Source organism: Sphingomonas sp. S6, from assembly GCF_043498045.1.
Lineage (GTDB): Bacteria > Pseudomonadota > Alphaproteobacteria > Sphingomonadales > Sphingomonadaceae > Sphingomonas.
In genome coordinates, this window is the sequence record NZ_JBIEOE010000014.1 from 1 (window position 1) to 56,392 (window position 56,392).

49 protein-coding genes and 5 pseudogenes (1 of these 54 cut by a window edge) are annotated in these 56,392 nt (G+C 63.5%); 36 read left to right on the forward strand and 18 right to left on the reverse strand.

Translation table 11 applies throughout. The features are described from left to right. Positions 1–78: 78 nt before the first annotated feature. The 4 genes and pseudogenes from ACGVWT_RS15840 to ACGVWT_RS15855 form a co-directional block, all read left to right on the forward strand. Positions 79–417, forward strand: a pseudogene (locus ACGVWT_RS15840) (integrase core domain-containing protein); the annotation flags it as partial. 255 nt (positions 418–672) lie between these two features. Then, entirely contained in the window at positions 673–1,497 is an 825-nt protein-coding gene (locus tag ACGVWT_RS15845) for a sulfurtransferase/chromate resistance protein (protein ID WP_126013732.1), read from the forward strand. Further along, positions 1,494–2,891, forward strand: coding sequence for a chromate efflux transporter (gene chrA, locus ACGVWT_RS15850; protein ID WP_126013730.1), 1,398 nt, complete (start codon positions 1,494–1,496; stop codon positions 2,889–2,891). Before ACGVWT_RS15845 ends, chrA begins: the two co-directional genes overlap by 4 nt. A gap of 17 nt (positions 2,892–2,908) precedes the next feature. Next, positions 2,909–3,607 (forward strand): superoxide dismutase, encoded by a 699-nt coding sequence (locus tag ACGVWT_RS15855; protein ID WP_116463011.1) that lies wholly within the window; start codon positions 2,909–2,911, stop codon positions 3,605–3,607. Here the strand turns inward: ACGVWT_RS15855 and ACGVWT_RS15860 are convergent. From ACGVWT_RS15860 to ACGVWT_RS15880, 5 genes are read right to left on the reverse strand one after another with little or no spacing between them, the layout of a single operon-like run. Next, positions 3,604–6,825 carry an efflux RND transporter permease subunit gene (locus tag ACGVWT_RS15860; protein ID WP_116463010.1) on the reverse strand — a complete coding sequence of 1,074 codons (3,222 nt, stop codon included), beginning with the start codon at positions 6,823–6,825 and terminating at the stop codon, positions 3,604–3,606. The genes ACGVWT_RS15855 and ACGVWT_RS15860 overlap by 4 nt on opposite strands. Beyond that, positions 6,822–7,982, reverse strand: a complete 1,161-nt coding sequence (locus tag ACGVWT_RS15865; RefSeq protein WP_116463009.1) for an efflux RND transporter periplasmic adaptor subunit — start codon at positions 7,980–7,982, stop codon at positions 6,822–6,824. Before ACGVWT_RS15865 ends, ACGVWT_RS15860 begins: the two co-directional genes overlap by 4 nt. Next, positions 7,979–9,238: a TolC family protein gene (locus ACGVWT_RS15870; protein WP_116463008.1), complete on the reverse strand. Its 1,260-nt coding sequence runs from the start codon at positions 9,236–9,238 to the stop codon at positions 7,979–7,981. The genes ACGVWT_RS15865 and ACGVWT_RS15870 overlap by 4 nt, the downstream gene beginning before the upstream one ends. Positions 9,239–9,291: 53 nt before the next feature. Next, positions 9,292–9,627: a hypothetical protein gene (locus ACGVWT_RS15875; RefSeq protein ID WP_126013726.1), complete on the reverse strand. Its 336-nt coding sequence runs from the start codon at positions 9,625–9,627 to the stop codon at positions 9,292–9,294. 47 nt (positions 9,628–9,674) lie between these two features. Next, complete coding sequence (locus ACGVWT_RS15880; RefSeq protein WP_116463006.1) at positions 9,675–11,000, reverse strand: MFS transporter; 1,326 nt, start codon at positions 10,998–11,000, stop codon at positions 9,675–9,677. Positions 11,001–11,088: 88 nt separating this feature from the next. Between ACGVWT_RS15880 and ACGVWT_RS15885 the strand changes: the two genes are divergently transcribed. From ACGVWT_RS15885 to ACGVWT_RS15920, 8 genes are all read left to right on the forward strand, one after another. Next, positions 11,089–11,358, forward strand: coding sequence for a metal-sensing transcriptional repressor (locus ACGVWT_RS15885; RefSeq protein WP_116463005.1), 270 nt, complete (start codon positions 11,089–11,091; stop codon positions 11,356–11,358). A 434-nt stretch (positions 11,359–11,792) separates the two neighbouring features. Further along, entirely contained in the window at positions 11,793–11,990 is a 198-nt protein-coding gene (locus ACGVWT_RS15890; protein ID WP_158441947.1) for a hypothetical protein, read from the forward strand. Beyond that, positions 11,980–12,645, forward strand: coding sequence for a hypothetical protein (locus ACGVWT_RS15895; RefSeq protein WP_022675749.1), 666 nt, complete (start codon positions 11,980–11,982; stop codon positions 12,643–12,645). Before ACGVWT_RS15890 ends, ACGVWT_RS15895 begins: the two co-directional genes overlap by 11 nt. A gap of 73 nt (positions 12,646–12,718) precedes the next feature. Continuing rightward, complete coding sequence (locus ACGVWT_RS15900) at positions 12,719–13,540, forward strand: CsgG/HfaB family protein (protein ID WP_022675750.1); 822 nt, start codon at positions 12,719–12,721, stop codon at positions 13,538–13,540. 81 nt (positions 13,541–13,621) lie between these two features. After that, positions 13,622–13,921, forward strand: coding sequence for a hypothetical protein (locus ACGVWT_RS15905; RefSeq protein WP_022675751.1), 300 nt, complete (start codon positions 13,622–13,624; stop codon positions 13,919–13,921). Between the two features lie 159 nt (positions 13,922–14,080). Continuing rightward, the gene (locus ACGVWT_RS15910; RefSeq protein ID WP_022675752.1) at positions 14,081–14,374 is read left to right on the forward strand and encodes a hypothetical protein; all 294 of its coding nucleotides are present in this window, start codon (positions 14,081–14,083) and stop codon (positions 14,372–14,374) included. 900 nt (positions 14,375–15,274) lie between these two features. Continuing rightward, the gene (parA, locus tag ACGVWT_RS15915) at positions 15,275–15,943 is read left to right on the forward strand and encodes a ParA family partition ATPase (protein WP_066667192.1); all 669 of its coding nucleotides are present in this window, start codon (positions 15,275–15,277) and stop codon (positions 15,941–15,943) included. Next, positions 15,940–16,254 (forward strand): ribbon-helix-helix domain-containing protein, encoded by a 315-nt coding sequence (locus tag ACGVWT_RS15920; protein WP_022676116.1) that lies wholly within the window; start codon positions 15,940–15,942, stop codon positions 16,252–16,254. Before parA ends, ACGVWT_RS15920 begins: the two co-directional genes overlap by 4 nt. A gap of 36 nt (positions 16,255–16,290) precedes the next feature. On the opposite strand, the gene ACGVWT_RS15925 is transcribed toward ACGVWT_RS15920, so the two are convergent. Continuing rightward, a complete protein-coding gene (locus ACGVWT_RS15925; protein ID WP_022676115.1) occupies positions 16,291–16,731 on the reverse strand; it encodes a hypothetical protein in 441 nt (146 codons plus the stop codon). Positions 16,732–16,960: 229 nt separating this feature from the next. Next, complete coding sequence (locus ACGVWT_RS15930; protein ID WP_022676114.1) at positions 16,961–17,626, reverse strand: recombinase family protein; 666 nt, start codon at positions 17,624–17,626, stop codon at positions 16,961–16,963. Positions 17,627–17,894: 268 nt separating this feature from the next. Here ACGVWT_RS15930 and ACGVWT_RS15935 point away from each other — a divergent pair, with 268 nt between their 5' ends. The 4 genes from ACGVWT_RS15935 to ACGVWT_RS15950 all read left to right on the forward strand — a co-directional run bounded on the left by ACGVWT_RS15935 (position 17,895) and on the right by ACGVWT_RS15950 (position 22,347). Beyond that, on the forward strand, positions 17,895–18,140 hold the full coding sequence (locus tag ACGVWT_RS15935) for an AbrB/MazE/SpoVT family DNA-binding domain-containing protein (RefSeq protein WP_022676113.1): 246 nt from the start codon (positions 17,895–17,897) through the stop codon (positions 18,138–18,140). Then, entirely contained in the window at positions 18,137–18,523 is a 387-nt protein-coding gene (locus ACGVWT_RS15940; RefSeq protein WP_022676112.1) for a type II toxin-antitoxin system VapC family toxin, read from the forward strand. The genes ACGVWT_RS15935 and ACGVWT_RS15940 overlap by 4 nt, the downstream gene beginning before the upstream one ends. Positions 18,524–18,601: 78 nt before the next feature. Continuing rightward, a complete protein-coding gene (locus ACGVWT_RS15945) occupies positions 18,602–19,717 on the forward strand; it encodes a DNA repair exonuclease (protein WP_022676111.1) in 1,116 nt (371 codons plus the stop codon). Continuing rightward, entirely contained in the window at positions 19,714–22,347 is a 2,634-nt protein-coding gene (locus ACGVWT_RS15950; protein ID WP_022676110.1) for an AAA family ATPase, read from the forward strand. The genes ACGVWT_RS15945 and ACGVWT_RS15950 overlap by 4 nt, the downstream gene beginning before the upstream one ends. A gap of 257 nt (positions 22,348–22,604) precedes the next feature. Here the strand turns inward: ACGVWT_RS15950 and ACGVWT_RS15955 are convergent, their stop codons facing one another. Together ACGVWT_RS15955 and ACGVWT_RS15960 are read right to left on the reverse strand one after the other, a co-directional pair. After that, the gene (locus ACGVWT_RS15955; protein WP_066667207.1) at positions 22,605–24,857 is read right to left on the reverse strand and encodes an AAA family ATPase; all 2,253 of its coding nucleotides are present in this window, start codon (positions 24,855–24,857) and stop codon (positions 22,605–22,607) included. 282 nt (positions 24,858–25,139) lie between these two features. Continuing rightward, positions 25,140–26,063 (reverse strand): LysR family transcriptional regulator, encoded by a 924-nt coding sequence (locus tag ACGVWT_RS15960; protein WP_022674945.1) that lies wholly within the window; start codon positions 26,061–26,063, stop codon positions 25,140–25,142. Between the two features lie 110 nt (positions 26,064–26,173). Between ACGVWT_RS15960 and ACGVWT_RS15965 the strand changes: the two genes are divergently transcribed. The 12 genes from ACGVWT_RS15965 to ACGVWT_RS16020 all read left to right on the forward strand — a co-directional run bounded on the left by ACGVWT_RS15965 (position 26,174) and on the right by ACGVWT_RS16020 (position 37,050). After that, the gene (locus ACGVWT_RS15965) at positions 26,174–27,331 is read left to right on the forward strand and encodes a muconate/chloromuconate family cycloisomerase (protein ID WP_183937293.1); all 1,158 of its coding nucleotides are present in this window, start codon (positions 26,174–26,176) and stop codon (positions 27,329–27,331) included. Between the two features lie 5 nt (positions 27,332–27,336). Beyond that, positions 27,337–27,627, forward strand: coding sequence for a muconolactone Delta-isomerase (gene catC / locus ACGVWT_RS15970; protein ID WP_022674943.1), 291 nt, complete (start codon positions 27,337–27,339; stop codon positions 27,625–27,627). Between the two features lie 62 nt (positions 27,628–27,689). Then, the gene (locus tag ACGVWT_RS15975) at positions 27,690–28,583 is read left to right on the forward strand and encodes a dioxygenase (protein ID WP_022674942.1); all 894 of its coding nucleotides are present in this window, start codon (positions 27,690–27,692) and stop codon (positions 28,581–28,583) included. Between the two features lie 24 nt (positions 28,584–28,607). Further along, positions 28,608–29,996, forward strand: coding sequence for a Rieske 2Fe-2S domain-containing protein (locus ACGVWT_RS15980; RefSeq protein ID WP_022674941.1), 1,389 nt, complete (start codon positions 28,608–28,610; stop codon positions 29,994–29,996). Then, entirely contained in the window at positions 29,993–30,481 is a 489-nt protein-coding gene (benB, locus tag ACGVWT_RS15985; protein ID WP_022674940.1) for a benzoate 1,2-dioxygenase small subunit, read from the forward strand. Before ACGVWT_RS15980 ends, benB begins: the two co-directional genes overlap by 4 nt. A gap of 21 nt (positions 30,482–30,502) precedes the next feature. Next, positions 30,503–31,534 carry a benzoate 1,2-dioxygenase electron transfer component BenC gene (benC, locus tag ACGVWT_RS15990; RefSeq protein WP_022674939.1) on the forward strand — a complete coding sequence of 344 codons (1,032 nt, stop codon included), beginning with the start codon at positions 30,503–30,505 and terminating at the stop codon, positions 31,532–31,534. Beyond that, a complete protein-coding gene (gene benD / locus ACGVWT_RS15995; protein ID WP_022674938.1) occupies positions 31,531–32,307 on the forward strand; it encodes a benzoate diol dehydrogenase BenD in 777 nt (258 codons plus the stop codon). The genes benC and benD overlap by 4 nt, the downstream gene beginning before the upstream one ends. A 10-nt stretch (positions 32,308–32,317) precedes the next feature. Next, positions 32,318–33,028, forward strand: coding sequence for a CoA transferase subunit A (locus ACGVWT_RS16000; RefSeq protein ID WP_022674937.1), 711 nt, complete (start codon positions 32,318–32,320; stop codon positions 33,026–33,028). Beyond that, positions 33,028–33,696, forward strand: coding sequence for a 3-oxoacid CoA-transferase subunit B (locus ACGVWT_RS16005; protein ID WP_022674936.1), 669 nt, complete (start codon positions 33,028–33,030; stop codon positions 33,694–33,696). Before ACGVWT_RS16000 ends, ACGVWT_RS16005 begins: the two co-directional genes overlap by 1 nt. Then, complete coding sequence (gene pcaD, locus ACGVWT_RS16010) at positions 33,696–34,472, forward strand: 3-oxoadipate enol-lactonase (RefSeq protein ID WP_066667190.1); 777 nt, start codon at positions 33,696–33,698, stop codon at positions 34,470–34,472. Before ACGVWT_RS16005 ends, pcaD begins: the two co-directional genes overlap by 1 nt. 6 nt (positions 34,473–34,478) lie before the next feature. After that, on the forward strand, positions 34,479–35,681 hold the full coding sequence (gene pcaF / locus ACGVWT_RS16015) for a 3-oxoadipyl-CoA thiolase (RefSeq protein WP_022674934.1): 1,203 nt from the start codon (positions 34,479–34,481) through the stop codon (positions 35,679–35,681). Between the two features lie 31 nt (positions 35,682–35,712). Then, positions 35,713–37,050: an MFS transporter gene (locus ACGVWT_RS16020; RefSeq protein WP_022674933.1), complete on the forward strand. Its 1,338-nt coding sequence runs from the start codon at positions 35,713–35,715 to the stop codon at positions 37,048–37,050. A 238-nt stretch (positions 37,051–37,288) separates the two neighbouring features. Here ACGVWT_RS16020 and ACGVWT_RS16025 read toward each other — a convergent pair whose 3' ends face one another. The 5 genes from ACGVWT_RS16025 to ACGVWT_RS16045 all read right to left on the reverse strand — a co-directional run bounded on the left by ACGVWT_RS16025 (position 37,289) and on the right by ACGVWT_RS16045 (position 44,588). Then, complete coding sequence (locus ACGVWT_RS16025) at positions 37,289–37,669, reverse strand: nuclear transport factor 2 family protein (protein WP_022674932.1); 381 nt, start codon at positions 37,667–37,669, stop codon at positions 37,289–37,291. A 202-nt stretch (positions 37,670–37,871) separates the two neighbouring features. Continuing rightward, positions 37,872–38,717, reverse strand: coding sequence for a DMT family transporter (locus ACGVWT_RS16030; RefSeq protein ID WP_066667189.1), 846 nt, complete (start codon positions 38,715–38,717; stop codon positions 37,872–37,874). Between the two features lie 67 nt (positions 38,718–38,784). Continuing rightward, entirely contained in the window at positions 38,785–41,373 is a 2,589-nt protein-coding gene (locus ACGVWT_RS16035; protein ID WP_082731222.1) for a TonB-dependent receptor, read from the reverse strand. A 549-nt stretch (positions 41,374–41,922) separates the two neighbouring features. Next, complete coding sequence (locus tag ACGVWT_RS16040; protein ID WP_066667187.1) at positions 41,923–42,831, reverse strand: transporter; 909 nt, start codon at positions 42,829–42,831, stop codon at positions 41,923–41,925. Positions 42,832–42,863: 32 nt separating this feature from the next. Further along, positions 42,864–44,588: a GMC family oxidoreductase gene (locus tag ACGVWT_RS16045; RefSeq protein ID WP_221211858.1), complete on the reverse strand. Its 1,725-nt coding sequence runs from the start codon at positions 44,586–44,588 to the stop codon at positions 42,864–42,866. A 321-nt stretch (positions 44,589–44,909) separates the two neighbouring features. Between ACGVWT_RS16045 and ACGVWT_RS16050 the strand changes: the two genes are divergently transcribed. Together ACGVWT_RS16050 and ACGVWT_RS16055 are read left to right on the forward strand one after the other, a co-directional pair. Next, positions 44,910–46,376, forward strand: coding sequence for a benzaldehyde dehydrogenase (locus tag ACGVWT_RS16050; RefSeq protein WP_022676122.1), 1,467 nt, complete (start codon positions 44,910–44,912; stop codon positions 46,374–46,376). 562 nt (positions 46,377–46,938) lie between these two features. Continuing rightward, positions 46,939–47,334, forward strand: coding sequence for a DEAD/DEAH box helicase family protein (locus ACGVWT_RS16055; protein ID WP_183937295.1), 396 nt, complete (start codon positions 46,939–46,941; stop codon positions 47,332–47,334). 15 nt (positions 47,335–47,349) lie between these two features. On the opposite strand, the pseudogene ACGVWT_RS16060 reads toward ACGVWT_RS16055, so the two are convergent. Next, a pseudogene (locus tag ACGVWT_RS16060) lies at positions 47,350–47,706 on the reverse strand (transposase); the annotation flags it as partial. A 154-nt stretch (positions 47,707–47,860) separates the two neighbouring features. Here ACGVWT_RS16060 and ACGVWT_RS16065 point away from each other — a divergent pair. Next, positions 47,861–49,157 (forward strand): annotated as a pseudogene (locus tag ACGVWT_RS16065) (IS110 family transposase). Between the two features lie 214 nt (positions 49,158–49,371). On the opposite strand, the pseudogene ACGVWT_RS16070 reads toward ACGVWT_RS16065, so the two are convergent. After that, positions 49,372–50,204: pseudogene (locus ACGVWT_RS16070) on the reverse strand (IS3 family transposase); the annotation flags it as partial. Positions 50,205–50,448: 244 nt separating this feature from the next. On the opposite strand from ACGVWT_RS16070, the gene ACGVWT_RS16075 reads away from it, so the two are divergent. Further along, the gene (locus ACGVWT_RS16075; RefSeq protein ID WP_082442131.1) at positions 50,449–50,745 is read left to right on the forward strand and encodes a hypothetical protein; all 297 of its coding nucleotides are present in this window, start codon (positions 50,449–50,451) and stop codon (positions 50,743–50,745) included. A 7-nt stretch (positions 50,746–50,752) separates the two neighbouring features. On the opposite strand, the pseudogene ACGVWT_RS16080 reads toward ACGVWT_RS16075, so the two are convergent. After that, positions 50,753–50,917, reverse strand: a pseudogene (locus tag ACGVWT_RS16080) (hydroxyisourate hydrolase); the annotation flags it as partial. A gap of 248 nt (positions 50,918–51,165) precedes the next feature. On the opposite strand from ACGVWT_RS16080, the gene ACGVWT_RS16085 reads away from it, so the two are divergent. Genes ACGVWT_RS16085 through ACGVWT_RS16100 form a run of 4 tightly spaced genes read left to right on the forward strand, consistent with a single transcriptional unit; the run spans position 51,166 to position 54,351 of the window. After that, positions 51,166–52,128: a glycosyltransferase family 2 protein gene (locus ACGVWT_RS16085; RefSeq protein WP_206378455.1), complete on the forward strand. Its 963-nt coding sequence runs from the start codon at positions 51,166–51,168 to the stop codon at positions 52,126–52,128. Continuing rightward, positions 52,125–53,111 (forward strand): acyl-CoA dehydrogenase, encoded by a 987-nt coding sequence (locus tag ACGVWT_RS16090; protein WP_010408761.1) that lies wholly within the window; start codon positions 52,125–52,127, stop codon positions 53,109–53,111. Before ACGVWT_RS16085 ends, ACGVWT_RS16090 begins: the two co-directional genes overlap by 4 nt. Next, positions 53,108–53,761, forward strand: coding sequence for a PIG-L deacetylase family protein (locus tag ACGVWT_RS16095; protein ID WP_010408764.1), 654 nt, complete (start codon positions 53,108–53,110; stop codon positions 53,759–53,761). Before ACGVWT_RS16090 ends, ACGVWT_RS16095 begins: the two co-directional genes overlap by 4 nt. Continuing rightward, positions 53,758–54,351 carry a class I SAM-dependent methyltransferase gene (locus ACGVWT_RS16100; RefSeq protein ID WP_132884333.1) on the forward strand — a complete coding sequence of 198 codons (594 nt, stop codon included), beginning with the start codon at positions 53,758–53,760 and terminating at the stop codon, positions 54,349–54,351. The genes ACGVWT_RS16095 and ACGVWT_RS16100 overlap by 4 nt, the downstream gene beginning before the upstream one ends. Positions 54,352–54,446: 95 nt before the next feature. On the opposite strand, the gene ACGVWT_RS16105 is transcribed toward ACGVWT_RS16100, so the two are convergent. After that, a protein-coding gene (locus ACGVWT_RS16105; protein ID WP_018250473.1) for a catalase crosses the window boundary here: on the reverse strand, positions 54,447–56,392 show its 3' portion. 223 nt of this gene lie beyond the right edge of the window; only the last 1,946 of its 2,169 coding nucleotides appear in the window; its start codon lies off the right edge, out of view — the gene reads right to left on this strand; it ends in the stop codon at positions 54,447–54,449.

The window sequence follows — 56,392 nt, forward strand, 5'->3', positions numbered from 1 at the left end:
GAAGCCTGCGGCCGCTACGCGGCCTTGTCTTCATCAGGGCCATAGCGGCTCCCAAACCAGCGCTTCCCAATGTGCTATGGCAGCGAGTTCATCGCCGCCGCCGTCCAGACCTGGCTCAGGCAGATCGGCGTGAAGACGCTCTACATCGCCCCGGGCTCGCCATGGGAGAACGGCTACAACGAGAGCTTCAACGGCTCGCTGCGGGATGAGCTGCTGAACGGCGAGATCTTCTACACCCTCGCTGAAGCCAGGGTGCTGATCGAGGCGTGGCGGCGTCACTACAACACTGTCCGACCGCACAGCAGCCTCGGCTATCGACCACCCGCCCCGGAAGCGGCGACACCGCCATTGCCGGCCTCCGGTTCCGCTTCGCTCCACCTCCGACCGGCAATGGCGGCGGAGACGACAATGCACTAACTATCAACCCGGACCACCCGGTGGGGGCTGCTCATAATCACCACTCCTCGGCGGTCACCCCCTTTCCCTCAAACGATCGAATAGCGGGAATCGAAATCGCTTCTCGAAACTCGTCGGCTACGAGAATTGGGACAGTGGCGACGGTGATTGACATCGCACGGTGAGCATGGCTGATTAAGCGTATGGGGATGGCGATCTCCCCACGAGGCGTCAGCCAGAGAATCGCGTCCAGCACGAACACGCAAGGGACGCGTCATGCCTGCTCCAAACGCTATAACACCGGACAAACTTGCCCGCCTTGTCGCATCGCCCAGCGCGCCGCGTATCATCGATCTGCGCGACGGACCGACAGAAGCCATTCCGGGATCACTGTTTCCAGTTCTCCTTGATCCGACCCAATGGGGATATGCCTCCGGGTCATCAGCGGTCCTCATCGACACCGATGGTAGTGGTCTGGCAGTTGCAGCGGCCGCCATTCTTCGCAGCGAGGGTGTAGCGGCCGAAGTCTTGGACGGCGGGTTCGCCGCATGGGCGGCAAGCGGGTTGCCTACCGTTTCCCTGGTCCATCTGCCGCCACGACATGACGATGGCCAAACATGGTGGGTCACACGAGCGCGGCCCAAGGTCGATCGCATCGCCTGTCCCTGGCTGATCCGACGGTTCGTCGATCCGCAGGCCCGCTTCTTGTTCGTCGCGCCCGGTGACGTGCTGACCGTCGCCAAGCAACAACAGGCCGAGCCGTTCGACGTCGCGGACGAAGGCGTATTCTGGAGCCATCGCGGCGAGCGTTGCACCTTCGACATCATGGTCGAGGCCTTCGGCCTCGACGCGCACGAACCGCTGGTCCGCCTCGCGACGATCGTGCGGGGCGCCGATACCGATCGGCTCGACCTTGTGCCCGAGGCTGCTGGACTGCTCGCCATCTCGCTTGGCCTGTCGCGTATCCACAGTGACGATCACGCCCAGCTCGAAGCCGGCATGGCGGTATACGATGCGCTCTATCGCTGGTGCCGTGACGCGCAGGGCGAGAAGCACAACTGGTCCTCGCATCAGCCGGCGCGCGGGAAGGTGTCGTCATGACCGCGGTGACAGCCGACGTCGCGACGCCGACGCGCCCGGAACCGGTCACGCTCGGCCAGGCCTTCTGGGTCTGGCTGCGCATCGCGATGCTCTCGTTCGGCGGTCCTGCCGGACAGATCGCGGTAATGCACCGCATCCTCGTCGACGAAAAACGCTGGATCGGGGAGCAGCGGTTCCTGCACGCCCTCAACTATTGCATGTTGCTGCCAGGGCCAGAGGCGCAACAGCTCGCCACATACATCGGCTGGCTGATGCACCGGACGAAGGGCGGCATCGTCGCCGGCGTGCTGTTCGTTATTCCCGGCGCGGTCGCGATCATGGCGCTGAGCTGGGTCTATGTCCTCTACGGTCGCGTCGGTATCGTCTCGGCGCTGTTCTTCGGCCTCAAGTGCGCGGTATTGGCCGTCGTGCTTCAGGCGGTCGTGCGGATCGGCGGACGGGCGCTCAAGTCGACGCCGGCAAGGGCGCTTGCCGCGCTGGCGTTCGTCCTGATCTTCTTCGCCGGCGCGCCGTTTCCGCTGATCGTGCTGGGTGCCGGCCTCATCGGATGGTGGTCGACCCGGCAAGGCAGCACGGCCTTCAGGGGCGGAGGGCACGGCGCGTCCAAGGGCACGATCGTAGCCGACGCGGATACACTACTCGGCGAAGAGCTGCCCGCCCATGCCCGGCCGACATGGGCTGAGACGGTCCGCACAGCGCTGGTCTGGCTGGCTCTCTGGCTCGTGCCGGTCGCGGCGCTGTTGATCGCGCTCGGTCCCGATGACGTGTTCAGCCGCATCGCGACCTTCTTCTCGACGATGGCGATGGTGACGTTCGGCGGGGCCTATGCCGTCCTCGCCTATGTCGCGCAGCAGGCGGTCGAGAATTATGGCTGGCTGGGGCCGAAGGAGATGCTGGACGGTCTTGGCATTGCGGAGACGACGCCTGGGCCGCTCATCATGGTCCTGCAATTCGTCGGCTTCCTCGGCGCCTATCGCGGGTCCACCGGGCTGTCCCCGCTGTTGGCTGGGACGCTCGGCGGGCTGCTCGCGACCTGGGTAACGTTCGTGCCGTGTTTCCTGTGGATCTTCCTCGGTGCGCCCTTCATCGAGCGACTGCGCGGTAACGCTGCCGTCGCGGGCGCGCTGTCGGCGATCACCGCGGCGGTCGTGGGCGTCGTACTCAACCTCGCGGTGTGGTTCGCGCTGCATACGCTGTTTCGCGAAACGACGATGGTGGCAGCAGGGCCGTTCCGCTTCGATGCGCCGGTGCTGACCAGCATCGATCCGGCCGCCTTCGTCCTCTCGCTGGGCGCAGCCTACGCGATCTTCATGACGCGGGCGGGGGTCATCACGACCCTGCTGGCGACGTCGGCTGTGGGGCTGGCGCTTTATGGGCTTGGGGTAATCCGATGAATAGCGGAGAGAAGTCGATGGATGCGATCGATCGTCGTGCGGCGCTGGGTCTGGGGATCGCAGCGGGTGCCGCCTCGTTGGGCGGGCCTGTGGCCGCACAAGCTCCTGCCAACCCGGCGCCAGCCTTCACGCCCCGGCCGCTACCGTTCGATGCAGCAACGCTTCCCGGGCTGTCCGCCAAGCTGCTGACCAGCCACCACGACAACAACTATATTGGTGCGGTCAAGCGCCTCGGAGCGATCAAGGCCGAGTTTGCCAGGCTCGACCCGATGACGGCACCGGGCTTCACGCTCAACGGGCTGAAGCGTGAGGAGCTGATCGCCTGGAACTCGATGATCCTGCACGAAATCTATTTCGCGGGCTTGGGCGGTGCTTCGCGGCCGGGCGCACGGCTTTCGCAGGCGATCGAACGCGACTTCGGCAGCCATGCGCGCTGGGCGGCCGAGTTTACCGGCATGGGCAAGGCGCTGGCTGCCGGGTCGGGATGGGTATTGCTCACCTGGAGCGAACGGGACGGGCGTCTGACGAACCAATGGGCTGCCGATCATACGATGACGCTGGCAGGGGGAACGCCGCTTCTGGCGCTCGACATGTACGAACACGCCTATGCGATCGACTATGGCGCGAAGGCCGGCGATTACGTTGATACGTACATGAAGGTGCTGAGCTGGGATGCTGCCAGTCGCCGGTTCGAGCGACTGGCGGCACCGATCTAGGCAAGGACTGGTTCGGCCACCTTGCGGCGTCGCTGAAAACGCGACGCCCATGCGGTGATCGCCGGCAGCACCAGCAGCGTCAGCGCGGTCGACGTGATGAGGCCGCCGATGACGACCGTGGCGAGCGGGCGCTGCACCTCCGCACCCGTGCCGGTGGCGAGCGCCATCGGTACGAAGCCGAGCGACGCAACCAGCGCCGTCATCAGAACCGGACGAACCCGCTCCATCGCACCATCGGCGATAGCCCGATCATCGTCCTCGCCTTCCTCGCGGTGCTTGCGGATCGCGCCCATCATGACGAGGCCGTTGAGGACCGCGACGCCCGACAACGCGATGAACCCGACTGCGGCAGTGATCGAGAAGGGAATGCCGCGCAGCAGCAGGGCGAAGACGCCGCCCGCGAGCGCCATCGGCACCGCGGAGAAGACGATCAGCGCGGGGATGAAGCCGCCAAGCGCCATGTAGAGCAGCGCATAGATCGCCAAGAAGCAGATCGGCACCACCAGCATCAGGCGAAGCCGCGCCGATTGCAGACTCTCGAAGGTGCCGCCCCAACCGGTATACATGCCGGCAGGAAGCGGCATCGCATCAATGCGGGCTTCGGCTTCCTTGACGAAGCCGCCAAGGTCGCGTCCACGCACATTGACCTGAACGGTCATCATGCGCTTGCCGTTCTCGCGGCTGATCTGATTCAACCCTTGCGTATAATTGAACCGCGCCACCTCGCGCAGCGGGATCGAGCGCGCGGTCTGTCCCTCGGGCGTCGGCAGCATGACCGGGATCGCGCCCAGCGTATCGATGTCGTCACGCTGCGCGTCGGGCAGGCGCACCACCACCGAGAAGCGCCGATCGCCCTCGAATAACAGCCCGGCTTCCCGGCCGCCCAGCGCGGCCGAGACGGTGTTCGCCACCTCCTCGACCGAGAGGCCAAGCCGTCCGGCAGCCTGGCGGTCGATCTGCACGTCGAAGGTGGGGGCGCCGTCCGTCTGCTCGACGCTGACGTCGCCCGCGCCCGGGATGGTGCGCACCGCATTGGCGATCTTCTGGGCCTGTGCGGTCATTGCATCGAGGTCGTCGCCATAGAGCTTGATCGCCACGTCGGCGCGGACGCCGGCGATCAGCTCGTTGAAGCGCATCTGGATCGGCTGCTGGATTTCGGTCCGGTTGCCGATGACCCCCTTCATCCGCTCCTCGATGCGGGCGATGATATCCTCCTTGGTCTTTACCTCCGCCGGCCATTCGCTTTCCGGCTTGGGAATGACATAGGTGTCCGACGAGTTGGGCGGCATGGGATCGGTGCCGAGGTCGGCGTTGCCGTTCTTGGAGAAGACCAGCGCCACCTCCGGCAGCGTCTTCAACGCATCCTCGATCCGCATCTGCATCTGCGTCGACTGGTCGATCGAGGCCGAGGGCACGCGGAAGTTGGTGACGGTGATGTCCTTCTCGTCGAGCTGCGGCATGAACTCCTCGCCGAGGAAGCCGAAGCAGAACACCGCCGCGACGAACACGCCGGCACCGGCCGTGATGAAGGGCAACGGTCGGGCGATCGCCTTGCCCAGCAGCGGCGCATACCGCTCCTTGAACCAGCGGATCGGCTTCACCTCCGTTTCGCTGACCCGGCCCTTGATAAGGATCACGATCATCGCCGGCACGAAGGTCAGCGACAGGACGAAGGCGCAGGCCAGCGCGATCATCAGCGTCGTCGCCATCGGCGAGAACGTCTTTCCCTCGACGCCCTGGAACGTGAGCAGCGGGACGAAGACGAGGAAGATGATAAGCTGGCCGAAGACGGTCGGCCGGATCATCTCCTTCGCCGATGCGGCGGTCGTCTCAAGGCGCTCGTCCAGCGTCAGCAGGCGGTTCTCGGCGTGCTGGCGCTCGGCGAGGTGGCGCAGCGCATTCTCGACGATGATGACCGCCCCGTCGACGATCAGGCCGAAGTCGAGCGCGCCCAGGCTCATCAGATTGCCGGATACGCCCAGCGCATTCATGCCCGATGCCGTCATCAGCATCGTGATCGGAATGACCGCGGCGGTGATGAGCGCGGCGCGGACGTTGCCGAGCAACAGGAACAGGACGACGATGACGAGCAACGCGCCCTCGATCAGGTTTTTCTCGACCGTCGCGATCGTCGCGTTGACCAGCTTCGAGCGGTTATAGACGGGTTCGGCGAATACATCGGGCGGCAGCGTCCGGTTGACCTGTTCCAGCTTCTCTCCGACCGCGGTCGCGACGATGCGGCTGTTCTCGCCTACCAGCATCAGCACGGTCGAGATGACCGCCTCCGATCCCATGCGGCTGCCCGACCCGGTGCGGACCGCACCACCGATCATCACTTGCCCGACGTCCTTGACCCGCACGGGCACGCCGTTGCGGGTGGCGACGACCGCCTCCTGGATGTCCTCGATCGACTTCAGGCGGGCATCGGCGCGAACCAGAAAGCTCTCGCCGGCGCGGCGCACATAGTTCGAGCCTGCCGAGACGTTCGCCCGCTCCATCGCATCGGCCAGCTCGGTGATCGAGATGCCGTAGGAGGCGAGCGCATTGAGGTTGGGTTCGATCAGATACTGTTTGACATAACCGCCATTGGAATCGACCCCGGCAACGCCCTTCACGTTGCGCATCTGCGGCCGGATGATCCAGTCCTGCACCGTGCGCAGATAGGCAGCCTTGGCGAGTTCGGTGGTCAGCCGCTCGCCCTCCGGCGTCAGATAGCTGCCGTCCGACTGCCAGCCCGGCTGACCATCGACCGTCTTCACGCCCTTGCCGTCCGGGTGACGGAAGGCGATCGAGTAGAAGAAGATCTCGCCGAGGCCGGTGCTGAGCGGCGCGAGGTTGGGTTGCACGCCTGCCGGCAGGCTGTCCTTCGCCTGGGCGAGCCGTTCCGTGACCTGCGCCCTCGCGAAGTAGATGCTGGTCGCGTCGGTGAAGACCGCCGTCACCTGGCTGAAACCGTTGCGCGAGAAGGAGCGCGTCATCTCCAGCCCGGGGATGCCCGCCAATGCCGTCTCGACGGGGAACGTCACCTGCTTTTCGACATCGACCGGGCCGAGCGAGGGGACGAAGGTGCTGATCTGCACCTGACGGTTGGTGACGTCTGGCACCGCGTCGATCGGCAGCTTGGTGATCTGCCATGCCCCGAACGCGACGACGACGAGGGTCAGGAACGCGACCAGCCATCGGAGGCGAACCGATGTCGAAAGGATGCGCTCGATCATTCCTCGCCTCCCACGTTCTTTTCGAGTTCGGCCTTGATGAGGAAGGCGTTGGTCGTGGCGATCTGCGTGCCCGCGCTAATACCTTCGGCAACGGCGACCATGCCGCCAGAGCGGTTGGCAATGCGGATAGGCTGCGCCTTGAACCCCTGCGGCGTCCGGACAAACACCACCGTCCTATCGCCCAGCGTCTGCACGGCATCCTGTGGGACCATGACGCCGCCCTTGGTCGCACCGCCGCTGGCCAGGATGCGCGCCTGGACGAGCTGTCCGGGTGCGAGCGTGCTGGTGCCGGCGGTCGGCGTCACCACGATCGTCGCGGTGCGCGACTGCGGATCAACGACGCCTGTTGCGGCACGGACCCGGCCTTCAATGGTGCGGCCATCACTGGTGCTCAGCTCGACCCGATCGCCGGTGCGGACCCGCATGGCATCGGCCGGGGGCACGTTGGCGGTGATCTGGAATCGACGCGGATCGGCGACCCGGAACAGCTCGGTTTCCGCCGCGACATACTGGCCGAGATTGGCAGCAGCAGCAGTCACACGGCCGGCGATCGGGCTGATGATCGCCACGGAGCGTCCGTCGCCGGTAACACGCGCGGCGCCTGCCGCGGCGCTGGCACGGCGCGCGTCGGCCTGAGCCACCGCGAGGTTGGCCTGTGCGGCCTCGTAGTCGGCACGGGGACTGACGCCCTGTGCGAGCAAGGTCCGTTCGCGCGCGAGCTGGCGCTGGGCGAGCGTCACGCGCGCCGATGCCGATGAACGGTCGGCCGCGATCTGCGAGGCGTCCCGGCTTTCGACCAGGGCGAGTGTCTGGCCTGCCCGGACAGGATCGCCGATCCGCGAGAAGATGCGCGTGATCGTCCCCGGTGCGCGGGCCGTCAGCAACGCTTCCGCGTCCGGTGTGGCCTCAACCGTCGCGGAGGCGATGACAGCAGCATCCAGCTCGCCTGAAGCGGCAGGGGCGACGGTGATCTGCGACGTCGCAATAGCTTGCGGCGTGATGACCAGCCTGTCGTTCGACGCTGCCGGTGTGGCGGCTTCTGTCGGGGCCGGTGTCGGAACAGGTGCCTGGGTGAGGCGTGCGACGCCGAAACCGAGCGCGGCAGCCGCGACCAGCCCGATGGCGGCCCCGGCATAGAGACGATGTTTTCCGGTCATTGGACCGCTTCTCCGGTGATGCTGAGGCCCGACAGGCGGGCAAGGTTGGCGCGGGCGTCGAGACGCGCGATGTCGGCGTCGAGGATGACGCCTCGGGCGGCGCCGAGATTGTGACGGGCGGCAAGCAGTTCGATCAGCGGTGCCTTGCCCGCCTCATAGGCGATACGTGCAAGGCGATACGCCTCCTCGGCGGTCCGCATCGTTCGCTGTGCGGCTACCGCGCGCGTATCGGCGGCCTGCACGAGGACGAAAGCGGCCCGCGCGCCGGTCTCCGCTTCGAGCCGCGCCGCTGCGGCGCGGGCTTCGGCTCCCTGAAGATCGGCACGGGCTGCATCGATATTGCCCCGGTTGCGATCGAAGAACGGCAGCGGCACCGATACCCCGGCGACGACGGCGGGGCCGCTGGCGACGCGAAGCTGGCGAACGCCAAGCTGCGCCGTGATGTTGGGAACAGCAAGCCGTTGCTGTACCGTAACGGCTCTTGCAGCTGCCTCCCGTTCCGCTTCCGCGACCTTGACCGTCGTTGCCTGCATCGGATCGACCGGTCCGCTCGACGGTCGCGCGTTCATCCGATCGAGCAGGGATTCCCCAACCCCGGTGAACGTCGTCGGGGAACCTGCCAAGCCTGAAAGCCGCGCGAGCGCCGCTGTCTTCTGGGCACGCGCGACTTCAAGATCGGCTTCGAGGGTCGCGAGTTCGGTTTCCGCCTGAAGCTGGCGCAACCGTGCTTCCTTGCCGGCACCGACAAGGGCGCGAGCGACCTTCAGGTCGGCGGTCGCCTCCTCCACCTCGTCCTCGGCGAGCGCGATCCGGCGTTCCGCTACCTCGGCACTCGCATAGGCGCGCGCCAGTTCAGTGGCGAAGAGCAGACGGCCATCGCGGTTCCGTGCTTGCGCCGCGGCGATGCCCGCCTCCCCGGCCGCGATCCGGGCGGAACGCTTGCCCCCCAGCTCAATCGGCTGATCGATCTGGAAGGTGGTCTGCTGCTGATTGCGCGCGTTGTTCTGCAAGTCGCCGGCGAAGTTCTCGGCGTAGACGTTGATGAAGGGATTGGGCCGCGCGCGCGCCTGTTCGGCAAGGCCTTGCGCGCGGGCCACGTCCGCATCGAGGGCGGTCACGCGCGGAGCCGTCTGCGCCTGACGCAGGAGCTGGGCGAAGGGTGGTGCCGTCTGCGCACCGGCCGTGCCGATGGGGCACAGCATTACGAGCATACCGGCCAGCGCAAGCCTGCGCTGCCGGCGACTGGGGCCGTTCATGATCTTCTTCCTGCAAAGGTGAGCTTGGTGGCGCGGTTGGCGCCGGTGCCGGCTCAGGCTCGTGGAGGTCGAAGAAACTCTGCGGGGTCGATCCCTCCGGGCAGACGAGCGGTGCCGATCATCCATTGCCGGTCGGCAACGAGGATCATCCGCTCGGACGGGAGCGCCCCGTCAAACGCTACCCAATGCCCTGTCGCGTGCGCCAACACATGGATCGGTGCATCGGGATCGGATTTCTCGGGCGTATCGTGGCTATGCTCGATCACTGACGCATGGATCGCATCGTCGTCATGGACGATCGCATTGTGCCACCCCGACAGGCCGATCAGGCCGAGCATGGCGACGAGCGCCAGCACGGCGCCCAGCAGCGCGGATCGAGGATGACGCATAGGCATTCTGCCGAAACTACGCTGACCGCCTGTAACGGACAAGCGCATCACCGGTTCGGCCACTTCGGATGACGGCGATCGATCACGAAAGCATGATCGCCCTTGGCGTGCTCTGCGTGGTGGGGATCGTCGGCGGGTAGATCGGCATGGTCATGCGGAATGACGTCCGGATCATGCGCCGGCCATAGGCGAAGCGCCGCGACGACGCCGATCGCGGACAGCGCCGCCATGCCGACGAAGGCCGCGCTCATGCTGACGCGAGCGCCCAACTGTCCGACGAGCGGATAGCAGATCAGCCAGCACACATGGCTGAGTGCGAACTGCGCCGCGAACAGGGCGGGCCGGTCCTCGGCATTGGCCGATCGGCGAAGAAGTCGTCCGGACGGCGTGAGGCTTGCGGAGTAGGCGACGCCCATGACCAGCCAGCCCGCCAGCAGGACGTGCCAATAGGCAGCGCCCGGCGTCATCGTCGCGCTGATCGCGGCGAGCGCCGCGAGCGTGATCGTCAGCACGGCAGCGGCGACGATCATCACCGTGCGATCGGCGATCCTGTCCAATACCCGCGGCAGGGTCAGCGCCGCGGTGATCGAGCCGCCTCCGAAGGCGGCGAGCGTCAGTGCGACATCGCGCTGGCTCAGGCCCAGGCCCTTCACGATGACGACGGTGTTGACGATGACCATCGCGCTCGCGGCAGCGGCGCTGAGCGTCAGGGCCAGCAGTCCGCGCAGGCGCGGCGTCCTGAGGTAGATGCGCGTTCCCCGCGTCGTTTTGTCGTAAATGCCGCCCTGATCCTCGACTGGTGCGGGCCGGGGCAGGACCGTCGAGACGACGAGCAGCGCCGAAGCGATGAAGCCGATCGCCGTGCCCGAGAACAACCAGTGATAGCTCATCACCGTCAGCAGGCCGGCCGCAAGGATGGGGCTGGTCAGGCTCTCCATGTCATAGGCGAGACGCGACAGCGACAGGGCGCGGGTATAGTCACGCTCATCCGGCAAAACGTCCGCGATGGTCGCCTGAAACGTCGGCGTGAACGCGGCCGACGCCGATTGCAGGACGAAGATCAGGACATAGACCTGCCAGACCTGGTTCACGAACGGCAGGCAGATCGCCACGGCCGCGCGGATCGCATCCATGCTGACAAGCAACGCCCGCCGGGGTACGCGGTTGGCGAACGCTCCGGCGATCGGGGCGACGCCGATATAGGCGACCATCTTGATCGCGAGCGCCGTGCCCAGCACGGCCCCGGCGCTGCCACCAGCGATGTCATAAGCCAGCAGTCCCAGCGCAACGGTCGCAAGTCCCGTCCCGATCAATGCGATGATCTGGGCGAGAAACAGATGACGGTAAGTCCGGTTTGCCAGGACGCTGAGCATGGACGCCTCATATCCCCCTAGGGGGATGCCGTCTATCCCCCTGGGGGGATACTCGACAACATCGGTGCCGGCATCCTACATTGAGGGCATGTCTCATAACGCGCACTCCAGCCACCCGGCGATCATCAAGCGCCTGAACCGCGCAGCGGGTCATCTGCGCAGCATCGTCGGGATGATCGAGGAAGAGCGGCCATGCGTCGACATCGCCCAGCAGCTCCAGGCCGTCGAAAGCGCGATTGCCAGCGCCAAGCGCGCGCTCATCAACGACCATATTGACCACTGCCTCGTTCATGCCGAGGAAGGTGAAGGGACGAAGGTTGCGGTCGAGCAGTTTCGGGCGATTTCGAAATACTGGTGACGCGGCACTCCGCTTTCCCGATTGGGAAGGTCGCGTGGGACGGCTGACGGCGGGAAGGCGCGCTCGATGGCAACGAGGGCGCCATTTTCCCGAAATGTGTTCCCGATTGGCTTTTCCCGAAACTGCCCGGTGCAGATGGAGAAACGGGACAACCTATGGCCGTCTGATCGACCTCCCCTTGGCGGTCGAAGCTGTTGGCAGATAACGTGAGTGCGACGCCTCGTTTGCGAGCAGCGCCGGATGATGGCGAGCACATTGGCAGCTAATTCGAGCACGGTGCCACGCGCCAGTGGCAGATAGCGTGAGCAGGAAATAGCGCTGTTGGCGAGCAGACACCGCTACGATTGCAAGCCCCTACACCTACCAGCCAAGCCGGGGTACACACCCCCGCCGAGGAGCTGGCCGACGATCTTCGCACGAGAGCCTTTCACCTCATGGATGAGCATCCGATTGCAGCGGCTCATTTGGTGCTCGCCGCGGCTTCGATCGCGCCGGAATGTGCGGCCGAGAAGGAGGTCGCAGACGAGTTTTCCTTCGTCATCGCCGACTTCATGCAGCAGCTGAAGATTCTGCATCACCGCGCCGTGACGAAGCGCGCCATAACAACTGGAGCGGCACGTCATGGGGCTTGATGATCGCGACTATATGCGGGCCCGGTATCGGAGGCGCCAGGGTATCGATGACGGCCCGACGATCTGGAACGACAAGCGCGGGCGTGTGGAAATGGGCCAGGGATCGTCATGGACCAACGCAAGATGGCAAATGGCCGGCGTCGGACGTGCGCTACTTCAAGCAATCCTAGTTCCGGCCGTCGCGCTCGGGGGCATGTATGTCATCTATAGGACGTACACCTCGGTGATGACGTCGGCATTTCAGAGGATGATTCCAGTGCCATTCCCGGAAAGCGGCACGGTGTTCACCACACCGGCAACCGACCTTAACCGTCGACAGGGCATTCTAAGGTTTCGCGCTCCAGACAGGCCCAATCATGGCTACGTGGTCGTCTTGAACGACGTCGCGACCGACAAGGATGTGTTGGGGATCTACGTAGCTGGGGGGAAGAAGACGGCAACACCGGTCCAGGTCGGGACCTACCGCGTCAGGATTGCGGAGGGGCTGACGGCCTTCTGGCACGGGAATGACCGCCTTTTCGGCTCGACCACAGCAAAGGAAATGATGGCTCCGGTGAAGGTGGTCGGATCAACAGACAAGACGATCCGGCTGCAGACCGGTCTTGCTCGCGCTCTCGAGGTCAAAGCCGACAGCGCAAAGGGCTTTCTGGAATAGGTCATTTCAGTCGCAACGCACTGAGATAGCAACAAACCTATGGTACACGATCATCGAACGAGGGAGGGATACAATGCGCCGTACTATCGCAATCATGGCATTGCTCGCAGCGTCGGCTTCGCCGGCGCTCGCCCAGAAGGCGGGTAAGGGGGGGATCGGGATCGACGAGAATACGCAGGTTCCACGCTGCGATCGACCCTACGGGACCATCGCGTTGGTGGAGGAGCGCGCCGCTGGAGGAACCGCCGAGGGCATTCCCCCGGGCCTTGCGGCGCTGATGCGGATGGCAGAAGCCCAGAACGGCGGGAGTCAGCGTGTTGATCCGATCCCCCTGCTGAAGCTTCTCGTTGCTCAATCGGGCTGCTTCCAGGTCGTCGATCGTGGAGAAGGCTTCGACGCCCTGCAGCGAGAGCGTCAGCTCGCAGCGGGTGGAAGCGTCGCTGGCGCGAACAACCAAGCCACTCTGAAGGCCGCGGATTACCTTCTCCAGGCCAAGGTGCTCTATTCGGATTCTGATGCGGGTGGCAGCGGAGGCGGGCTCGGCACGATGTTCCCCGGCGGCCTCGGGTTCAAACAGAAGGTCAAGTCGAGCCAGACCATGCTTACCTTGATCGAGGTGAAAACCGGCATCCAACAGGCGATCGCGACGGGCTCGGCCCGCAAAAAGGATCTGTCGATCCTGGGAGGCGGTCTGCTCACCAACGCCGGCGTCGGCGCTCTCGGAGGTGCGTATACCAGCACCGACATGGGCAAGATCACTTCGGTCGCGATGCTCGACGCCTTCGTCAAGCTGACCAATCAGGCACAGACGCGGTTGCCCCAACCAACTGGAGCTTCGATCGGACCGGCGCCCTCCCCGGCGCCTCCGATGGCACCACCAGCGCCGAGGCAATAAGCTTTAGAGGGGAGAGGGAGTTAGCAGGCGAGCGAGAGCATCGCTCGAGAGCCCCCTCCCCCATCGTCGTCAGGTGTCCATATGAAACACGCGCGTATCCAGCAGCGGGACTTCTTCGATCCTGCCCCGGACCTCAACATAGAGCCGCTAGACGCGGCCGAGATGGAGGCGCCGCGTGGTGAACCGATCGCCATCCCTTGCGGCTTCATGACGAAGACCAACGAGCGATGCCAGCGACTGGCAAGCAGGCCCGTCATGCTGGAGGGGCACCAGATGACGTGTAGAGGCCGTCCTATGCTGTTCTGCGACCCCGCCTGCTACAATGCCTCCATGCGCGCCGACGTGCCGGCAGACGAAACCATCACGGATCCGTCAGCGTAGTCGATGCAAACGGCCCCCTCCCCCACTGCGCCGACATGCGGATATTGCGGCAATCGCCTCGGAGCGTGGCCGCCCGCCAGTCCGGTTGAGCCGTGCCGCGTCTGCAGAAGGCCGACGATGTTTGTGCCGATCCCGTGGAGCCAACCTCGCCGTCTCCTGATGTCCGGTCTCCTCGATGCTGGCGCATCGCTCTACGGGATCGCGACGGTCTGTCTCGTGGCTGCGTTCGCCATATCGCCGTCATCAGGTCGAGAATTTGTGAAGGCCTTCACCCTGATGCTGTTCGTTATAGGGTCCGTCCTAGCCGTCGACGGGATATTGGCAGTACGTACCGGGATCGACCGCACCTGGTCTACCAGGAGGAAAGGCCGATCGGCTCGCGCGCTGGGCGTCGGGAAGATCCTCGCGTCCAACGCCGCCCTGATGTTGGTCATCGTCGGCATACTGATATAGGTATCGCGAGTGTGCGACCGCGCACCTGTGCACAGGTGCTCACTTGCACGTCTGCGACGTCGCAATTACGCTTCTGTGCACCAGCGCACCCGCGCGTCGATGCACGTATGTCTGGGAGCGTATGCGTGAGCGAGTGCGCTTGGCTCTAGCCTGCCAAGGTCGTGGGGTGCCCTCCCCCCGAAGGCGCCAGCTAGTTCAGAAGCTCCCTTTTCACCCGCCCCCTTAGCGTTGGGGATCGTGCGAAAGCGTTATGCTCCACACCCTGCGATGGAATGAATCACCGGTGCACTGGTGCACAGGTGCGATGCGACCGCCGTGATTGCGTGGCGCATGGCTCTGGCTCGGCCGAGGGACGACAGGTCGCCGACGCGATCTCTGCGACACGGCGCTAAGGGCTGCATTGGCTCGGCGCACTATTGCGATAATGCACTGTCGCAGGTGTGCACAGGTGCGAGGGTGCGTCGTCGCACGGTCGTGATTACGCGATAGTGCGAAGGATCTGTAGTCGGGCTGCTTGTCGTGTGGGTAGCTGATGGATGTTGAACGGGAAGGGCTCACCGAGGATGGTAAGAGGAGGTGCTTAGGGGCGGCCTGACGCCGCCAGCTAAGCGACGCAGGGTAGAGCCCGCACGTGCGAGACCCGCCCCAGAAACCAGTCGGCTCACCGGCGCAGCGTCATTGCTTTGAGCCGAGCTGGCTTGAGCAGCTGTGTTGGCACCATTGAACAAGGTCATTCAACGCAACAACGGTTCAGACACTGGTGCGACCGTGCACCTGTGCACACGCGCGCACGTGCGTTTTCGCGCTTGTGCGCTAGCGCGAGTGTGGGCATACGTACCAACGCAATCGCGCACGTGTGCACAGTCACGACTGTGCATAGGGCAAAGCGAGGATATCAAGATGAAGACAGTGGCTCTCATTGCGCAGAAGGGCGGGGTCGGAAAAACGACGCTCGCGATCCACCTTGCGACAGCTTTCGCCGCTACCGGCAAGAACACCTTGCTCCTCGACCTCGATCCACAGGCCAGCGCAGCCGAATGGAAGGATCATCGCGCGGATGAGACGCCCGCAGTGCTATCGATCCAGCCATCCAGGCTGACAAAGGTTCTCGAGGAAGCGAAGTCGATGGGGGCCGACGTGGTAATCCTCGACACGGCTCCGCACAGCGAGAGCACAGCTCTCGAGGCGGCAAAGGCGGCAGATCTGATCCTCGTACCGTGTCAGCCCACGATCATGGATCTCAGGGCTATGGCGAAGACAGTCGAGCTGTTGAAGCTGGTTGGCAAAACGGCGTTCGCGGTCCTCAACAGCGTGCCTCACCAAGGCACTGGTGGCCAGGAGGCGGCCGAGACGATCGCTTCGTCGTTCGGGCTTCAGGTCGCGGACCCGTCGTTTGGGGATCGCGTCGCCTTCAGCCGCTGTATGATTTCGGGCCAAGCAGCGCAGGAGGTCGAGCCGAACGGAAAAGCTGCCGCAGAGGTGACCGCCTTGTTTGACTGGGTGGTCGCACAGCTGCACACTCGCACACGTGCACCTGCGCAGCGTAAGAAGAAGGGTGAGGCGGCATGACTAGAAAGGTTGGCTTCGCAGCAGGTCTGGGTAAGCTGGGAGAGATTGGCGGCAAGGTTGCGCCAGCGCCGTCGCCTATCGCTCGACCGGCCGAGGCGGTCGAGGCGGGGGAGGGGGACGGGCCTGTTCGGGCGGCGCCGGGCCCTCGCCGGAACGGCAAGGTGAACATTGCCGGTTACTTCGATCCCGCGGTTCGTAAGCAGCTTGCGATGCTGGCTGTCGAGCACGACACCGACCAAGTCAAACTCATGGCGGAAGCCCTGAACCTGCTGTTCGAAAAGTATGGGCGCTCGCCTATCGCCTCCGCTTGAGACAACCCCGCCGTCAGTCGCGGCGACGGTAAAGGCTCAGCGTCGCGCGCTGCATAGCTCGGAGTTGCGCAGCAAGCGCGCTCCGAGCACGCGAGTTTCGCGTTCCATTTGCTCCTCCATCATTGACCAGATGGTACGAGCGGCCGCGCAGTAGCCAGGTACGTCGGCTGCGATCTTGTCGTCGGTCCACCTTTCGATGTGTTTGTCTGAGATGAGCCTCTTAGAGGTGAAGGCGACAAGGAAATCCGACAGCGCAGCACGATCGTCGCTGTCTGCCGTTTCCAGTAAACGCGGAATAATGCAGTCGCTAACAAACGCCGACCTTTCGCGGCTTGCGCGGGTTAGATCTAAGCGAGCCTTTTCCAGACCGGCAATGTTCGCGCAGTCGGTTGCGCAGTGACTCTGAATTAACGTGAGGCCAACCCGGATGACTCGGTGATGCTCCTCAAGACCGCGAAGCAGTTCCTTGTCCATCATGGTTAACCGACGCCTCCCAAATACTGCCAAAAGGCAGCATCTGCTGCGCCGTCTACCGTATCTGGGAAATCAGCTCAGCGATATTGATAACGCCCGTAACGACTGTTGGATCGTTAGCCAGAAGGAATTTTGTTAAAGCCTTGGGAAAACGCGCCTGACGACGGCGTCGACGCTACGGCACAGCGGCTTGGCGAGTTGGAAGGGCAGGGGAAGCCCGAATTGCTGGCGCTCAGGCGATGTCCTCGACAGCGCACGGATCAGTGCCGCTGGCGTCGCCCGACCGTTCGTTCTTCAGGCGGCGAGCAATCTTAGCGAGCAACGTCCGACTGCAGCCCGTGCCGATCATGATCTCGCGCCAGCTCTGCCCATCCTTCAGTGACCGGGCGATCGCGGCGTTGCGGGCAGTGTTCTCAACGCGGCCTTTGTAGAGGCCTGCGGTTCGAGCTCGGCTGACGCCTTCGGCTTGCCGGCGCCGACGATCATCATAATCCTTGCGAGCGACCGCGGCGAGGACGTCGAGCATCATTGCATTTACCGCGGCGAACATCCGAGCTGTGAAGTCGTCGGGGGTAGCGATCAGGTTCCAGGAGGTTGGCAGATCGAGAGACACGATCCGAACCTGGCGTGCCTCGATCTCCGATCGCAACTTGCTCCAATCGGCCGAGCTGAGGCGCGATAGACGGTCGACCTGCTCGACCAGCAACACGTCACCGGGGCCGCAATCGTCCAGTAGTCGAAAAAGCTCCGGCCGGGCGAGGCGAGTGCCGCTCTCGTGTTCAACATAGCGCGATGCGATACGGAATCCATGTGAGGCGGCGAACGCATCCAGCGCTGCGCGAGCGCGGGTCGCATCCTGTTCAGCGGTCGATGCGCGGAGATAAGCCCGGACGAACATGCTTCAGTCCTTTATGAACAGTCTTGTTATGTCCAGTCTTTTTTGAGAGCGCGTTTGACGGAAAAAAGACCGGGCGCGCTCCGGTCTTTCAGAGGTATACCCAAACCGTACCTCCTAAAATGCGTATTTGGCAGAATCGTGGCGGCGTGGCACAACGTACCAGCTGTGACATTAGTATAAGGGACAGACGCAATATCGACATTGTTGTCGTCGGCGGGGGCGTCAGCTATGTTGCGTCAACGTGGTACATCAGGGCTGGCGTGCAAACATGACCTTGCAAATCAACATTACGCCTAACGGGCGCATGAGCCTGCCGGCAGACGTGAGGAAGCGCCTTGGCCTGAGTGGCGGTGGTGCGGTCTACCTTGATGAGACGGAGGACGGCGTGGTGTTGCGGACGGCAAGTCAGGCTGTGGCACGTGCCCAGGCTCTGGCCAAGCAGTACACTGGCGGTAATCCCGACGCATCCGTCGACGCATTCCTTGCCCGACGTCGGGAAGAGAGCGGCGAATGAGCGTGGTGCTGGACGCGTCTGCGATCATCGCGATGCTCAAGGGCGAACGCGGCGCGACAAAGGTCGCGGCTGAGATCGGTGGGGCGCGGGTGAGCAGCGTTAACTATGCCGAGGTAGTCAGTCACTTCGTCCATGCCGGCATGCCCGAGCGCGAAGTCGATGCGATGCTCGATCCATTGCCGCTGACGGTCGTGCCGGCCGACAAGGCACTCGCGCAGATTGCCGGGCGGTTGCGGGCGGCAACAGCGGAGGCGGGACTCAGCCTTGGTGACCGTTTCTGTCTGGCTCTTGCCCGACGGGACGGTCTGCCCGCATGGACCAGCGACCAGAACTGGAAGAAGATCGCCGATGCCGTCGAGGTCAAGGTTGTCGCGATCCGCTGACTTTACATGGTGGCGGGGTAGGGAAGGGGGCAGGACGTCCGGCTCGACAGCCATAACCCACACCGCCAGAAGGTTTCCATGCTACGCCTGATCCACACTGCCGACTGGCAACTCGGCAAGCCGTATGGCCGCTTCGACAGCGACGTGCGCGCTGCGCTTAGCGAGGCGCGGTTCGATGCGATTGACGCGATCGGCAAAGCAGCTGCGGAGCATGATGTCGCGCATGTGCTGGTCGCTGGCGATGTGTTCGATACTGAGGGACCGGAAGACCGCGTGATCGTGCAGGCGGTGTCACGGATGCAGCGCTATGCCTGTACCTGGTGGCTGCTGCCCGGCAACCATGACTTCGCCCGCAACAGCGGCTTGTGGGATCGTGTCCGCGCCAAAGGCGCCGCCAATGTCCGTATCCTCGCCGAGCCGGTGCCATGCGAGCTGGAGCCCGGGCAGTGGCTGCTACCGGCACCACTGACCCACCGGCATAATCTCGACGATCCGACCGCGCTGTTCGACACGATGGAGACGCCAGGCGCGAGCTTGCGCATCGGTCTGGCACACGGCTCGATCCGCGACTTCTCGTCGCGCGGCGAGGCGCAGAACCAGATTGCGCCTGATCGCGCGCAGCGCTCCAACCTCGACTATCTTGCGCTTGGCGACTGGCACGGGAGCCTCCGGGTCGATGCGCGCACCTGGTACTCAGGCACGCCCGAAACCGATCGCTTCCAGCGGGATGAGCCGGGCTACGCTCTGCTCGTGACGCTTGAGGCTGGGGCGGAGCCGTCGGTATCGCCAATCCGTACTGGCAGGTTCCAGTGGCTGATGCGTTCGTGGACGGTTGCCGACGCGGAGGGCTTTGCCGCCGAGTGCGACCGGCTGCTTGCGCAGGTCGAACCATCGGCAACCCTCCTGCAGCTCTCGCTCTCGGGTATCGTCAGTTTATCCGATCGTATCGCGATCCTTGCGCGCCTCGACAATGACCTGCGCCATCGCCTCCGCCATCTGACGGTCACCGCCGACGATCTCGTCGGTCGGCCGAGCGAACAGGATCTGGCAGACCTGCGGGTCGAGGGTATGATCGGCACGGCCGCGGCCAAGCTGATGAGCATGATAGAGGCCGGTGGCAGCGACGGCGCCATTGCCAGGCGGGCGCTCGAGCGCCTGTTCGTGGAACATCAGCGTGGGCAGGACGCGGCATGAGCCTTCGGATCCGGCGCATCGCGCTCTCAAACTTCCGCAAATACCGCGACCCCTTCGTGCTCGACGGGCTGACGGATGGGCTCAACGTCATCATAGAGCCCAACGAGACCGGCAAGTCGACGCTGCTGGAAGCGATGCGCGCCGCTTTCTTCATCCGGCACAACACCGCCAACCGGCTTGCGCGCAGCTATGCGCCTTACGGCGAGGCCGTCGCCCCGCAGATCGAGATCGGCTTCGAGGCGAAAGGCGAGGCGTGGGAAGTCAGCAAGCGCTTCCTGAAGAGTGCTTCGGTCGAGGTTCGGGGACCGAACGGGCGTGCGCAGGGCGAGGATGCCGAGGCGCAGCTGCAAGCACTGCTCGGCGCGCGTCGCGACACCAGCCAGGGCGGCGACGCGGCCGCCCACGGCGCACTCGGTCTGTTGTGGGTCGGGCAGGCGCAGGCGCTTGAAGTGACTGCGCCAGGCGAGATCGTGCGCGACAGCGTTCGCGCTACCCTGGAAGCTGAGGTCGGCACGATCATGGGCGGTGTTGCCTACCAGCGTGTTCGCCCCCGCATCGACAGTCAGTACGCGGAATACTGGACCAACAGCGGTCGGCTGACTGGTCGCCAGACTGCGGCCCGCGACGAGCATGACGCCGCGCAGCGCGCCGCGAGCGAGGCGGCCACTCGGCTTGCCGCCCTAGAGCAGGGCTTTTCCGACCTCGAGGCCGCACGGGCGCGGCTGAAGCTGCTCGACCGCGATCTTGCCGATACAACCGATGCTGAGCAGCGTCGGGCGCTGGTAGGCCAGCTTGACGTGGCGCGCTCTGCCGCTCAGCTGCTCGACACACGCCGCGCTGAGCAGGGCCGCCTTGTCGACCGTGTCAGGGCACTTGAGGATCTCGCATCGCGCCTCGCAATCGCCCGCAAAGCTGTCAGCGACACGGCTACAGCGCTCAGCAAGGCACGGGATAGTCGATCCAGCCTGATCGGGGAGTTGGCGGCCGCGCAGGAACGAGCGACGACAGCCCGTGAGCTGCTAACCCGTGCTCGTGACACTGGGCGGACCGCCCACGCGGCACTTGACGCTGCTCGGATACGGGCTGCCGAGCGCGAGCGCCGGGTAGCAGTCGGCGAGGCACGACGGCGATATGCCGAGCTGGTTGCGCTGGAGGCCGAATACGAAGTGACGCGACAGCTCGCGACTGCGGTGATCCCCACCACCGTCATCAAGGCCCTCGAAGAACGTGAACGTGCCGTGGACAAGGCGCGGGCGGCCGTGGATGCCGGTGCGACGCGGATCGAGTTCGCCGGTGATGTCAGCGGCCTGACGATCGACGGATCTGCGGCGGAGCGTGGAGACCGGATGTTGTCTCGCGAGACGCGCATCCAACTGGGCGATGCCGAACTGATCATCCGTCCGCCGGTCGGGCTGCAAGGCGCCGAGACGGCGCTCGCCAATGCGACCGATGATCTGAACGCGGCCTTGGCCGAGCACGGGGTGGAGAGCGTCACTGCGGCTCGCGCTCGCAACGAGGCCGCGCGAGACGCGGTCGCCAACCTTCGCACGCTCGAGGCGCGGATCATCGGGATCACGCCTGCCGTGACGCTGCTCGGAATCGAGGTGGGCGCGTCGGCCCTGAAGCTTTTCATCGTCGAATTGCAGGAAGGCGCGGAAGGGGAGGGGAGTGGCGAGGAACCAGACGTCGAGGCGCTGACCATCGCGTTAGGTGAGGCGGATACGGCGCTCGCAAGGGCGGAAGGTGTCGATGCAGTGGCATCCGAGCAGTTGCGCGAGGTGGAGGCGCGCAATACTCCATTGATGGTGCAGGAAGCTGGCGCCGAGCGGGATGCGCTGAACGCCGCGGCACAGCTTGCCACCTTGGAAGCCAGGCCCGAGGTGGCCTCGCTTGACGACGCTTTGCGCGATGCGCGCCAGCAGGAGGCGGCAGCGCTCGTCAACCTGCAGGATGCCGAACGCGCAGCGACTGCGCATGACGTTGCTACCATCGAACGGCAGATCGGCCTGCTGGACAAGCGGGTCGAGGTGGCCCGGGCCCAGCGTACCGACCTGGAAAAGGTGATTGCCGGGCTCGAGGCGCGGATCGAGGCGGAAGGCGGCAAGGGGCTGGCCGACCGCGCCGCAGTCGCGCGCGAGGAGGCTGATGCCGCAGCTACCAACCTGGCACGTGTGACGCAGGAAGCCGAAACGCTGAAGTTGCTTCGCGACATGTTGGAGAGTGCGCGCGCCGAGACGTCACGGACATTCGTCGGGCCGGTGGCGCGGCGTGCGCGCCGGCACATCGAACGGCTGCTGCCGGGTGCGAATCCCGGCTTTGGCGACGACCTTGGCTTGGCGTCGATTGCGCGGGGCGGTTTGGGCGAGAGTTGCGGCGATCTCTCCAGGGGCACCCAGGAGCAGCTGGCAGTCCTTACGCGGCTCGCCTTTGCCGACATGCTCCTCGAGCAGGGAATGCCAGTATCGCTGATCCTGGACGACCCGCTGGTCTATTCGGACGATACCCGCCTCGATCTCATGACTGAAATCCTGACGGAGGCGGCAACGCGGATGCAGATCATCCTTCTCACCTGTCGTGATCGCGCCTTCCGCCATCTTGGCAATCGGATTAGCCTGACGGGAGATCGGTAGCGAAACTTACACGTTCTGGTAGGATTACGGCCCGACCGAGTTCGGATGGCAATCGGCGTAAGCGGACGTTCGTTCAGCTACGGCTCGCCGATTACCACCCCGGCTCGCTGCGGTGGTGCCCTTGCCGATCAACACGTCGCCGATCGCCGAAATGGTCCACGGCGCTCCCAACCGCGTCTTTGCCTGCAAAATCCGGGCGGGTTGGTGTGTCGGATGAACGCCGGTGCCGTCAAGCGGGCGAAGGTGGCGCGCGGGGTCTAAGCCTCCGCGAGTGCCTTCAGGCCGCCGTAGTGGAGTGGTGCGACCGCCTCGATCATCTCGAGCAGGTAGATCGTGTTCTTCTGGGTTTCCGCCACGAGGGCTGGGTCGAACGACTTGCCGGTGTGGTGCGAGAGGTCATTGGCGAACTTGTAGATCGCCGTCTTCTTGTGCGGGTCGAAGTCGGTCTCCTCGAGCTTCCGGTGCAGGCTCCGGTTGGAGGGCACGTGGAAGTCGAGGAACGTCTCAAGCACCTTACGGGCTATGTTCGGGACGTGGTAGCAGCCGAGGATCGTCCCGTCCGACTTGAAGGTGTGCAGCACCTTGAACAGGTAGTGGTATTCGGTCGCGTGATCGATGAGTAACCGGTCGAGCGGCGCGAGGCGTGCGGAACGGCCTTCCTCCGTTTCGGAGCAGAGGACCATCGTGAAGGTCTTCTCCGCTCTGGGTCCTGGAATGTTCTGAAGCCAGTTGATGACTAGTCTGAGAAACTCGAAGTTATGGGTGAGGATGAAGAGTTGCTTGGCACCCTGCGTCCTGTTCTTCAGGAACGAGAAGGCTTGGTAGATCGCCGAGGCGTCGAGGCTTGAGATCGGGTCGTCGATGACCACCACTCCCTCCGACATGTCGAAGTCGCGGTCCGTCAGCTGCACTAGGAAGTATAGGAACGCGATCGCGGTCTTCTCACCCTCGCTGAGGCGCCTCGCCGGCCTGCCTCGTCGCATGACATGGTAGCCGTCCACGCCTGAGTCGAACCGTAGATCGGTCCTGCCCAGGAATTGACAAAGATCCCTCGTCAGGTTCTCTCCGCCCTTGTGCTCGTTCGAGACCTGAGCCTGCTTCGCCGCGATGGAGGCGTTCAGCGCCGCGATGCCGCGCACGTCCGGCAGGCCCTCGCCACCGTTCCGCAGCAGGGCGATCTCGACCGTGGCGGCGACTATCCGCTCGGCCAGCTCATCAGCCTGCCCCTTGATTGAACGCAGGTAATGTGCCTCGATCGCGTCACGCGACGTACTGCGTGCGCTGTCGAAGCCGGCGGTTTTCTCATTATGGCGCTCGATGATCGCGTTTAGGTTCGTGAAGGACTGCGCCAGCCTGGCCGTATCACTGGACGCCGTGGCCTCGTATGATCGGGTGCGGTTGGCCAACTTGCTCGTGAGCGTGGCGTCAACCTCGCCCAGCCGGGCCTTGAGCTCTATGAGCGCGGCGTCGAGTTCTTTGGTTGCTGCGTCGTAGCTGTCACGGAGTTCGGAATAAAGGGCGAGGCGGTCCGGCGCGATGATCCGGTTCAGGCCCTCGATTGCCGCTGACAACCGGTCGCGCTCGCGCTCGATGCGCGCCTTCAGTCGTTGGTCCTCCGCGCTGAAGTGGTCCGCCAAAGCTGCGAGCCGTTCAGCAGGCATCGGTCGCGCGCAGAATTCGCAGGTCTCCGAGGAATGCCGGCCGTGCAGGGATATGCCTTGCTCGACCCAGCTTGCGATGTCGGGCTTCCCCAACAGGCGTTCCAGGACATTCGACTGCGCGGACTCGGCCGCCAGGTCGCACGCGCGCAGCGCAGTGCCTCGCGCTACGGCGATGGCGCTCTCTGGTTCGTCAACGCCGATCCGGACGCTCGGCTCTTGGATTTGGACGATCGACGGCATCATGTCCTGGTGGACGGTGGTGTGGTGGAGGGCGAGTTCTTCGTCGGACAGCTGCTCGCCCCCGGTAAGATTCCGGAACGCGCCCTCCGCGTCAGGCTTGCGGTAGCTGCGCAGGGTCGCCCCGCTCGTCGCCTCGCCGATCGTCTTCGCGATGCCCGAGAACAAGCGCCCACGCTCCGTCTCCAGCTTGGCGACCGATGCGTCCAACTCCGCGATGCGCCGGAGGCGGGCGTCTCGTGTGTCGATCTCTGACTTGATCTCCGCCGCGACCAGCTTGTTCTCCTCACCCAAAATGAGGATGTGACGCAGCGGCCCGTCCAAACCGCCGATGTTCGCCTCGATGAAGTCGCTGTTGAACGCCCGCACCTTGCGCCCATACCGGGTTCCGCGCGCCAACGCGCCCGACTGGGTCTCGATTGTGAACTCTAGGTCAGGGTGATCCGCGTGCTCGCCCTCCTCGAGGCAGGCGAGCAGACGCGAGAGCGTCGTCTTGCCCGAGCCGTTCTCGCCATAGATCAGGTTGTATCGGTTCAGGTCGGGGACCTCAGGGCTGCGCGAATAGTCACCGAAGACCCCGAGGTTCTTGATCCTTCGTATCTGTGTGAGCACCGGCCCGCCTCCCCGAGCTTTGATTAGCATGGCGGATGTCAGACAAACAGAGCGCGATGTCCGATCGTCGACGCGCTTCCACCGACAGCCCGCCTCGCAGCTGGCGCCATGCAGGTTGCGGGGCTCGCGGCTCCTGCTGATCGGTTCCGACAAGAAGTAGGAGAGCAACTTTCAGCTGACCGCAGGCATCGACCTAGACTTGGGCGAGGCCATCGCGCAGGGAAGGTTTCGCGATGGCCCCTAAGCTTACTTAAAAAGAGGGCGTCGATGCTGCTAGTTTAGTTATACCGTGATCAACAGCGCTTCGGGCACAGGATATTTCCAGTCGTTGTACTTGCGCGCGATGATACGCATGAAAGCAGAGATTTCTGGTGAAAAATCGCCGACACGGTGGCTCATAATGATAGGTGAATGGGCGGGTTCTAGTAGCTCTAGGTAACGAACGTCGTCCGGGCGTGCTCGCTTTACGGATTCTGGAATGATGGCGACTCCCTCCTCCGCCGCCACTAAGCCAATCGCAATCTGCAATTCTCTAGCTTCGTGGATGACGCTGGGCGTGAGACCATTGTCATGAAACAGCGACAGAACTTGATCGGCGTAGCTCGGCCGCGGAGCGCTCGGGTAAAGGATTACTTTTTCGCGAGCGAGTGCCGCCAATGAAATGGGACCGCCGTCTATGCCCAGTGTGCTGGCAAGCGGTACCGCTGCGATTAGGGGTTCTCGTCGCAGGACGGTGCGTCGCACGGCAGGATCCTCAAATCGGATGCGCCCAAAGCCAATATCAATACGGCCTTCCTTTAGAGCAGCGATTTGATCAAGGGTCGTACTCTCCACCAGCGTCAACTCTACATCGGGTAGCTCGGAGCGAAACTCACGTATTAGTGCCGGCAGCCGGGCGTAGATCGTGGATGACACGAACCCAATCGTAAAGCGCCGCTTATCGGTCGCGATCGCGGCCTCCATCATCGCACGCATGTCTTCGACACGCCGCAGAATTTGCACGGCCTGATCGTGGAAGAAGTGCCCCATGGGCGTCAGGGAAAGCGGCCTGCTCGTACGATCGATCAATTCTGCACCGATCTCGGCTTCCAATTGCTGGATTGACCGGCTGAGGGGCGGCTGCGCCATGTGCAGCCGCTCTGCCGCCTTATTGAAATTCCGTTCGGCCGCGACGGTCACAAAATAGCGAAACTGACGAAGATCCATCGCTTGAATACCCTGTGAGTATCGTGAGCAAACCACATTGATCTTTGCGCGTCCAGCCCCTCCGACGTACCTATGCTGGGATAACGTAGAGCTGAGGATGTGGAGAGGTCATGGTCACGATCGCAGAGATCGATACCTTCATCGTCGATATTCCGACGATACGTCCGCATGTCCTAGCGATGGCGACGATTCATCACCAGTCGATCGTACTGGTGCGAATGCGCGACTCCGACGGTTTAGAAGGTATCGGTGAAGGCACGACGATCGGCGGCCTCAGCTACGGTGAGGAGAGCCCTGAAGGTATAAAACTCGCCATCGACAGCTACATCGCTCCTGTGCTCAGGACCTGCGACCCGACTAGAGTCGGCGCCGCCATGGCCAAGGTGACGCAAAGCGTTTTCGGCAACCATATCGCTAAGTGTGCGGTGGAGACGGCGCTTTTAGATTTGGCAGGCAAGCGCCTGGGAGTACCGGTGTCCGAGCTGATCGGTGGGGGACGCGTCCGCGACAGTCTTCCGGTTGCGTGGACGCTGGCGAGCGGTGACACCGCGCGCGACATCGAGGAAGCGGAGCGCGTTCTCGATCTTCGCCGGCATAACATCTTCAAGCTCAAGATCGGCAAGCGATCGGTCCGCGACGACGTCTCGCATGTCGCTGCCATCAAAAAGGCGGTTGGTGACCGCGGCAGCGTCCGTGTCGACGTCAACCAGAACTGGGATGAAGCACAGGCCGATCTCGGTATGCGTCTATTGCAAGATGCCGGTGTCGACCTCGTCGAGCAACCAGTCGCAAGGCATGCGCACGCATCGATGGCGCGGCTGTCGGCTAAGCACATCGTGCCGCTGATGGCGGACGAGGCGCTACATGGTCCCTGTGACGCCTTCGCTATTGCCGCCTGCTCGGGCGCCCGCATCTTCGCGGTGAAGATCGCGCAATCGGGTGGTCTGCTACCCGCACATGCTGTCGCGACGATTGCCCATGCCGGCGGTGTTGGCCTCTACGGCGGGACGATGCTTGAAGGCGGTGTCGGGACAGCGGCGTCGGCCCATCTGTGTGCAACCCTTCCGACGCTCGCATGGGGCACAGAGCTGTTCGGTCCGTTGCTGCTTGCCCAGGACATACTGGCAGAACCGCTTCGCTACGCCGACTTCGAGCTCGCGGTCCCGACCGGTCCCGGCCTCGGTGTGGCGCTCGATGAGGACCGCGTGGCTTTCCATCGTCGAGACCGCACCGCACCCACACTCCACGTCGTTGCAGAGAGGGCCTGACGACCATGTTGTTCCAGGTAGAGATGGACGTGAACATACCGATCGGCTTCGACGCCGAAGAAGGCGCCCGCCTCAAAGCTGCCGAAAAGGCGCGGTTCCAGGATCTCCAGCGTGCGGGCACATGGCGGCACATCTGGCGGGTCGTAGGCCAATACGCGAATGTCAGCATCTTCGATGTCGCTTCGAATGCCGAACTGCATGACATTCTAATGAGCCTGCCGCTCTACCCTTTCATGACGATGCGGGTCACTGCCCTGTGCCGCCACCCGTCATCGCTCCACGACGACGACCGCTGAAGCAGCCGCAACTGATAGACCGCCCAAGGCGGCGACCAGATAGAATTCCAGGAGAGACCCCCATGGACGTTTCCTTCGTACAGACCCCCGCAATCCAGGACCTGCTCGACCGCGTTGCCGGTACAGCGTCAACCGACGGCAATCCTCGGGTGAAGGCCATCATGCGCGATCTCGTCGAAGCAACCATGACGATCATCGTCCGTCACGATATCAGTGAGAACGAGGTCTGGAGTGCGGTCAACTATCTGCAATCGGCTGCCGGAGAATTTGGCCTCCTCATGCCCGGTACGGGCATCGAGCATTTCCTCGACCTGTACATGGACGCCAAGGATGCGGAGGCGGGCAAGACCGGCGGCACACCGCGTACGATCGAAGGCCCCCTTTACGTCGAAGGCGCTCCGCTAGTCGAGAACGACGCCAATCTGACGGATGACCCGGATGAGACGACCACCCTCTACATGACAGGTCAGATCACGGGACCTGACGGGGAGGCGGTGAAGAATGCCATACTTCACGTCTGGCACGCGGACTCGCGTGGGTTCTACTCGCACTTCGATCCGACCCACGAACAGACGCCCTTCAATAACCGCCGGCGGATCAAGCTCGGCGACGATGGGCGCTACTCGTTCCATTCCAAGATGCCGAACGGCTATAGCGTCCCGCCGGGTGGTGCGTCAGATCAGCTGATGAAGGTCTTGGGTCGACACGGCAATCGCCCTGCCCACGTTCACTTCTTCATCGAGGCTCCCGGCTACAGGCAGCTGACGACACAAATCAACTTCGGTGACGATCCTTTCGCCGCGGACGACTTCGCCTTCGGCACCCGCGAAGGCCTGCTGCCCGTGCCGAACCGGCAGGGCGACAGCGCTCACATCGCTTTCGATTTCCAGCTGCAGCGCGCTGAGGTGGCAGACGACGAGGCCTTCTCAAACCGCGCCCGGCTCGCCGTCGCCTGACATTCGTCGCAAAGGAGAAGCACCATGACCGACCTTCGCGCAAATATCCGCGAACGCCTCGAAACCGCGGTCGTTGACGATCCCGCCACGGGCGCATTCCGCTGCCGACGCGACGTATTCACCGATCCGGCCCTGTTCGACCTCGAGATGAAGCACATCTTCGAGGGGAACTGGGTCTATCTCGCCCACGAGAGCCAGATACCGGAGAACAACGACTATTTCACGACCTTCATCGGCCGTCAGCCGATCATCATCACGCGCGACAAAACTGGCCAGCTCAACGCGGTCATCAATGCCTGCGCGCACCGGGGCGCGATGCTCTGCCGCAAGAAGCATGGCAACAAGGGCAGCTTCACCTGCCAGTTCCATGGTTGGACGTTCAGCAACGCGGGCAAGCTTCTCAAGGTTAAGGACGGCAAGACGGGAGACTACCCCGAGGCGTTCAACACTGAGGGTTCGCACGATCTGACCAAGGTAGCGCGTTTCGAGAACTACCGCGGTTTCCTGTTTGGCAGCATCAACCCCGACGTGCAGTCGTTGGAGGATTGGCTTGGCTCGACCCGCGTGATCATCGACCAGATGGTCGACCAGGCGCCAGAAGGGCTGGAGGTGCTTCGCGGGAACTCATCCTACGTCTACGACGGCAACTGGAAGCTTCAGATGGAGAATGGCGCGGACGGCTATCACGTCAGCGCAGTCCACTGGAATTACTCGGCAACGACCGGCCGGCGCAAGGAGGAGGCCACCAAGGCAGTCGACCCCGATGGTTGGTCGAAGAGCGTTGGCGGCGTCTACGGCTTCGACAACGGCCACATTCTGTTGTGGACACGGCTCCTCAACCCTGAGGTTCGCCCCGTATACGCACACCGCGAGGAGCTGGCGGAGCGACTGGGCGAGGAGCGTGCCAAGCCGATCGTCGATCAGACGCGCAACCTGTGCCTCTACCCCAATGTGTATCTGATGGACCAGTTCTCGACGCAGATCCGGGTCATCCGTCCGGTGAGCGTGGATAAGACCGAGGTCACGATCTACTGCTTCGCGCCGAAAGGCGAGGCGGACGCCGAAAGGGCGCTTCGCATCCGTCAGTACGAGGACTTCTTCAACGTCAGTGGGATGGGCACGCCTGACGATCTGGAGGAGTTCCGCTCCTGCCAGACCGCCTACGAAGGCGCAGGCGATTTGTGGAATGATCTGAGCCGCGGCGCTACGCACTGGATCGCGGGGCCTGATGAGAACGCCACGGCGATGGGTCTAGAGCCTACGCTCAGCGGCAATCGCAGCGAGGATGAGGGTCTGTTCGTGCGGCAGCACGAATATTGGGCGCAGACGTTGATCGCGGCCCTCGACAAGGACGATGGTGGCGACGGCGGCAGCACTGTCCGGCAGGTCGACCGTTTGCGGGTGGCAGCATGACACTCGCTTATGACCGGGTTGCCGCGTTCCTCTTTCGGGAGGCGCGGCTGCTCGACGATCGGCAGTGGGATGAATGGCTGACCTGCTACGCGCCCAACGCAGTGTTCTGGATGCCGGCTTGGGACGACGACGACAAACTGGTCGAAGACCCTCAGCGTGAGATTTCGCTGATCTACTATCCCAATCGGGATGGGCTGGAAGATCGCGTCTTCCGCATCAAGACCGAGCGATCGGGAGCAAGTATGCCCGAGCCACGTACGAACCATGCCGTCACAAACATTGAGGTGACGAGCGAGACAGACGGTGTGCTTGAGGTACGGTTCAACTGGCATACGCTCAGTCACCGCTACAAGGAGACGCTGAGCTTCTTCGGGACATCCTATTACACCATCGACGCGACTGGTGATCAGCCGGTCATTACCAACAAGAAGGTCGTGCTCAAGAACGACTACATCCGCCAGGTGATCGACATTTATCACATCTGACGCCGGGCTCGAGAGGATCACATGGGCTACCGTATCGCACTCAACTTCGAGGACGGCGCTACGCGCTTCATCGACTGCAACGCAGGCGAGAAGGTGCTCGACGCCGCGTTCCGCCAGAAGATCAACCTGCCGATGGACTGTTCGGACGGCGTATGCGGCACATGCAAGTGCCGCTGCGAGCAGGGCAGCTACGAGCTTGGCGACGAGTACATCGAAGAAGCGCTGACCGAGGACGAGGCGGAAGAAGGCATGGTCCTGACCTGCCAGATGCAGGTCTCGTCCGATTGCGTGATCGCAGTGCCGGTGCCGTCGTCGGCGTGCAAGGTGAAGCCCGCCATACATGGCGGCGAAGTTGCCAGCGTGGAGATGGTCTCCGACAGCACGATCATCCTCACGCTGCGGGTGGACGATCCCGCCGCTCTAGGCTTCCTCCCGGGCCAGTACGTGAACCTGATGGTTCCGGACACTGGGCAACACCGCTCCTATTCGTTCAGCTCCAAACCTGGCGCGGCGGAAGCCAGCTTCCTTATCCGCAACATTCCGGGCGGCCTGATGAGCAGCTGGCTTAGCGAGAAGGCGCAGCCCGGCGCTCGGATGAGCTTTGTCGGACCGCAGGGCAGCTTCTTTCTGCGAAACGTCGATCGCCCGACAATACTCCTCGCCGGTGGCACCGGCCTAGCGCCGATCCTGTCGATGTTGGAGGTCCTTGCTGATCAGGGCACCGAGCAGCCGCTTCACCTGATCTATGGCGTGACCAAAGATGGCGACATGGTCGAGATGGAGCGCATCGACGCTTTGGCCGCCCGCCTGCCGACGCTGACCTCTGCGGTATGCGTCGCCGATCCGGAGAGCGGACATCCCCTCAAGGGTTATGTCACCGAGCATCTTTCGGACGACCACCTCAACGCCGGTGACTGTGACATCTACCTGTGTGGACCGCCGCCCATGGTCGAGGCTGTACGCACCTTTCTGCGGGACAAGGGCGTTGAGCCAAAGCACTTCCACTACGAAAAATTCGCGCCCAGCGAGAGTTCGGTAAAGGCTGCGGCATGATCTTTGCCGACCGGTTCCGTGGCAAGACGATGGTCGTGACGGGCGCGGCGCAGGGCATCGGCCGCGGCGTTGCGCTACGTGCGGCCGCTGAAGGTGCGGCCGTCATGCTTGTCGATCGCGCCGACTTTGTCGCCGATGTCGCACATGAAGCAGGCAGGGCCGCGCGCGCCTTTGTTTGCGATCTCGAGACGAGCGAGGGTGCCGTATCGGCGATGCGCGCGGCCGAAACCGAGTTCGGCCGCGTCGACATCCTCGTCAACAATGTAGGCGGCGCGATCCGTATGCGACCGTTCGCCGAGTTTGAGCCGCAGCAGATAGAGGCCGAAATCCGGCGATCGCTCATGCCAACGCTCTGGAGCTGCCACGCCGTCCTGCCAATCATGCTCCACCAGGGAGTGGGTACGATCGTCAACGTCTCGTCCAACGCGACGCGTGGCATCCGACGGGTACCCTATTCGGCGGCCAAGGGCGGCATCAACGCAATGACCCAAAGCTTGGCGATGGAATACGGTGACCGCGGCATCCGGGTCGTTGCTACGGCGCCGGGCGGAACGCAGGCCCCGCCCCGCATGGTGCCGCGCAATCCCGACGGGGACGACGCACGTGAGCAGGCCTGGATGGCTGAGGCGGTCGAGCAGGTCACGACGTCCACGTTCCTCGGACGGTACGCGACGCTCGATGAGCAGATCGCGCCGATCCTCTTCCTCGCCTCGGACGAGGCATCGTACATCACCGGCTCCATCCTGCCCGTCGCGGGCGGTGACCTGGGCTGATCGGAGCGACATGAAGAACAAGGTCTACGACAATCCGGCGGCGGCCCTCGACGGGCTGCTTTTCGACGGCATGACGATCATGTCGGGCGGCTTCGGCCTGTCCGGCAATCCCGAAAGCCTGATCCCGGAAATTCGCGCAAGCGGGGTGAAGGGGCTGACCGTCATCTCCAACAACGCCGGCGCCGACGGCTTCGGCCTCTGGATGCTGCTGGAGACCCGACAGATCGCGAAGATGATCTCGTCGTACGTGGGCGAAAACAAGCTTTTCGAGCAGCAGTACCTCTCGGGCGAGCTTGACCTTGAACTTACGCCGCAAGGAACCTTGGCTGAGCGCATTCGTGCGGGCGGTGCGGGCATCCCGGCATTCTACACCAAAACGGGCGTCGGCACCGTCGTGGCGGAGGGCAAGCCCGTCGAGAACTTCGACGGAGAGGAGTACGTCCGCGAGACCTGGCTGCGATCCGACCTGTCGATCGTAAAGGCCTGGCGGGCGGACCCGGCGGGCAACCTCATGTTCCGCAAGACCGCGCGCAACTTCAACCCGAACATGGCGACAGCGGGTCGGGTCACTGTGGCGGAGGTCGAGGAGATCGTGGAAGCGGGCAGCTTCGACCCCGATTGCATCCACACGCCCGGCATCTTTGTCGACCGGGTCGTCCTGTCGACCATCAACGAGAAGCGGATCGAGAAGCTGACGGTTCGCGAGAAGGAGGACGCGTGATGGCCGGCGATACGAAGGGCTGGACCCGCGAACAGATGGCGGCGAGGGCCGCTCGCGAGCTGCAAGACGGGTTCTATGTCAATCTCGGCATCGGCATACCGACGCTGGTAGCCAACTACGTTCCTGAAGGTCTTGACGTGACGCTTCAGTCAGAAAACGGAATGCTCGGAATTGGCCCATTTCCTACGCGTGATGCGGTCGATCCTGATCTCATCAACGCCGGCAAGCAGACGATTACAGCGCTGCCCACGTCCAGCTTCTTCTCGTCGGCGGACAGCTTTGCGATGATCCGCGGCGGGCACATCGACATGGCCGTTCTCGGCGCGATGGAGGTCAGCGAGACTGGTGACATCGCGAACTGGACCATCCCGGGCAAGATGGTGAAAGGCATGGGCGGCGCGATGGATCTCGTCGCCGGCGTCAAGCGTGTTGTGGTCGTCATGGATCACGCCAACAAGGCAGGCGTATCTAAGATACTGCCGGCCTGCACCTTGCCGCTCACCGGCAAGGCGTGCGTTGATCTGATCATCACGGACCTGGCCGTTCTCGCATGCGACAAGCCTGGATTACGCCTGATCGAGCTGGCCCCAGGCATCACCGTGGACGAGGTGCGGGCGAAGACTGATGCATCATTCACAGACGAAACCGCGTTAGAGCGCGCTGCCTGATGCCTTTCATCCGATCGCAAGGCGCTGACATCTACTGGAAGGTCGAAGGCGACACCGCTGCTCCGTCGCTGGTGCTGCTGAATTCCATTGGGACCGACATGGACCTGTGGGACGCGGCAATTCCCGCGCTTAGGCATCGGTTCTCGCTTTTGCGCATCGACACCCGTGGTCACGGCGCATCCGATGCCCCGGCAGGAGACTATGAGCTGTCGATGCTCGCAGGCGACGTGGCAGCGGCTATGGATGCAGCTGACGTTGAAGCCGCATTGGTGGCGGGCGTGTCCCTGGGCGGCATGATCGCCATGCAGCTTGCAATGGACGCGCCGGAAAGAGTTACCGGCTTGGCGCTCATATGCACCTCGGCAACGATGGATCGATCCGCCTGGACGGCTCGGGTCGAGAAGGTGCGGGAGGAAGGCGTAGCTGGGATCGCTGACCTTGCCATGTCGCGGTTTCTATCGCCAAGCTTTGTGCAAGCCAGGCCCGAGATCGCCGCCAGCGTACGACGTGGCCTGCTCTGTATGGAGCCGGCAGGCTATGCCGGGTGCGCGGCTGCTATCCGTGACATGGACATCGCTGATCGCTTGCAAACAATCTCCGTTCCAACGCTCGTCGTCTCGGGGGACCGCGATACCTCGACACCGTTCGTCGGTCATGGCGAGCACCTGATCGAACGCATCTCGGGTGCTCAACATGTCATGCTCGATGCTGCTCACCTTGCTCCGCTTGACGCACCAAACGCCCTTGCCGACGCCATTATCGACGCCTTCGTCTGAGGTCCCATGCCTGACGCCTTCATCTGCGACGCCATCCGTACCCCCATCGGCAAGCTCAATGGCGGCCTGTCATCGATCCGCGCCGACGACCTCGCGGCCATCCCCATCCGCGAGCTCGCCGCACGCAACGCAGGCGTAGACTGGGAAACCGTTGACGACACGATCCTTGGTTGTGCCAACCAAGCGGGAGAGGACAATCGCAACGTCGCGCGCATGGCCGTGCTTTTGGCCGGGTTGCCTGAAGCCGTGCCAGGTACAACCGTCAATCGCCTCTGCGGCTCAGGCCTAAACGCTGTCGGCATCGCGGCGCAGGCGATACGCTGCGGGGATGCACAGTTCATAATCGCCGGCGGTGTCGAGAGCATGAGCAGGGCACCGTACGTGCTCGGCAAGGCTAATTCAGCCTTTGACCGCTCTCAGAAGATTGAGGACACGACGCTGGGATGGCGCTTCGTCAATCCCGCGATGCGTCACGCCTATGGCGTCGACTCCATGCCCGAAACCGGCGAGAACGTCGCTGACGTGTGGCGCGTATCACGCGAAGATCAGGACCGCTTCGCCCTCGCCAGCCAGGAGAAGGCCGCAGCAGCTATCGCTAGTGGTCGTGTGGCGGCTGAAATCGTGTCGGTCAGCGTTCCTCAGCGAAAGGGCGATCCGATCGATTTCTCACAGGATGAGCATCCGCGCGCGTCAAGCCTGGGCGCTCTTGCCAAGCTGAAGCCGGTGGTACGCCACGACGGTACGGTGACGGCGGGGAACGCCTCCGGGCTAAATGACGGCGCAGCAGCTATGCTCGTCGCCTCCGAAGACGCCGCATCACGTAACGGGCTTCGTCCTCGCGCACGTGTGCTTGGCATGGCAGCAGCTGGCATCGCGCCAAGGATCATGGGCGTCGGTCCGATCGAGGCGGCGCGCAAGCTGAGCAGGAATACCGGGATTAGCCTTGATCGGCTCGACGTGATCGAGCTGAATGAGGCATTCGCCAGTCAGGCCATCGCTACGTTGCGTGATCTTGGCATCGCGCAGGATGATCCGCGCGTAAATCGGAACGGAGGGGCTATTGCGTACGGCCATCCGCTCGGCATGTCGGGTGCGCGGATTACGATGACGGCCGTTGAGGAGCTGCATCGCACCGGTGGTCGCTACGCCATGGCATTCATGTGCATCGGCGTCGGCCAGGGGATCGCGCTCATGCTGGAGCGTGTCTGAGACGTCACCGATTTTGCAGGGGAGTAGGTCTATGGCAGGCACCGTGGTCAACGACATTGTCGACGAGGCCACGTTCGGCCGCTTCCACTGGACAATCGTCGTCCTCTGCGGCCTGCTCCTCATCGTTGATGGCTACGACGTCTTCATCTATGGCGCGATCCTGCCCCAGCTGATGGAACAGTGGGACCTCACCCCACCCCAGGCGGGCTCGCTCGCAAGCTGGGCGCTGTTCGGCATGATGATCGGCGCGCTAACCTTCGGATCGCTGGGCGACCGGATCGGGCGCAAGCGCTGCATCGCCATCTGCTTCTCCATCTTCAGCGTGTCGACGATCGTCAACGGCTTCGTCGGGAACACAACGGAGTTCGGGGTCATGCGCTTCCTGGCGGGACTAGGATGCGGTGGGCTCATGCCCAACGCCGTGGCGCTGACGAATGAATATGCACCGAAACGCCTGCGAACGACGCTCGTGGCGCTGATGTTCAGTGGCTACGCAGTCGGCGGCATGGTAGCCGCCGGGCTCGGCATCTGGCTGCTGCCGACGTTTGGTTGGCGTGCCATGTTCTTCGCTGCCGCGGTGCCTCTTTGTCTGCTCCCGATCGTGCTCTGGAAGCTACCTGAGTCGCTCGCCGTTCTGATACGTCGGGGGGACGAGGGACGTGCGAGTGCCATTCTGACGAAGATCGCACCCGGCCGCACGGTCCCGGGCGGCCAACTGGTCCTGCGGGACGCTAAAGCGGGCTCATCCTCCATCGCCGCGCTGTTTCACGATGGCCGGGCGGGTGGAACGCTGGCGCTGTGGACATGCTTCTTCTGCTGCCTGCTGATGGTGTACGCGCTCGGCTCCTGGCTGCCGCAGCTGATGCGCACCGCCGGCTACGGGCTCGGCTCGAGCCTGTCGTTTCTTCTTGCCCTCAACTTCGGCGGTATGTTCGGCGCCATCGGCGGCGGGCGGCTTGCCGACCGTTACGGACTGGTGCGCGTTGTGGTCAGTTCCTTCGCGATCGGCGCGACGTGTATCGCGCTGCTCGGCGCGAAGAGCCCGACGGCCGTCCTCTACCTGCTGATATTCGTCGCGGGAGCAGGCACGACGGGCACGCAGATCCTCCTCTACGCGACCGTGGCGGACTTCTACGGCGCTTCTATCAAGACGACGGGGCTCGGCTGGGCCTCGGGAGTCGGTCGGGTCGGAGCGATCGTCGGGCCGCTGCTGGGCGGACTGCTGCTCGCTGCCAAGCTGCCGATGGCGTTGAACTTCGTCGCTTTCGCGGTGCCGGGGCTGATCTCGGTCGCGGCGATGATGCTCTTCGCTCGGCGGTACAGGTCGCACGTTCCGGACGAGCTGCCGGGGGCCGCGCTACCCGCCTGAGGCCGTCAGCCGTCGGTGCCCGCATCAAGGACGTAGGCTCAGCAGAATCGGTCAGGGTAGGCAAGCCCATCGCCTGCCCGTGCGATCAGCGCATACTTCCCGGCTGTCTCACTGCAGGCTCCCTGTTACGAAGAACCGGCGGGCGCTCAAAGGCGGTACTCGATCGATAAATGGCTGGCAGCCTTCGGGACCGTACGGAGCAGGCTCAATGGCAGAATGTGGGAGTACGGACCCCTCATCAGAACATGCCGTTCGGGTTTTCAAAGTGGTCGGGGATAATTTGAAGCACATCCCAATGCTCGACGATACGACCCTCATCATCTAATCGGAAGATGTCGATGCCAGCGTAGTCGTGGTCTCCGGGCCAGTGCTGATGGCAGTGCAGGACCACGGTATTTCCTTCTGCAATAGTCCGCTTGAATTCGACTCTCTTGCCAGGCCACTCTCGTGCCATCCGCTCAAAATAGTCGATAAATGCCTGCTTTCCGGTAGCGACTTGAGGGTTGTGCTGGATATATTCTCCGCCGACATATTGCTTGATTGCCTCAGCAGGTCGGCAGTCGTTGAACATCATCTCGTAAAAGGCGATCACGTTCGCCTTATTTAGCTCCAATGACATCTAACAGCATCCTTCCCTGAGAAAACGATCCTCTTTTGAAATGGTGTCGCGAACGGCCGGTCCGGGATCGGGCGCTAATCCCAAGCCAGCGGACCTCCCGCTAGCATTCCCCTTTCACCATCCCGATCGGAGCAGTCGCCGGGCTTAGCGTACGACTTGAACCATCCTCTCACCGGCGCCCTTCCTAGACCATCAACATACGTCAGCTTCTGTCCCGTGTCGTGATCGCGACCCCCGCGGAGGCGACGATCAGGCCGGCGATCTGCACCGCGCCGAGCGCCTCCCCAAAGAGCATGAACGCCAGCACCGCCACGACGGGCGGCACAAGGTAGAACAGCGAGGCGACGACCGAGACCGCGCTGCGCCCGATCATCATCAGGAGCAAGGTCATCCCGCCGACCGACAGGCCGATTACCGACCAGGTTAGCGCGCTCCACGCCTCCCAGCTGCCATCGAAGCGCATATCCTCGGTCAGGAGCGCGACGGGCGCGATGACGAGGCCCGAGGCGGCGAATTGGATCGCCGCGCCGACGCGTAGGTCAACGCCACCGCCGCTGCGCTTCTGCCAGATGGTGCCGAGCGTGATGGCGACGGTCGCCAGCGCCGCGACCGCGACGGTGACGGGAGCCGCCGCGTGGACGGACGAGGTCACCTGCGGGGCGAGCACCATTGTCGCGCCGATCAAGCCGACCAGGATTCCCATCCACTGCCGACGGGTGACGCGGTCGCCAAGCATCGGCCCGGCCAGCGCTGCGGTCAGGAGCGGCTGCAGGCCTGTGATGAGGGCGCAGACCGCTGCCGGCAGGCCATGGCTGACTGACCAGAACACGCCCGCCAGATAAATTCCCTGGAGCAGGAGGCCAGCGACGACCGCGTTCGCCCACAACCGCGGTTCGCGGGGCCTGGACGCACCGGCGAGCGCAGCTAAGCCGGTGAATATGGCCGTACCGCACGCGAAGCGGATGGTCAGGAAAGTGAGCGGGTCCGCGTGGCCCGCGACGAGGCGTGCGACCAAAAAGCCAGTCGCCCAGATGCTGACGAACAGCATCGGGGCGACCGTAACGAGGTCGGGAAGCGACCGGGACCTACCGGACACTTGCCCGTGGAGAGAGGGTTCAGAAATTGATCGTGCCTTCGACCGTGAACATGCGCGGCGGGCCGTACGTCACCTCGGCATAGCCGGATGCTGCGGTGAGGGACGAATTGCCGCTGCCAATATAGGCCTTGTTGGTCAGATTGGTGACGCCCGCAGCGATGCTGTAGCGGTCGGCCCGGTCGGCGTAACGCAAGGTCGCGTTGACCAGCGCATACTTGTTCTGGGCGATCTGCTCGGTGTTCGGCGCGTCGAAGTAGGTCTTGCTGCGGTACGCGACGTCGACGCGCGGAGTGAGCGAACCCGAGCTCAACGGGATGCGGTAGGCGAACCCGCCGTTGAGGCTCCACTTCGGCGTATAGGCCTGCATGTCGTCGAGGTCGACGCGACCTAGCGCGCCAGGCGCAAGGTTCGCCTGCCCGGCATTGAGCGCGTTCGTGAAGCTGTCGTAGCCAAAATCCGTGTATCCGACGCCGAAATTGATCAGCAGCGGACCGATCGGGCTGACGGTTCCTTCGACCTCGAAGCCATTGATCGTCGCCTCGCCGGCGTTGCGCACGACCGGGGCGACGCCCTCGCGCACAACGATCTGGATGTCCTTGTATTTCGACTTGAAGGCTGCGGCGGAAAGCCGGAGCGTGCGGCCGATGAGCAGCTTGCCGCCGATCTCGTACGACGTCACCTGCTCGGGGTCGAATTCGGGCAGAAATTCCCGACCCGTCGGCGCGTTGGGCGAGATGACGGGCTGCACGATGCGGGTGTTGAAGCCGCCGCTCTTGAAGCCCTGCGAGTAGCTCGCATAGGTCATGAGCTCCGGTGTCCACTGATATTGCAGCGTCGCCGCGGGCGTGAACTTGCTGTTGGTCTTCGAGTTGAGGACCGGGTTGAAGAGGAAGGTCCGGGAGCCGGTGCAGGTCGCGGCCACCGCGCCCGTGCGCTGCGGCCCGAGGCAGACGTTCTGGGCGTTCAGCGGCGCGGGATAGGCCACGTTGTAGCCGACGTTCGTGTAGCCGTAGCCGCTGACGGCGGCGGTCTCGAACGGCGTGGCCTCCTTCTTGTCGCGGGTGTAGCGGAGGCCGACCGTCAGGTTCAGCTTGTCCGTGATCGCGAAGGACTCCTGCGTAAAGATCGCCAGCGATTCATTCTTGATGTCGGCGTTGTTGTTGAGGCCGCCGACGCGCAGTTCCTCGCCGGTGGTGGCGCTGATCTGCGACGGGAGGAAGACCGGGTAGAACTGGTAGTCGGTCTCGCGAAAATAGTAGGCGCCGAATTGGTACTTGAGGCGGCCGTTGGGGGTCTCGCCAAGGAACTGCAGCTCCTGGGTGAACTGCTTTATGTTGTCCTGGTTGACGGTCTCGAGGATGCGCAGCGGCGTGTTGTCGGCGTCGCGGATCGAGAAAGGGTTGGTCTCGCGATAGGCAGTGATCGACTTGACGGTCAGCCAGTCGGCGACGTCGTACTGGAGTGTCAGGCCGATGCCGTACATCTCCAGCTCGGACCGGCTGGGCGCGTTGGAGGCGACCTTGAAGGGGCCGAGGGCCGAGTACTGGTTGTTGGCGCAGCGGCGATCGTTGTTCTCCGGCACCGGCGTGACGGGGTTCGTCAGCGCGAAGCCGGGACAACCCGCGATTACCGAGGCGAAGCGGACGAACGCGGCGCTGGTGTTGATCCCGCCGAAGACGGTCGGCGACCCGTTCACGTCGTCCTTGGTGTAGTCGCCGATCAGCAGCGCCTCGAACTTGTCACTCGGCTTCCACAGCAGGCTTGCACGGGCCGCAAATGTGTTGACGTCACCGAAGTCGCGTCCGTCGAGGATGTTGGTGACGTAGCCGTCGCGGATGCGCTTGGTGGCCGCGAACCGTACCGCCAGCGTCTCGCTCACCGGGAGGTTGAGGACGCCGCGCAGATCCGCGCGCTTATAGTCACCGAGCGTCCAGCCAACGTTGCCGGACACGCCGGAGAAGTTTGGGCGCGCGGAGAAGACCTGGATGGCACCGCCGACGGTGTTGCGACCGAACAGCGTCCCCTGCGGGCCGCGGAGCACCTCGACGCGCTCAACATCAAGTAGCGATATGGCGGTTCCACTGGCGCGTGCGAAGTAGACGCCGTCGACGTAGAAGCCAACGCCGGGATCGGTCGAGGCCAGGAAGTCGGTCTGACCGACGCCGCGGATGAAAATCGCGGAGGACGAGCTGTTGCCGGATGCGGGCGCAACCGCGCTGAATTGGACATTGGGAGCGAGCTGGGTGAGCTTGTCGGAGGAGTCGATCTGACGCTCGGCGAGCGCGCTGCCCCCGAACGCCGCGACGGAAATAGGGACGTTCTGGATGCTCTCCTCGCGACGGCGCGCCGTCACGACGATGTCGCCAATGCCTCCAGGTTCCTCGGCGATGGGGTCGGACTGCTGTACGGGTGGGGCGGAGGCCGCCGGGGCCGGCGCGGCCTGTGCTGCCGAGGTGCCCGCCTCAACGACGGGCTGTTCCGGTGGCGTTTGGGCGGGAATGGTGGTCTGTGCCAAGGCAGGGGCGGGAACCACGCCAAGACCGATCGCGAGTGCCGTGCTGGACACAGTTCGGCGGATGGTCGCCGTGTAGCTTCGATGAGCCTTCATGTATTTCCTCCCCGTTCGCTCGACTGCCGGGGCTCCGCCCGGTCAGAACGCGTTCGTTGACGAAAGTTAGGAAGAAGTCTTTCCGAACGTCCAATACAGATGACGTATGCGATCGATACCTAGGAGGTCGGTGACACCAACAAGGCAAATCAGTCTTTCGGGAATATCAAGTATGCCCCCGCCAAAGAATTCTTAGCCGATACCGGCATGGTATGTAAATCGATGGCACACCAATGATCTGTAGAAGCGGGTGAGCCCTTTGGAACGTTCGTCGGCGGCGCTGGATATGCCCCCCCCACGCTTGCGAGTTCGCGCACGGGGCGGGGCGCCTGCAAAGCCGGAAGTGCGAATGCGGCAGCAGCGCGGAGTCGCAACCGAGGTGGTCGCTGGCGCCCTCCAATAGCTCAGGGGTGTTCACGCGTTGAGGCAACCACCGAGGCTTCAGCGGCGCGAAGTTGGCAGATTGACGCTGGGGGAACATAAGGAAGGTGGGTCGATCGCCGCAGCGACCGGCCCACCTCGGCTTCGAGCTTGGTTCCGCAGGGTCGGTCAGAGGATTTTTAGGACCCGCACCTGAATTCGGGCAGCTTCGTTGAAGCCCTCTCGTGATTGTACGTCACGTCCGCCGATCAGCTCGAGCTGCCACTTCGGCGCGACGAATTTTTGGATCGCCAGTCTAATCTGCTGACGCTCAGAGCGCTGACCGGTATAGACGCCGTCGAGGTGCTCCTTGCCTCCCCACATACTCGCGGTGCCGATGGCGATCGTCGTCTTCTTGTCGGGCAAGGCGTACCGAAGCCAGCTCTGGACATGGTAGACGGGCTTCTTCGTCAACCGCTGGCTGAGCGCGCCGACGTCATTGTTGACCGTGAAGAAGTTCACGTCGCCGTAGAGATCGAGGGTGACGTTCTTGCCTAGCCCCTGGATGAAGCCAATCTGCGGATCGAACGACCACCGATTATTGCCGAAGTTGACGGCCTTGTTGCGGTCGTACGTCCCGGTAGGGATACCCACGATCGGCGAGAAGCCGAGATACGTCGAATAGTTATCGCTCGGCTTGTTAACAAACCAGATCGTCGCAAAGACGAGAACGTCTCCGATACCGGTGGATGATCCCAGATTCTGCCCACCAACCCGAGCATCATGGACCGACCCCACCGGTACGATGATTTGCGGATCGACGACGAACGGCCCGAGTTTCGTGAAGTGGACGTAGCGCAGCAGCGCGACCGATGTGTTGAGATTGGTGTCGTCCTTCAGCTCCCCGCCGCCTGGAAGCTTGAGCTTGTCGCGGTTGATGAACTGGCCGTAGACCAGCGCGAGGTCGGTGCCGGGGGGTAGCGCCGTGTAGTCACCGGGGTCGACCGCTGTCTGAGCTTGAACGGGTATGGCGGCAGCAAAGCCCAGCAGGGCGGCGGACGTCGCCAGGACGCCACGGATCGTTGCCGAAATCGGCATGGTGCATTCCCCTCTTTTTTGATCGTGTTCGTTTAGGCGGTGATGGCGCTGGCAGCCTGCTCCCCGATGATGACGCAGCCTGCCATGGTATTGCCGGTCGTTACGCGAGGCATGATCGAGGCGTCCGCGATGCGGAGGCCCTGGATGCCGTGAACGCGCAACTGCCCGTCCACGACGGACATGTTATCCCGACCCATCTTGGCGGTGCAGCTCTGGTGCCAGTAGGTCACCGCCGCGTTGCGGGCGAAGTCCTGGAGGTCGGCGCCAGTGATCTTCCCCGGCATAACCTCCCGCTTGTTGAAAGCCGCGAGTGGACCGGTATTGCCGATCTCGCGGCAAAGCTCGATGCAACGGAGCATTGCCGTCATGTCATCGGGCTCAGCGAAGGTATTTGCCGCAATGTTGACCGGGGAACTGGGGTCCGCACCGGTGATGGTGATCTCACCGCGGCTCTTCGGACGCACCACGGCAGGTGATAGCGACCAGCTTCCAGCAGGCGGGTTGTACTGCTTGCCCGTGACTTCACTCACGTAGGGAATCTCGATCTGGAACGGCTGCAAATCCGGCGTGTCGAGCTTGGAGTCACTCTTCCAAAAGAAAGTTGCCTCGGCGGCATTGTTGCGCGGCGCGATCGGCTCTTTGTACTCCCAGACGCAACCCGCGATCATCACGTGATCCTGGAAGTTCTTGCCGACACCCGGGAGGTCCGCGACGACAGGAATGCCGAATTTGCGAAGCTGCGCCGCCTCGCCGATGCCCGACTGCATCAGGATCTTGGGCGTGTTGATCGCGCCGGTCGAAAGAATTACCTCGCGCGTCGCACCGATGGTCATCAGCTTTCCGCCATGGGTGAACTCGACCCCAGTGACGCGCGTGCCCTTGGTGGTGAGCTTGCGGATCGTCGCCTGCGTGAGGACCGTGATGTTCGGCCGATCCAGAATCGGCCGGACATAGGTGCTGAACACGTTGAGGCGCTCGCCGGGCTTGTAGCGAACGTTGGGGATCGCAGCCCCGCCGACGCCCTCCATCAGGATGGCGTTCTGATCAGGGAAAGTCGGGATCCCAACGCCTTTGCACGATGCGAGCATCGCGGGCGCAATGGGCGAAGGATTTGGTGTTTCGCCGACATATACAAGACCACCCTTGCCTCGTCGGTGCGCATCGGCAGGACCTTGGTAATCCTCAATGCGGCGGTAAATTCCGAGCACGTTCTCGTAGCTCCAGCGCGGATCACCGGACTCACTCGCGAAATAGTCCCAGTCGTTCTTGTGACCACGCGACCAGATCATAACGTTGATCGACGATCCGCCGCCCAGGACCTTGCCCATCGATAATGCGATTTCGCGATTGTTGATCTTGGGATTTGGCGCGCCCTTGAAGCCCCAGTCCCGCTCGCTACCGAGGTTTGTGAACCAAACGCCAGGATTGGTAACGCTCGGCACCTGATCGCTGCCGCCTGCCTCAAGAAGCAGCACTTTGACCGCCGGGTTTTCAGCGAGACGGCGCGCGACAACCGACCCGGACGAACCGGCGCCACAAACGATATAATCGTACTGCTTTTGGAGTGCCGCGCCAAGCTGAAGCTGATTTTCGCGGGCGGCCTGCGCGAATGCGGCCCGGCTCACAGCAGTTGTGGAAGCGATTCCCGCCATTGCGGCAACTCGCAAGAAGTCACGCCGCTCGAGCCGCCCCTGCATCAAGCCATCCTCAGCGGCGAGGACTGCGTTGAGCGCCCGAATGCTCGCGTCGTCGTTCATCAATCCTCTCCTTGCGGCAATGGCGCCGCATCGTGTCGCTTCGGCTCCAGCCGAACGCATCGCCGCTTTTCGTGCGTGTCGATTTCAGGAGCGTAATGACGAGAGTCGACTGCCGTCCAATACAGATCTTGTATCTATCCAATACCCTGACGGTAGCTCGCCACGGTCGCCTGCGTACCACCAATTGGCTTGTAGACCGAAAACAACGCCTAAATTAGGGTCATCATATCCACTGGGTATCGGTGAGCGACCTCAACGGTCTTTGCGGCCCGATGTTGATCGAAGGTACGCTATGCCAAACGAAAAGCTAGGAGAGCGGAAGTGACGGACAGCACAAAACTGATCGGAGACGAGCAGCTTAGCGGCGGGGCGTTCACCGGGAGCTGGACAACGCTGTCGACAACGACAGACGTTCAAGAACCTGCAACGGGAGCGACGTTAGGCAAGATCGGCATCGCCAGCCCCGACGACATCGCGGCGGCTGCCGCGAGTGCGCGCGCCGCTCAGAAGGCATGGGCCTCCGATACTCCGGATAATCGGGCAGCCGTTTTTCCAAAGGTTGTGCAGGTTGCAACCGAGCGGTGGGACGAGATCGTCGAGTGGATCATGCGCGAGAGTGGATCGGTCAGAGCGAAGGCCGAATTCGAACTGTCTATAACCATCAAGTCGATCTCGCTTGCGGGTGCCATGCCACAGCAAGCGCAGGGGCTTGTGCTGCCGAGCGAGCGTGGGCGCATCAGCCTCGCCCGTCGCCGACCGTTAGGCGTCGTAGGCATCATCGCCCCGTTCAACTTTCCGCTCTATCTGGCGATGCGCGCAGTCGCACCAGCGATCGCGGTCGGCAATGCAGTTGTGCTAAAACCCGATCCGCGCACGTCCATTTGTGGCGGCTTCGTGATCGCCCGGTTGTTCGAGCTTGCGGGTCTACCAAATGGCGTCCTCCAGGTACTGCCGGGACGCGGCGACGCGGGCGAGGCGCTGTGCCGTGATCCGAACGTCGCCATGATTCAATTTACTGGATCTACCGCCGCTGGTCGGATGGTAGGCAAGACGGCCAGCGAAAACCTGAAAAAGGTCTCGCTGGAACTTGGCGGTAAAAATTCTTTGATCGTCCTCGAAGACGCGGATCTCGAACTGGCAGCCAAGAATGCCTCATGGGCGAGCTATCTTCATCAGGGACAGATTTGCATGTCTGCAGGGCGGGTGCTGGTGCATGCGACCATCGTCGAGGAGTTCACCAAGCGCCTCGTAGCTCACGCGGAAGCGCTGCCGGTGGGCGATCCAATGTCCGGGCAGGTCGCGGTTGGACCGCTCATCAACCAGACGCAAGCCGACCACGCCCGCAAGGTCCTAGATGGAAGCGTTGCCCAAGGTGCGAAGGTAGCTGCGGGTGGCACGTCCGATGGTTTGTTTTTCAAGCCGACCGTGCTGACAGGGGTAAGCAAGGACATGCCTGCGTTCAGCGACGAAATCTTCGGGCCTGTGGCGGTTGTCGTACCGTTCGAGAGTGATGAACAGGCGATCGCGCTCGCCAACGACACTGAATACGGCCTGTCCGCGGCGATCATCACCCGCGACGTTGGACGCGGTATGGCCATTGGTGACCGCCTTCAGGCGGGTCTGGTCCACATCAACGACCAAACCGTGAACGACGACGTCGTTAACCCTTTCGGTGGTGTCGGAGCATCTGGTAACGGAACATCGATCGGCGGCCCGGCGAACTGGGAAGAGTTTACGCATTGGCAGTGGACGACCATCAAGGGAACAGCACCCGCTTACCCTTTCTAGAATGCCTTCGAAAATTATAGTTCGATTGAAATGTGAGGTGTGCCACGAGGACTGTGGCATACCCGTCAATGAACACACGCAAACCCATAACGCTTGGCCGCTGATCGGTACCAGGCGGTGTTCGACGCCGCATTGAAACGAATCTACATAGAGCGAGGATTAAGACATAACCTCACCCATGTGTCCAAGCATCGAGGTGGAGCACCCGACTGTCTCGCGGGCCTATCGTTTGTAGGACAGTCGCCAGCAGTAAATTCAACGCGCCGACACCGTCTTGCGAGCGCACATAAGGCAGAGCTTCAATCCTCAAAGGAGCTCTGCGGTGCCGTTTGGTAGGGTGCCCTTTGGTCCTCCTTGGTTAGGACTTCAGGCGGACCAAAGGGCCAACCCGAGCCAAATTTATGACGTCCAATTTTGGCGGAAATCGGACCGGCCAGAGTAGGAACGCAGAGGGTATACCCATACCAGACCGCACACATTGAAGCCAGGCAGAGACATTTACCCATTGCAGGGCAGGCGTAATCAATGCGAGTCCTCTACTCTAATCGGAAGAGGGTGCCTTATGGATATCGACTTTGATGCGCTGCTGGATGACGACGAGGTCGCACCTATTAACCCGCGTGAGATATTCCAGACCCTCGACAAACATAAGGATTTCGATTTTCTTCGGGATGTTCAACGGGACGTACTCGACGGGTGGTTCTCCCGGAGAACGTCTAAAGACACTGTCATCAAGCTTAATGTAGGATCCGGAAAGACGACCGTCGGACTGCTCGCTCTGCAAAGCTCGATTAATGAGGGAATTTATCCGGCCGTATTTGTATGCGCGGATAACCTTCTAGTCGACCAAGTAGTATGGGAGGCAGATCGCTTGGGTATCGCCGTTTCTACGGCCACCCGGGACCCTGATGTCAAAGCCGGCTCTAAGATCCTCGTTACAAGCATCTATCACGTCTGACGTGACCCCAGTCTTTCATCCAGCGGCAACCAGAGACCGACCGGTGTTGTCGCGCATGAGCGCGGGTGAAGCAACGGGCGGGGTTAACCCCGCCCGTTGCTGTTCAAGCCCGGCAGCGAATGCGGCCGGGGTAGCGTAGCCCAACGACGAGTGCGGCCGCTCGGTGTTGTAGTCATCGACCCAGCGCGCGAGGATCGAGCGGGCCTGGCCGATGGTAAAGAACAGCGTCTCGTTGAGCAGTTCGTCGCGCATGCGACCGTTGAAGCTCTCGACGAACCCGTTCTGGGTCGGCTTGCCCGGCGCGATGTAATGCCACTCGACACCCACATCGCCGGACCAGGCCAGCACCGCGTTCGACGTCAGCTCGGTGCCGTAGCACATTGGGAAGCGCTGGTTTGGGAGCCGCTATGGCCCTGATGAAGACAAGGCCGCGTAGCGGCCGCAGGCTTCATCAGGGCAAGCCATGACCGGTCAGCAGGTATCTAAAGTGAGGTTGTCGAGACAACACTTTGGAGGCTGACCGACCATGACCAAGCTCACCTCTACGCCTGCCGGCGCCGTGCTGGTAGCTATCGATATGTCCAAGAGCCGGCAGGAGGTTCTCATCGAGCGACCGGAAGGCGGCCGGCGCCGGCGGATGACCGTCATGGCAACCAGGCAGGACTATGACGGCTTTGCCGAAAAACTCGCTGCCATCGGGCGCCCTATCATTGTCGGGTTCGAGGCGACGGGTAATTACCATCGCACGCTGGCACATCGGCTGCTGACGGCAGGGTTCGAGCTGCGCCTCATCTCGTCGGTCGCGCTCGCCAGAACGCGCGAGGCGCTGCACAATGGCTGGGACAAGAACGACCCCAAGGACGCGCAGGTCATCCTGCACATGCTGCGGATCGGTGCGACGCAGCGCTACGTCGATCCTCTCGCCGCGGGCATCAATGACCTGCAGGAACTCTCGAAGACCCACGAAACGATCTCTAGGATGAAGACGCAGACCTGGCACCGCATCCTGACCCACTACCTGCCGCTGTACTTCCCCGAGATCGCCCGCTTCGCAGGCAACAGCCGGTCCGACTGGTTTCTCGCGCTCATCGAGCGGTTCCCCACTCCTGCCAGCATCACCGCGCTCGACGCTGGGGCATTCTCGGCAGCTGCCTGGCCTCTCATCGGCCGCAAGGTTTCCAAGGCCCGTCTTGTCAATGACATATACGAAACGGCCTGCGCTTCGGTGGCTCTGCCGGTCCCGGAGGATTCGGCAGCAATTACCATGTTCCGCATGGTCATCGCGCAGGGACGCAGCCTCATCCACCAGCGTGACGAGATAGAGCGGCTTGCCCATGACAGGCTGGCCGAGCATGTTGATTATAAGCTGCTGCGCAACATTCCGGGCATTGGTCCGATTAACGCGCTGACCATTCTGGCCGAGGCCGGTGATTTGCGTCGCTTCAACCATCATCGACAGTTCCTGAAGTTCTGCGGCCTCGATCTCGCAACGTGCCAGTCAGGCACGTTTCGTGGCCGCACCAAGCTGTCCAAGTACGGCAACGCGCGTCTGCGCCGCACCTTCTGGATGGCTGCCCAGGTCGCCGCGCGTCAGCGCGACAACAGTTTCCGTGACAAGCTCGGACGGTACACCGCCGGGCACGCGGACGATGCCGACCGTCGCCGCAAGGCGATGACGGCGCTCACCGCCAAGATGGCGCGCGTGGCTCACGCCGTTGTCAAGACGGGGACAGAGTACCGGCCGTTCCTCGAACGGTCGGATGCCAGGTGGAAGGACCCCTCTCTGCAAGTGCCGTGAGGGCGCTCGTCGAGCGACCCTGTAGATAATGTTCGGGCCTTCCACCTGGGTGCGTATCTCGTTTTAAGGATGGTGAGGACCACGGCCGCCCCGGCGCCGCTGGATCCTGTGTTTGCTATGGCAGGGAGCGATCCCGTTGACGGTGGAAGCCATCTGGCTCAGATTGCATGCCGCGCCGATGGTTGTCGGCGCATGGATATCTGCTGGCCAAAACCCGCCGCTGCTTCCAGACATAGGACGTTGTCCGACCTGATATGCGCGGGCGGACCACGCTCGATGAACAACTCGGCCAGCGCTGCCAGTACGTCTTCGTGTTTGAGCTGGCGCGCGACGACGAGTGCCAGGCACTCCCTGCTCGCCTCGTCGATAATGGTAAGGATGCGGAACTTGCGTCCGTCATGGGTGCGTTCCTCGACGAAGTCGTAAGCCCAGACATGCCCCGGATACTCCGGCCGCAACCGGATGCACGAGCCATCGTTCAGCCATAACCGGCCGCGTTTCGGCTGGCGCTGCGGCACCTTCAGCCCCTCGCGTCGCCAGATCCGTTCCACCCGTTTATGGTTCACCGACCAACCCGCCGCATGCAGCAGCGCCGTCACCCGGCGATAGCCGTAGCGCCCGTACTGCCTGGCAAGGGCGATGATATCCTCGGTGAGCGCCAGCTCGTCATCTGCCCCGAACGGCACCTTGCGCTGCGTCGACCGGTGCTGGCCGAGCACGCGGCACACCCGCCGCTCGGATACATCCAGCACCTCCCGGACCTGGTCGATGCAGCGCCGACGCCGTGCGGGGCTCAGAAGTTTCCCTTGGCTGCCTCCTGCAGGATGAGCTTGTCCAGCGTCAGATCCGAGATCGCCCGGCGCAGCCGCAGGTTCTCCTTTTCCAGATCCTTCATCCGCCGAGTCTGATCGGTCTTCAGGCCACCATATTCCTTGCGCCAGCGGTATTAGGTCTGCTCGCTGACCGCGATGCGCCGACAGGCCTCGGCGGTCGTGCCGCCCTGACCCAGCATGATCTCAACCTCACGTAGCTTCCCGATAATCTCCTCGGGCTTGTGCTTCTTCGCAGGCATTCGTCGTCCCTTCCTTGGTCCAGACTGTAATAGTCGATGGACCACTCAGAAGGGGGCAGCTCAGACGGCCATGATCGGCGCGCGGCGCGCCAGCAATGACGGCTAGTAAGATGATGGCGAGTAGAACGAGATGATGAGGCCCGATGATAGCAGGCGCTCCCACGAGGCGATCCGCGCCGCTGCCTACGCACTTCGTGACTGCGTCAGGGCTGGACCTCCGCTTACCGACCTCGGCCGGCTACGAATGAACCTGGCCAATGCGGTACGGGAGCATCTGCCTACACAGCAGGGCTGGAACAAGGAGGCTCGAGGCTATTTCGCCGACCAGATGCCGACTTACGAGCGGATCATGGAAGAGGATCGCGAGCTTCGGCTACGCTACTCCGACCACATACGGCGTTGGAGCAGCAACGCGATAGCTTCGAACGTCCCAGCCTATGCTGCGGACGTCGCAACACTGGTAGAGCGCCTCGACCGCTACCTGCGGTCGCTTGAGCACGAGCTCTATAAGCCGATGCACCAGGCAGGGATCGAGGCGTGATCGGTGATCAATTGCCCCTGTAGGTGGAGTAGCCGAAGGGGCTGACCACGACCGGCACATGGTAGTGCGCGGCAGGGTCGGTGACGCGGAACACGGGATCGATCTCGGGGAAGAATGGCACCGCCTTCGCATCCGGGTAGCCTGCCATGTCGAACAGCAGCTTGTAGGTGCGCGGCGCGAACTTCGACGGCTACCTACCCGACGCCGATATCTCGGTTGAAACCGGGCAAACCTATAGTCCTGCATGACGATCTGGCATCTTGCATCACCGCGAGCAGCTATCGAAACCGGCGTTTATCACCTACAGTCCTGCAAGGCAGGGTCGCCGGTCCTGCGAAACCGATGGTGGGGGTGCCGTTGCGACCTGTGTCAGCTGCGATCTGTGTTCCGGTCCGCAACGAGGAGACTGCGTTACCGAAGTTGCTGGAGGCGATCGAGCGACTGGACCTGGGCGACGTCGAGGCTGCCGTGTTCTTCCTCCTTGATAATTGCTCGGATGCGAGCGAGCAGGTAATACTCGAGCATGCTGGTCGCATGGCCCTTCCGTTCACGGTGGCTCAGGGAGACCCGTCCCCTGATGCCAATGCCGGTCGTGCACGCCGGGCCGCCATCGCCCTCGGCCTGCATCATGCGGCGAGCACGCCCCACGGTATTCTCCTGACGACCGACGCCGACAGCCAGCCCCGTGCCGATTGGGTCAGGGCGGCACTGCAGGGCCTGGCCTCGGCCGACCTTGTCGCCGGGCGAATCGTCCGGATCGCAGCGGAGCGGGATCCGGTGCAGGGGAGGGTCGAGCGCTACCTCGATCGGCTTCACGCCTACCGACGATCGGTCGACCCCGTTCCGTGGGACAGTCCGACCGGCTCCCACTGCTCGGGAGGCGCCAACATGGCCTTCCGACCCGGAGCCTATCAGGCGCTGGGTGGCTTCCAGCCGGTGCCATGCGGCGAGGACGCCGCCCTGCTCGACGATGCCGGGCGCGCCGGGTTTCGCGTGCGCCGCGATCCCGGCATGGTGGTTGCGACCTCCTCACGGCGGCTCGGCCGGGCGCCGGGCGGCATGGCGGCTGCGCTCAGTGCCATCGACCATCACGGGGCACCCTCAATGCCGCATCCCCGAGGGGCGGCATGGCAATACCGACAGCAGGCGGAGGCGCGCCGCATTTGGGCCGGGCTCCCCGATTCCTTTGTCGCAGCTCGCTTCGGCGACCGTATCGGATTGACCGGTGACCATGTGATCGGCGTCGCGCGCGACTGCCCCAACGCAGAGGCGTTCGCCATGCGTGTCGTGCCGGCGCTGCCCGATATACCCGACGTCACCCTCGCCGAGGCCGAGCATGCCCTGGCAACGCTCGAGCACCAGCTTTGCGAGCAGGCGGTATGACGACGACCAAAGCTCTGCGCCATGCGATCGTCGCGGCAGGGTGGGTGACCGACCCCGCCGGCGATCCGACGACGCCCGAGGCATATCTGGACCTGCTCCGCCCTCTTTACGCTGCGGGACGCCGGGATCTCCCCATCGGGCGCCTGCTGGAGGGGCATGTCGATGCGGTGCAAATCGTGTTTCGATACGGCACGTCGTCCCAGGTCGCTGCGTTGCGGGCGCGGATCGCTGCGGGAGCGATGCTGGGTGTGTGGAATGCGGGCCTGCCGGGTGAGTCGCTGGTGCTTACCGGCGGACGGCTGACCGGCGGCAAGGGCTATGCATCGGGGGCGGGGATACTGACTCACGCGCTGGTAACTGCGGATAGCGAACGCGGGCCGCAGCTGCTCCTGCTCGACCTGGATGCCGATCCGCCTGCCATCGATCGGGAGTGGTGGCAGACGATCGGCATGCAGCGCTCGGAGACACATCTGGTGCGCTGGTCCGGCTCTGTGATCCGTGAAGACGGCCGTATCGGCGAGCCCGGCAGCTATGCGCGGGAGCCGTTCTTCAGCGGAGGCGCGCTGCGCTTCGCCGCGGTTCATGCCGGGGGCATCGCCGGCCTGCTCGATGCAGTGCGTGACCACCTGACCACCCACGAGCGCGCTTCCGATCCGTTCCAGGCATCGCGCCTCGCCGACCTGTTCCTGCTTGCCCAGGGTGCAGCGGCGAGCATCCGCGACACGGCGGGCGCCTGGTTCAGCGGGACGGATGCGGAACGCCTCGCCCGGGTGTCCGCTGCGCGGCTATCGATCGCCGGCTCTGCCGAGCGCGCCCTGACGATCGCGCAGGAGGCGGTGGGGCTGCAGGGATTGTTCCTATCGCATCCGCTGGCGGCAAAGATCGCCGATCTCATGGTGTACCTGCGCCAGCCTGCGCCCGACGCGCATCGCTTTCGCGTCGGCCAGGCTGTCGCCGAGCACATCCTCGACCCCATTCTGTGAGGATCCCGCTGCGAAACGTACGTGTCGCGCTGGTGATCGCCCCGCACCCGGATGACGAGGTCATCGGCGCGGCAGGCCTCATTGCGCGGCTTCGCCGCCATGGAGCTCGGGTCCGGGTTGCGGTCGTGACCGATGGTGCCGCGTCTCACCGGGGCAGCCGACAATGGCCGAGAGCGCGACTGGTCGCGGCGCGCCAGCGTGAGAGCCTTCATGCGCTACGTCGTCTCGGCATCGTTGCTGGCGACGTCTCGTTCCTCAATTTGCCCGATGGCCAGTTGCCCTCGATCCCGGGACGCTGTTATCGCGCGCTGCGCCGCCAGGTCGCACGATGCCGGGATCTCGATCTCATCGTCGGACCGGCCTGCGATGACGACCATCCCGATCACCGCGCCGTAGCAGCGGCCGTCGCCCGATGCCCGGGTGGCGCCGGTCGGCTGACCTACCGCGTGTGGCCGCCTCGCCCGGACAGGTCCGGACCGGCATGGCGCATCGCTGTGCCCGGAGGAGTTCCGGTTAAGCGGTCGCTGATCCGCGTCTACCGGACGCAGCTCGGCGCCGTTTCCGATGATCCAGCAGGCTTCACGATCGCGAGACACGAGCTTGCGGCCTTTGCTCGTCCGGTCGAGCGCTACCGGCCGGGTTCGAAGTGACGAGCCCGATCGATCTTGCCGGGTTCGCCGCCAAGTTCGCCGGCGACGACGATCCCTGGCGCACCTTCACCGCCCGTGACGAGGCGGTGAAGCGTGCCGCGATCCTGCACGCGATAGGTCACCGACCGGTCGGACGGGTGCTGGAGCTGGCCAGCGGCAACGGATCCAACAGTGCCGCGATCGCGAGGATGGCGTTGCGCCTCGATGCGACCGAGGGCACGAGGGAGGGGGTCGACCTGACGGCACGCGCCGTTGCCGCCTGGCCTCGTGCGTGCGCATCGCTGCTCGTGCTCCCCGGTCGACCGCCACGTCTCGTCTATGACGTGATCGTGATCGCCGAGATCCTGTATTACCTCTCAGCGCGAGAGATGGCCCGGGTTGCGCGTGAGATGGCCGCTCGCCTGCGCCCAGGCGGCATCATCGTGCTCGCGCACCACAGGATTGATTTCTACGATTTCGTCCAGCATGCGGCAGGGATCCACGCCCGGTTCCTCGCAGAGACCGGGCGTTGTTGGACGGTTCGCACCGCGGGCCGCACCGGCCGCTGGGTCGTTACCGCGGCCCGCGATGGTATGACCCGATCCCGTTGAACGCGAGCGAGGCAGCACGTCCCACGTCCGTGCGATATGAGGCTTGCCGTTAAGTGGAGCGGCAGGACGTCCACCTGCCGCTCCCGCCAGGGTCGTCAGGCCGCCGCGTCGAGATCGACCTTCATCTCCCGAGCCCAGAACCTGAGGTCACGACAGGTCGTGACGAACGCCTTGACGTCCTTGCTCTTGCTTAGGGCTACGAAGCCATCGTCAAGCTCCGGCACCCGAGAAGCGTCGAACAACGTGGCGGCTGCATCGGTGTAGCCGATGAACTTGCAGTGGCCGAACGCGTCCGCCACGAAGTCCTTGGAGGCCGCATCCTTGGCGAGCATCGCAACCCCCTCCTCGGACGGGAGCACCGCGACGGCATCGAACAGGACCGAAGGTCCGCCGTCGATCTTCTGCTTGGCCGCGACCTTGGTGCCGTCGTCGAGCGTGACCCCGCCGATCTTCGGCGCGACCACCTCCCAGACCGCGCCTTCGGCTTCCAGCGCCTTCGTCAGCGCATTGAACAGCTCGGCGCTCGACCCATCGGTCAGCAGCAGGCCCATCTTTCGCCCGGCGAAATTCGCCGGGCCGTTGGCGACGATCGAGAGCGCCGACGATGTCGGCAGGTCTAGCGTCGGCTTGGCCGCCTTGGCGGCGTCCGGCAGGTCAAGGCCGAGCCCGTCCGCAACGGTAGCGGCGAGATCCTCGTCGATGTTGCGCAGGTGGCTGACCGCCCGGGCCCGGATGTCGACACGATCTACCTTCGACAGCTCGAACACCAGCGCGTCGCCGATGTGCTTCTGCTCGATCGGCTGCTGGCTGAGATAGAACTGCCGCGCCTGGCTGTAATGATCGGCAAAGGTTTCGGACCGAACCCGCTGCTTAGTCCCCTGAACCTCGGCGGGGAAGCTGGTGAAGCCGATCTCCGCGTTCTCGCGCGGACCGCCTTCCGCGCCCCAGCTGTTCGGCTCATAGTTCACGCGCCCCTTCGGATTGCGCATCGCCATGTGGCCGTCCTGCTGGAAGTTCATCACCGGACAGCGCGGGGCATTGATCGGCAGGTGGGTGAAGTTCGGGCTGCCGAGCCGCTTCAGCTGGGTATCGAGATAGGAGAAGTTGCGGCCGTGCAGCAGCGGGTCGTCACTGAAGTCGATGCCCGGCACGATGTTCTGCGTGCAGTAGGCGACCTGCTCGGTTTCGGCGAAGAAGTTGTCGACGTTGCGATTAAGCGTGAGCGTACCGACGATGCGGACCGGCACGTCCTCCTCGGGGATGAGCTTGGTCGAGTCGAGATGGTCGAAGGGAAGCTTGTCGGCGGTTTCCTGATCGAACAGCTGGACGCCGAGATCCCATTGCGGGAAGTCACCGCTCTCGATCGCCTCCCAGAGATCGCGGCGATGATAGTCGGGATCGGCGCCGCTGATCTTGACCGCTTCGTTCCACAGCACCGACTGGAGCCCCTGGCGCGGCTTCCAGTGGAACTTGACGAAGGTCGACCTGCCTTCCGCGTTCACCAGGCGGAAGCTGTGGACGCCGAAGCCCTCCATCGTGCGGAAGGAGCGGGGGATCGTGCGATCGGACATGATCCACATGATCATGTGCCAGGCTTCCGGGGTGAGGCTGGCGAAATCCCAGAAATTGTCGTGTGCGGTTTGCGCCTGGGGGAACGCCCGGTCGGGCTCCTGCTTAGCCGCATGGACCAGATCGGGGAACTTGATGGCATCCTGGATGAAGAACACCGGGATGTTGTTGCCGACGATGTCCCAGTTGCCCTGCTTCGTGTACATCTTGACGGCGAAGCCGCGCACGTCGCGCGCCAGATCGCGCGAGCCCTTGTTGCCCGCTACCGTTGAGAAGCGGACGAACACCTCCGTCTGCTGCCCGACCGTGCTCAGCACGTCGGCGCGGGTGTAGTCGGCCAGACTGTCGGTCAGCTCGAACACGCCGTGCGCGCCATAGCCGCGTGCGTGGACGACGCGCTCCGGGATGCGCTCGTGATCGAAATGGAAGATCTTTTCGCGGAGGATGAAGTCCTCGAGCAGCGTGGGGCCCC

What these genes read in the sequence shown, in the direction of transcription:
- ACGVWT_RS15845 (WP_126013732.1), top strand. Translation starts at nt 673, where the DNA reads ATGCCTGCTCCAAACGCTATAACACCGGACAAACTTGCCCGCCTTGTC.
- chrA (WP_126013730.1), top strand. Translation starts at nt 1,494, where the DNA reads ATGACCGCGGTGACAGCCGACGTCGCGACGCCGACGCGCCCGGAACCG.
- ACGVWT_RS15855 (WP_116463011.1), top strand. Translation starts at nt 2,909, where the DNA reads ATGGATGCGATCGATCGTCGTGCGGCGCTGGGTCTGGGGATCGCAGCG.
- ACGVWT_RS15860 (WP_116463010.1), bottom strand. Translation starts at nt 6,825, where the DNA reads ATGATCGAGCGCATCCTTTCGACATCGGTTCGCCTCCGATGGCTGGTC.
- ACGVWT_RS15865 (WP_116463009.1), bottom strand. Translation starts at nt 7,982, where the DNA reads ATGACCGGAAAACATCGTCTCTATGCCGGGGCCGCCATCGGGCTGGTC.
- ACGVWT_RS15870 (WP_116463008.1), bottom strand. Translation starts at nt 9,238, where the DNA reads ATGAACGGCCCCAGTCGCCGGCAGCGCAGGCTTGCGCTGGCCGGTATG.
- ACGVWT_RS15875 (WP_126013726.1), bottom strand. Translation starts at nt 9,627, where the DNA reads ATGCGTCATCCTCGATCCGCGCTGCTGGGCGCCGTGCTGGCGCTCGTC.
- ACGVWT_RS15880 (WP_116463006.1), bottom strand. Translation starts at nt 11,000, where the DNA reads ATGCTCAGCGTCCTGGCAAACCGGACTTACCGTCATCTGTTTCTCGCC.
- ACGVWT_RS15885 (WP_116463005.1), top strand. Translation starts at nt 11,089, where the DNA reads ATGTCTCATAACGCGCACTCCAGCCACCCGGCGATCATCAAGCGCCTG.
- ACGVWT_RS15890 (WP_158441947.1), top strand. Translation starts at nt 11,793, where the DNA reads ATGGATGAGCATCCGATTGCAGCGGCTCATTTGGTGCTCGCCGCGGCT.
- ACGVWT_RS15895 (WP_022675749.1), top strand. Translation starts at nt 11,980, where the DNA reads ATGGGGCTTGATGATCGCGACTATATGCGGGCCCGGTATCGGAGGCGC.
- ACGVWT_RS15900 (WP_022675750.1), top strand. Translation starts at nt 12,719, where the DNA reads ATGCGCCGTACTATCGCAATCATGGCATTGCTCGCAGCGTCGGCTTCG.
- ACGVWT_RS15905 (WP_022675751.1), top strand. Translation starts at nt 13,622, where the DNA reads ATGAAACACGCGCGTATCCAGCAGCGGGACTTCTTCGATCCTGCCCCG.
- ACGVWT_RS15910 (WP_022675752.1), top strand. Translation starts at nt 14,081, where the DNA reads ATGTCCGGTCTCCTCGATGCTGGCGCATCGCTCTACGGGATCGCGACG.
- parA (WP_066667192.1), top strand. Translation starts at nt 15,275, where the DNA reads ATGAAGACAGTGGCTCTCATTGCGCAGAAGGGCGGGGTCGGAAAAACG.
- ACGVWT_RS15920 (WP_022676116.1), top strand. Translation starts at nt 15,940, where the DNA reads ATGACTAGAAAGGTTGGCTTCGCAGCAGGTCTGGGTAAGCTGGGAGAG.
- ACGVWT_RS15925 (WP_022676115.1), bottom strand. Translation starts at nt 16,731, where the DNA reads ATGATGGACAAGGAACTGCTTCGCGGTCTTGAGGAGCATCACCGAGTC.
- ACGVWT_RS15930 (WP_022676114.1), bottom strand. Translation starts at nt 17,626, where the DNA reads ATGTTCGTCCGGGCTTATCTCCGCGCATCGACCGCTGAACAGGATGCG.
- ACGVWT_RS15935 (WP_022676113.1), top strand. Translation starts at nt 17,895, where the DNA reads ATGACCTTGCAAATCAACATTACGCCTAACGGGCGCATGAGCCTGCCG.
- ACGVWT_RS15940 (WP_022676112.1), top strand. Translation starts at nt 18,137, where the DNA reads ATGAGCGTGGTGCTGGACGCGTCTGCGATCATCGCGATGCTCAAGGGC.
- ACGVWT_RS15945 (WP_022676111.1), top strand. Translation starts at nt 18,602, where the DNA reads ATGCTACGCCTGATCCACACTGCCGACTGGCAACTCGGCAAGCCGTAT.
- ACGVWT_RS15950 (WP_022676110.1), top strand. Translation starts at nt 19,714, where the DNA reads ATGAGCCTTCGGATCCGGCGCATCGCGCTCTCAAACTTCCGCAAATAC.
- ACGVWT_RS15960 (WP_022674945.1), bottom strand. Translation starts at nt 26,063, where the DNA reads ATGGATCTTCGTCAGTTTCGCTATTTTGTGACCGTCGCGGCCGAACGG.
- ACGVWT_RS15965 (WP_183937293.1), top strand. Translation starts at nt 26,174, where the DNA reads ATGGTCACGATCGCAGAGATCGATACCTTCATCGTCGATATTCCGACG.
- catC (WP_022674943.1), top strand. Translation starts at nt 27,337, where the DNA reads ATGTTGTTCCAGGTAGAGATGGACGTGAACATACCGATCGGCTTCGAC.
- ACGVWT_RS15975 (WP_022674942.1), top strand. Translation starts at nt 27,690, where the DNA reads ATGGACGTTTCCTTCGTACAGACCCCCGCAATCCAGGACCTGCTCGAC.
- ACGVWT_RS15980 (WP_022674941.1), top strand. Translation starts at nt 28,608, where the DNA reads ATGACCGACCTTCGCGCAAATATCCGCGAACGCCTCGAAACCGCGGTC.
- benB (WP_022674940.1), top strand. Translation starts at nt 29,993, where the DNA reads ATGACACTCGCTTATGACCGGGTTGCCGCGTTCCTCTTTCGGGAGGCG.
- benC (WP_022674939.1), top strand. Translation starts at nt 30,503, where the DNA reads ATGGGCTACCGTATCGCACTCAACTTCGAGGACGGCGCTACGCGCTTC.
- benD (WP_022674938.1), top strand. Translation starts at nt 31,531, where the DNA reads ATGATCTTTGCCGACCGGTTCCGTGGCAAGACGATGGTCGTGACGGGC.
- ACGVWT_RS16000 (WP_022674937.1), top strand. Translation starts at nt 32,318, where the DNA reads ATGAAGAACAAGGTCTACGACAATCCGGCGGCGGCCCTCGACGGGCTG.
- ACGVWT_RS16005 (WP_022674936.1), top strand. Translation starts at nt 33,028, where the DNA reads ATGGCCGGCGATACGAAGGGCTGGACCCGCGAACAGATGGCGGCGAGG.
- pcaD (WP_066667190.1), top strand. Translation starts at nt 33,696, where the DNA reads ATGCCTTTCATCCGATCGCAAGGCGCTGACATCTACTGGAAGGTCGAA.
- pcaF (WP_022674934.1), top strand. Translation starts at nt 34,479, where the DNA reads ATGCCTGACGCCTTCATCTGCGACGCCATCCGTACCCCCATCGGCAAG.
- ACGVWT_RS16020 (WP_022674933.1), top strand. Translation starts at nt 35,713, where the DNA reads ATGGCAGGCACCGTGGTCAACGACATTGTCGACGAGGCCACGTTCGGC.
- ACGVWT_RS16025 (WP_022674932.1), bottom strand. Translation starts at nt 37,669, where the DNA reads ATGTCATTGGAGCTAAATAAGGCGAACGTGATCGCCTTTTACGAGATG.
- ACGVWT_RS16030 (WP_066667189.1), bottom strand. Translation starts at nt 38,717, where the DNA reads ATGCTGTTCGTCAGCATCTGGGCGACTGGCTTTTTGGTCGCACGCCTC.
- ACGVWT_RS16035 (WP_082731222.1), bottom strand. Translation starts at nt 41,373, where the DNA reads ATGAAGGCTCATCGAAGCTACACGGCGACCATCCGCCGAACTGTGTCC.
- ACGVWT_RS16040 (WP_066667187.1), bottom strand. Translation starts at nt 42,831, where the DNA reads ATGCCGATTTCGGCAACGATCCGTGGCGTCCTGGCGACGTCCGCCGCC.
- ACGVWT_RS16045 (WP_221211858.1), bottom strand. Translation starts at nt 44,588, where the DNA reads ATGAACGACGACGCGAGCATTCGGGCGCTCAACGCAGTCCTCGCCGCT.
- ACGVWT_RS16055 (WP_183937295.1), top strand. Translation starts at nt 46,939, where the DNA reads ATGGATATCGACTTTGATGCGCTGCTGGATGACGACGAGGTCGCACCT.
- ACGVWT_RS16075 (WP_082442131.1), top strand. Translation starts at nt 50,449, where the DNA reads ATGAACCTGGCCAATGCGGTACGGGAGCATCTGCCTACACAGCAGGGC.
- ACGVWT_RS16090 (WP_010408761.1), top strand. Translation starts at nt 52,125, where the DNA reads ATGACGACGACCAAAGCTCTGCGCCATGCGATCGTCGCGGCAGGGTGG.